Source organism: Alcaligenes sp. SDU_A2 (genome assembly GCF_038237375.1).
Lineage (GTDB): Bacteria > Pseudomonadota > Gammaproteobacteria > Burkholderiales > Burkholderiaceae_B > Alcaligenes.
Map to the genome: position 1 here is coordinate 56,694 of NZ_CP151273.1, position 57,170 is coordinate 113,863.

At 59.6% G+C, this 57,170-nt stretch carries 55 protein-coding genes and 1 CRISPR repeat array (1 of these 56 only partly in view); of the genes, 17 read left to right on the forward strand and 38 right to left on the reverse strand.

Annotated features, from left to right (window positions below; all coding sequences use genetic code 11):
* Positions 1-123: 123 nt before the first annotated feature.
* The gene (locus AADW57_RS00280; RefSeq protein WP_341668064.1) at positions 124-399 is read right to left on the reverse strand and encodes an acylphosphatase; all 276 of its coding nucleotides are present in this window, start codon (positions 397-399) and stop codon (positions 124-126) included.
* A gap of 133 nt (positions 400-532) precedes the next feature.
* Between AADW57_RS00280 and AADW57_RS00285 the strand changes: the two genes are divergently transcribed.
* Positions 533-3,139: an EAL domain-containing protein gene (locus tag AADW57_RS00285; RefSeq protein ID WP_341668065.1), complete on the forward strand. Its 2,607-nt coding sequence runs from the start codon at positions 533-535 to the stop codon at positions 3,137-3,139.
* 68 nt (positions 3,140-3,207) lie between these two features.
* Positions 3,208-3,907: a CRISPR direct-repeat array (repeat unit 29 nt; unit sequence CGGTTCATCCCCGCTTGCGCGGGGAACAC).
* Between the two features lie 149 nt (positions 3,908-4,056).
* On the opposite strand, the gene AADW57_RS00290 is transcribed toward AADW57_RS00285, so the two are convergent.
* From AADW57_RS00290 to rmuC, 10 genes are all read right to left on the reverse strand, one after another.
* Complete coding sequence (locus AADW57_RS00290; protein ID WP_341668066.1) at positions 4,057-4,239, reverse strand: helix-turn-helix domain-containing transcriptional regulator; 183 nt, start codon at positions 4,237-4,239, stop codon at positions 4,057-4,059.
* 43 nt (positions 4,240-4,282) lie between these two features.
* The gene (cas2e, locus tag AADW57_RS00295; RefSeq protein ID WP_341668067.1) at positions 4,283-4,582 is read right to left on the reverse strand and encodes a type I-E CRISPR-associated endoribonuclease Cas2e; all 300 of its coding nucleotides are present in this window, start codon (positions 4,580-4,582) and stop codon (positions 4,283-4,285) included.
* Between the two features lie 10 nt (positions 4,583-4,592).
* Positions 4,593-5,513 carry a type I-E CRISPR-associated endonuclease Cas1e gene (cas1e, locus tag AADW57_RS00300; protein ID WP_341668068.1) on the reverse strand — a complete coding sequence of 307 codons (921 nt, stop codon included), beginning with the start codon at positions 5,511-5,513 and terminating at the stop codon, positions 4,593-4,595.
* On the reverse strand, positions 5,513-6,160 hold the full coding sequence (gene cas6e, locus AADW57_RS00305) for a type I-E CRISPR-associated protein Cas6/Cse3/CasE (protein WP_341668069.1): 648 nt from the start codon (positions 6,158-6,160) through the stop codon (positions 5,513-5,515). The genes cas1e and cas6e overlap by 1 nt, the downstream gene beginning before the upstream one ends.
* Positions 6,161-6,898, reverse strand: coding sequence for a type I-E CRISPR-associated protein Cas5/CasD (gene cas5e / locus AADW57_RS00310; RefSeq protein ID WP_341668070.1), 738 nt, complete (start codon positions 6,896-6,898; stop codon positions 6,161-6,163).
* A gap of 10 nt (positions 6,899-6,908) precedes the next feature.
* The gene (gene cas7e / locus AADW57_RS00315) at positions 6,909-7,943 is read right to left on the reverse strand and encodes a type I-E CRISPR-associated protein Cas7/Cse4/CasC (protein ID WP_341668071.1); all 1,035 of its coding nucleotides are present in this window, start codon (positions 7,941-7,943) and stop codon (positions 6,909-6,911) included.
* A gap of 38 nt (positions 7,944-7,981) precedes the next feature.
* Entirely contained in the window at positions 7,982-8,554 is a 573-nt protein-coding gene (gene casB, locus AADW57_RS00320; RefSeq protein ID WP_341668072.1) for a type I-E CRISPR-associated protein Cse2/CasB, read from the reverse strand.
* Positions 8,547-10,151, reverse strand: a complete 1,605-nt coding sequence (gene casA / locus AADW57_RS00325) for a type I-E CRISPR-associated protein Cse1/CasA (RefSeq protein WP_341668073.1) — start codon at positions 10,149-10,151, stop codon at positions 8,547-8,549. The genes casB and casA overlap by 8 nt, the downstream gene beginning before the upstream one ends.
* Before the next feature lie 248 nt (positions 10,152-10,399).
* Positions 10,400-13,168 (reverse strand): CRISPR-associated helicase Cas3', encoded by a 2,769-nt coding sequence (gene cas3 / locus AADW57_RS00330; RefSeq protein WP_341668074.1) that lies wholly within the window; start codon positions 13,166-13,168, stop codon positions 10,400-10,402.
* A gap of 177 nt (positions 13,169-13,345) precedes the next feature.
* A complete protein-coding gene (gene rmuC / locus AADW57_RS00335; protein WP_341668075.1) occupies positions 13,346-14,716 on the reverse strand; it encodes a DNA recombination protein RmuC in 1,371 nt (456 codons plus the stop codon).
* A gap of 182 nt (positions 14,717-14,898) precedes the next feature.
* Here rmuC and AADW57_RS00340 point away from each other — a divergent pair, with 182 nt between their 5' ends.
* On the forward strand, positions 14,899-15,879 hold the full coding sequence (locus AADW57_RS00340; protein WP_341668076.1) for a Bug family tripartite tricarboxylate transporter substrate binding protein: 981 nt from the start codon (positions 14,899-14,901) through the stop codon (positions 15,877-15,879).
* A 288-nt stretch (positions 15,880-16,167) separates the two neighbouring features.
* Positions 16,168-17,178 (forward strand): acyltransferase, encoded by a 1,011-nt coding sequence (locus AADW57_RS00345; protein WP_341668077.1) that lies wholly within the window; start codon positions 16,168-16,170, stop codon positions 17,176-17,178.
* A 57-nt stretch (positions 17,179-17,235) separates the two neighbouring features.
* On the opposite strand, the gene AADW57_RS00350 is transcribed toward AADW57_RS00345, so the two are convergent.
* Positions 17,236-18,483, reverse strand: coding sequence for a D-amino acid dehydrogenase (locus AADW57_RS00350; protein WP_341668078.1), 1,248 nt, complete (start codon positions 18,481-18,483; stop codon positions 17,236-17,238).
* 120 nt (positions 18,484-18,603) lie between these two features.
* A complete protein-coding gene (locus AADW57_RS00355) occupies positions 18,604-19,503 on the reverse strand; it encodes a LysR family transcriptional regulator (protein WP_445819158.1) in 900 nt (299 codons plus the stop codon).
* A 164-nt stretch (positions 19,504-19,667) separates the two neighbouring features.
* Between AADW57_RS00355 and AADW57_RS00360 the strand changes: the two genes are divergently transcribed.
* Together AADW57_RS00360 and AADW57_RS00365 are read left to right on the forward strand one after the other, a co-directional pair.
* Positions 19,668-20,336, forward strand: a complete 669-nt coding sequence (locus tag AADW57_RS00360; protein WP_341668080.1) for a GntR family transcriptional regulator — start codon at positions 19,668-19,670, stop codon at positions 20,334-20,336.
* Between the two features lie 102 nt (positions 20,337-20,438).
* On the forward strand, positions 20,439-20,786 hold the full coding sequence (locus AADW57_RS00365) for an ankyrin repeat domain-containing protein (protein WP_341668081.1): 348 nt from the start codon (positions 20,439-20,441) through the stop codon (positions 20,784-20,786).
* Positions 20,787-20,881: 95 nt separating this feature from the next.
* On the opposite strand, the gene AADW57_RS00370 is transcribed toward AADW57_RS00365, so the two are convergent.
* The gene (locus AADW57_RS00370) at positions 20,882-21,838 is read right to left on the reverse strand and encodes a Bug family tripartite tricarboxylate transporter substrate binding protein (protein WP_341668082.1); all 957 of its coding nucleotides are present in this window, start codon (positions 21,836-21,838) and stop codon (positions 20,882-20,884) included.
* A gap of 307 nt (positions 21,839-22,145) precedes the next feature.
* Between AADW57_RS00370 and AADW57_RS00375 the strand changes: the two genes are divergently transcribed.
* The 3 genes from AADW57_RS00375 to AADW57_RS00385 are packed head-to-tail and all read left to right on the forward strand — an operon-like array spanning position 22,146 to position 25,244.
* Positions 22,146-23,762, forward strand: a complete 1,617-nt coding sequence (locus AADW57_RS00375) for an ATP-dependent acyl-CoA ligase (RefSeq protein ID WP_341668083.1) — start codon at positions 22,146-22,148, stop codon at positions 23,760-23,762.
* 13 nt (positions 23,763-23,775) lie between these two features.
* Positions 23,776-24,939: a thiolase family protein gene (locus tag AADW57_RS00380; RefSeq protein WP_341668084.1), complete on the forward strand. Its 1,164-nt coding sequence runs from the start codon at positions 23,776-23,778 to the stop codon at positions 24,937-24,939.
* Entirely contained in the window at positions 24,936-25,244 is a 309-nt protein-coding gene (locus AADW57_RS00385; RefSeq protein ID WP_341668085.1) for a zinc ribbon domain-containing protein, read from the forward strand. The genes AADW57_RS00380 and AADW57_RS00385 overlap by 4 nt, the downstream gene beginning before the upstream one ends.
* A gap of 78 nt (positions 25,245-25,322) precedes the next feature.
* On the opposite strand, the gene AADW57_RS00390 is transcribed toward AADW57_RS00385, so the two are convergent.
* The 3 genes from AADW57_RS00390 to dctP form a co-directional block, all read right to left on the reverse strand.
* A complete protein-coding gene (locus AADW57_RS00390; protein WP_341668086.1) occupies positions 25,323-26,645 on the reverse strand; it encodes a TRAP transporter large permease in 1,323 nt (440 codons plus the stop codon).
* A gap of 1 nt (position 26,646) precedes the next feature.
* A complete protein-coding gene (locus AADW57_RS00395; RefSeq protein WP_341668087.1) occupies positions 26,647-27,171 on the reverse strand; it encodes a TRAP transporter small permease in 525 nt (174 codons plus the stop codon).
* A 126-nt stretch (positions 27,172-27,297) separates the two neighbouring features.
* Positions 27,298-28,272, reverse strand: a complete 975-nt coding sequence (gene dctP, locus AADW57_RS00400; protein WP_341668088.1) for a TRAP transporter substrate-binding protein DctP — start codon at positions 28,270-28,272, stop codon at positions 27,298-27,300.
* A gap of 208 nt (positions 28,273-28,480) precedes the next feature.
* Between dctP and AADW57_RS00405 the strand changes: the two genes are divergently transcribed.
* Entirely contained in the window at positions 28,481-29,176 is a 696-nt protein-coding gene (locus AADW57_RS00405) for an HAD family hydrolase (protein WP_341668089.1), read from the forward strand.
* 16 nt (positions 29,177-29,192) lie between these two features.
* Here AADW57_RS00405 and AADW57_RS00410 read toward each other — a convergent pair whose 3' ends face one another.
* From AADW57_RS00410 to thpR, 11 genes are all read right to left on the reverse strand, one after another.
* Positions 29,193-29,534 (reverse strand): hypothetical protein, encoded by a 342-nt coding sequence (locus tag AADW57_RS00410; protein ID WP_341668090.1) that lies wholly within the window; start codon positions 29,532-29,534, stop codon positions 29,193-29,195.
* Positions 29,535-29,538: 4 nt separating this feature from the next.
* On the reverse strand, positions 29,539-30,174 hold the full coding sequence (locus AADW57_RS00415) for an ABC-type transport auxiliary lipoprotein family protein (RefSeq protein WP_341668091.1): 636 nt from the start codon (positions 30,172-30,174) through the stop codon (positions 29,539-29,541).
* Positions 30,171-31,088: an MlaD family protein gene (locus tag AADW57_RS00420; protein ID WP_341668092.1), complete on the reverse strand. Its 918-nt coding sequence runs from the start codon at positions 31,086-31,088 to the stop codon at positions 30,171-30,173. The genes AADW57_RS00415 and AADW57_RS00420 overlap by 4 nt, the downstream gene beginning before the upstream one ends.
* Complete coding sequence (locus AADW57_RS00425; RefSeq protein ID WP_341668093.1) at positions 31,088-31,885, reverse strand: ABC transporter ATP-binding protein; 798 nt, start codon at positions 31,883-31,885, stop codon at positions 31,088-31,090. The genes AADW57_RS00420 and AADW57_RS00425 overlap by 1 nt, the downstream gene beginning before the upstream one ends.
* On the reverse strand, positions 31,879-33,009 hold the full coding sequence (locus AADW57_RS00430) for an MlaE family ABC transporter permease (RefSeq protein ID WP_341668094.1): 1,131 nt from the start codon (positions 33,007-33,009) through the stop codon (positions 31,879-31,881). Before AADW57_RS00430 ends, AADW57_RS00425 begins: the two co-directional genes overlap by 7 nt.
* Positions 33,010-33,082: 73 nt before the next feature.
* Positions 33,083-34,378, reverse strand: coding sequence for a TRAP transporter large permease (locus tag AADW57_RS00435; protein WP_341668095.1), 1,296 nt, complete (start codon positions 34,376-34,378; stop codon positions 33,083-33,085).
* Positions 34,371-34,862: a TRAP transporter small permease gene (locus tag AADW57_RS00440; protein ID WP_341668096.1), complete on the reverse strand. Its 492-nt coding sequence runs from the start codon at positions 34,860-34,862 to the stop codon at positions 34,371-34,373. The genes AADW57_RS00435 and AADW57_RS00440 overlap by 8 nt, the downstream gene beginning before the upstream one ends.
* Positions 34,863-34,874: 12 nt before the next feature.
* Positions 34,875-35,843, reverse strand: a complete 969-nt coding sequence (locus tag AADW57_RS00445) for a TRAP transporter substrate-binding protein (RefSeq protein ID WP_341668097.1) — start codon at positions 35,841-35,843, stop codon at positions 34,875-34,877.
* Between the two features lie 25 nt (positions 35,844-35,868).
* Positions 35,869-36,555 (reverse strand): hypothetical protein, encoded by a 687-nt coding sequence (locus AADW57_RS00450; RefSeq protein ID WP_341668098.1) that lies wholly within the window; start codon positions 36,553-36,555, stop codon positions 35,869-35,871.
* 195 nt (positions 36,556-36,750) lie between these two features.
* On the reverse strand, positions 36,751-37,689 hold the full coding sequence (locus tag AADW57_RS00455) for a LysR substrate-binding domain-containing protein (protein ID WP_341668099.1): 939 nt from the start codon (positions 37,687-37,689) through the stop codon (positions 36,751-36,753).
* 66 nt (positions 37,690-37,755) lie between these two features.
* Positions 37,756-38,394 (reverse strand): RNA 2',3'-cyclic phosphodiesterase, encoded by a 639-nt coding sequence (gene thpR, locus AADW57_RS00460; protein ID WP_341668100.1) that lies wholly within the window; start codon positions 38,392-38,394, stop codon positions 37,756-37,758.
* A 178-nt stretch (positions 38,395-38,572) separates the two neighbouring features.
* On the opposite strand from thpR, the gene AADW57_RS00465 reads away from it, so the two are divergent.
* On the forward strand, positions 38,573-38,821 hold the full coding sequence (locus tag AADW57_RS00465; protein ID WP_341668101.1) for a GlsB/YeaQ/YmgE family stress response membrane protein: 249 nt from the start codon (positions 38,573-38,575) through the stop codon (positions 38,819-38,821).
* A gap of 621 nt (positions 38,822-39,442) precedes the next feature.
* Here AADW57_RS00465 and AADW57_RS00470 read toward each other — a convergent pair.
* From AADW57_RS00470 to AADW57_RS00490, 5 genes are all read right to left on the reverse strand, one after another.
* Positions 39,443-40,855, reverse strand: coding sequence for a DUF3482 domain-containing protein (locus tag AADW57_RS00470; protein WP_341668102.1), 1,413 nt, complete (start codon positions 40,853-40,855; stop codon positions 39,443-39,445).
* Positions 40,852-42,273 (reverse strand): DUF2868 domain-containing protein, encoded by a 1,422-nt coding sequence (locus AADW57_RS00475; RefSeq protein WP_341668103.1) that lies wholly within the window; start codon positions 42,271-42,273, stop codon positions 40,852-40,854. The genes AADW57_RS00470 and AADW57_RS00475 overlap by 4 nt, the downstream gene beginning before the upstream one ends.
* Positions 42,274-42,768 carry a TPM domain-containing protein gene (locus AADW57_RS00480; RefSeq protein ID WP_341668104.1) on the reverse strand — a complete coding sequence of 165 codons (495 nt, stop codon included), beginning with the start codon at positions 42,766-42,768 and terminating at the stop codon, positions 42,274-42,276. It lies immediately after the preceding gene.
* Between the two features lie 17 nt (positions 42,769-42,785).
* Positions 42,786-43,697 (reverse strand): TPM domain-containing protein, encoded by a 912-nt coding sequence (locus AADW57_RS00485; protein WP_445819189.1) that lies wholly within the window; start codon positions 43,695-43,697, stop codon positions 42,786-42,788.
* A 66-nt stretch (positions 43,698-43,763) separates the two neighbouring features.
* Positions 43,764-44,384 carry a LemA family protein gene (locus tag AADW57_RS00490; RefSeq protein ID WP_341668106.1) on the reverse strand — a complete coding sequence of 207 codons (621 nt, stop codon included), beginning with the start codon at positions 44,382-44,384 and terminating at the stop codon, positions 43,764-43,766.
* Between the two features lie 425 nt (positions 44,385-44,809).
* On the opposite strand from AADW57_RS00490, the gene AADW57_RS00495 reads away from it, so the two are divergent.
* The 4 genes from AADW57_RS00495 to AADW57_RS00510 all read left to right on the forward strand — a co-directional run bounded on the left by AADW57_RS00495 (position 44,810) and on the right by AADW57_RS00510 (position 49,395).
* Positions 44,810-46,252 (forward strand): DEAD/DEAH box helicase, encoded by a 1,443-nt coding sequence (locus tag AADW57_RS00495; RefSeq protein ID WP_341668107.1) that lies wholly within the window; start codon positions 44,810-44,812, stop codon positions 46,250-46,252.
* 66 nt (positions 46,253-46,318) lie between these two features.
* Positions 46,319-46,945 (forward strand): LysE family transporter, encoded by a 627-nt coding sequence (locus AADW57_RS00500; RefSeq protein ID WP_341668108.1) that lies wholly within the window; start codon positions 46,319-46,321, stop codon positions 46,943-46,945.
* A gap of 105 nt (positions 46,946-47,050) precedes the next feature.
* Positions 47,051-48,667 carry a peptide chain release factor 3 gene (locus AADW57_RS00505; RefSeq protein ID WP_341668109.1) on the forward strand — a complete coding sequence of 539 codons (1,617 nt, stop codon included), beginning with the start codon at positions 47,051-47,053 and terminating at the stop codon, positions 48,665-48,667.
* A 107-nt stretch (positions 48,668-48,774) separates the two neighbouring features.
* A complete protein-coding gene (locus tag AADW57_RS00510; RefSeq protein ID WP_341668110.1) occupies positions 48,775-49,395 on the forward strand; it encodes a hypothetical protein in 621 nt (206 codons plus the stop codon).
* Positions 49,396-49,468: 73 nt separating this feature from the next.
* On the opposite strand, the gene bfr is transcribed toward AADW57_RS00510, so the two are convergent.
* From bfr to rpoN, 3 genes are all read right to left on the reverse strand, one after another.
* A complete protein-coding gene (gene bfr / locus AADW57_RS00515; protein ID WP_341668111.1) occupies positions 49,469-49,948 on the reverse strand; it encodes a bacterioferritin in 480 nt (159 codons plus the stop codon).
* Positions 49,949-50,218: 270 nt separating this feature from the next.
* Positions 50,219-50,506: a (2Fe-2S)-binding protein gene (locus tag AADW57_RS00520; protein WP_445819159.1), complete on the reverse strand. Its 288-nt coding sequence runs from the start codon at positions 50,504-50,506 to the stop codon at positions 50,219-50,221.
* Positions 50,507-50,658: 152 nt separating this feature from the next.
* Positions 50,659-52,041 carry an RNA polymerase factor sigma-54 gene (rpoN, locus tag AADW57_RS00525; protein WP_341668113.1) on the reverse strand — a complete coding sequence of 461 codons (1,383 nt, stop codon included), beginning with the start codon at positions 52,039-52,041 and terminating at the stop codon, positions 50,659-50,661.
* A gap of 16 nt (positions 52,042-52,057) precedes the next feature.
* On the opposite strand from rpoN, the gene AADW57_RS00530 reads away from it, so the two are divergent.
* Positions 52,058-52,612: a hypothetical protein gene (locus AADW57_RS00530; protein WP_341668114.1), complete on the forward strand. Its 555-nt coding sequence runs from the start codon at positions 52,058-52,060 to the stop codon at positions 52,610-52,612.
* Positions 52,613-52,939: 327 nt separating this feature from the next.
* Positions 52,940-54,634, forward strand: a complete 1,695-nt coding sequence (leuA, locus tag AADW57_RS00535) for a 2-isopropylmalate synthase (RefSeq protein ID WP_341669630.1) — start codon at positions 52,940-52,942, stop codon at positions 54,632-54,634.
* 258 nt (positions 54,635-54,892) lie between these two features.
* Here leuA and AADW57_RS00540 read toward each other — a convergent pair whose 3' ends face one another.
* Positions 54,893-55,210: a hypothetical protein gene (locus AADW57_RS00540; protein ID WP_341668115.1), complete on the reverse strand. Its 318-nt coding sequence runs from the start codon at positions 55,208-55,210 to the stop codon at positions 54,893-54,895.
* Between the two features lie 85 nt (positions 55,211-55,295).
* Positions 55,296-55,643, reverse strand: coding sequence for a DUF1840 domain-containing protein (locus AADW57_RS00545; RefSeq protein ID WP_341668116.1), 348 nt, complete (start codon positions 55,641-55,643; stop codon positions 55,296-55,298).
* Between the two features lie 323 nt (positions 55,644-55,966).
* Between AADW57_RS00545 and argS the strand changes: the two genes are divergently transcribed.
* Positions 55,967-57,170 carry the 5' portion of an arginine--tRNA ligase gene (argS, locus tag AADW57_RS00550; RefSeq protein ID WP_341668117.1) on the forward strand. The gene runs 482 nt beyond the window's last position, so only the first 1,204 of its 1,686 coding nucleotides appear in the window; the start codon lies at positions 55,967-55,969; its stop codon lies off the right edge, out of view.

Below are 57,170 nucleotides of genomic sequence, written 5' to 3' on the forward strand. Positions count from 1 at the left end.
GGATAAAACGCATGTTAACCTGAACATCGCCTGAAAAAACAAATGTTTTATCAGGGTTTGCCCTCAGAAAAACACTGCCGAATCAATACTTAAAACATAAACTATTTGCCATCGAACAACGATTCAGCGGATGTCGAAACGGCCATACTGTTTTTCCGAATACGACCGGTGCAACTCCACCTGTTCGACCACAGCCAGGTCCGGCCCACGATGCAGCCAGCTGATCATACGGTCAAGCTGATCCGCATCGCCCTGAAGCACCAGCTCTACCGAGCCGTCCGCTGCATTGCTGACCCATCCATGCACACCATATAGATGGGCATGACGCACAGCCGCCGCCCGAAACCCCACGCCCTGCACTTTGCCCCTGACCCGGACATCCACTGTTTCCTGGCTCATGATGCGCCACTCCCGCAATTTTTCCCGAAGATGCACGCCATTGCTGCCTTGCTCCTTCATATTCAGTTAATCTACCGACAATATTGTTGCATGCCCGCCCCCTCCGCCGACTGCCCCCGACGCACCCTTCATCATGAATCTGTCCCGTTTTTTCTCCTTTTCGCTGCACAGGGCGGCCCGTGCGCTGCGCAGCGTAGCCATCGCGCTGCTGATCGCACTGAGCGCAGTGGGAACGGTACAGTCCCAATCCCCGCTGGTGCGTGTCGGTGTCTACGACAATCCGCCCAAACTGTTTCTGGACAACCAGAACCAGCCGGGCGGCATCATGGGCGAGTTGCTGATGGAAATCGCCCGTCGCCAAAGTTGGACGATCGAGGCGGTCGAGTGCGAATGGCAGCAATGCCTCAATGCCCTGCAAAGCGGCCTGGTCGATCTGGTGCCTGGCGTGGCGCACAACAGCATGCGCGAATCACTGTACAGTTTCCACAGCACCCCCGTGTTGGAGGACTGGTCACAACTGTTCACGGCCGACGACACCCTGATCCGCGCGCTGAACGATCTGAAAGGCAAACGCATCGCCGTCATGGCCGGCACCATACAGTTTTCCCAGTTAAGTACCATCCTGGAGTCCCTGGAACTGCATGCCACGGTCGTGACCGCCGACTCACAAGCCGGTGCACTGGCCTTGGTACGGGACAAACAGGCCGACGCTGCCGTCGTGGGTCATCTGTTCGGCATGCGCTATGCCAGCGACTATGGCCTAAAGAACGCACCGATCCGCTTTGAGCCTACCAGCGCCTTTTATATCACCGCCCAAGGCCAGCACCCGGAACTACTGGCGGCCATCGATGCGCAACTGGCCCAATGGCACGCCAATGCGGATTCCTTCTATATCGATACCCTAAGCCAGTGGGGCATACGCCTAATCGAAAAACCGCCCAAGCCCTGGATCATGCCATCCCTGATGATTCTGGCGGCTTTGTTGCTGATCGCCCTGTTGACTGTTTACCTGATGCGCAGCGGCCTGCGCCGGCAACGCAAAAAACTGGTCGAAACCGAGCACCGCATGCACACCGTCCTGGATGCCATCGATGCCTATGTCTACATCAAAGACAGCCGTTTTCGCTACCTGTATGCCAACCACAAACTGTGCAAGGATCTGAACTACACGGCCCAGAGCATCGTGGGCAAGACCGACGATGATCTGTATGCCAATAAACAGACCATCCACGAATTCCGTCGCAACGACGAACAGGTGCTGTACAGCGGGGAACGGCTGGCCGTGGAAGAGGTCGTGCGCGACCGCAAAGGCGAGGCACGCGCCACCCTGTTTTCCATCAAGGTGCCTGTTGTGGACCCCGAAACGCAACAAGCCGTGCTCTACGGTATCTCCACCAATATTTCCGCCCTGAAGGCGACACAATCGGAGAACTACCGTCTGGCTTTCTACGATCCGCTGACCGAACTGCCCAATCGCCGCCTGCTGCTGCAACGTCTGGAGCAGCACCTGCAAACCGTGGAACCCTGCCAAAGCCCTAGCGCCCTGTATTTCCTGGACCTGGATCGTTTCAAACACATTAACGATGCGCGCGGCCATGCCATCGGCGACACCATGCTGCGCCTGGTGGCGCGCCGCCTGTCGTTGCTGATCGATGCGCAGGACATTGTGGCCCGCTTGGGCGGTGACGAATTCGTTATTCTAAAAATTCTCCAGCCCGGTTCTTTGCAAGAATGCCGCCAGCAGGCGCTGGATTTTGCAGAGCAACTGCGCTCCCGTCTGGAAGAGCCTTACATTATCGAGGCCCAGCCCTATCTGAGCAGTGGCAGCATCGGCCTGACCCTGGTCACCGACAAGACGCTGAACGCCGAAGCGCTGATGCGCCAGGCCGATACCGCCATGTACCGCTCCAAAGAAAGCGGCCGCAATCAGATCACCCTGTACGAAGCAGGCATGCAAGAAGCCCTGGAAGAACACCTGAGCCTGCAGCACGACCTGACGTTTGCCATTGGCTCGGACCAGTTGCGTCTTTTTGTGCAGTCCCAGTACGACGAACAAGGACGGATCTGCGGCGCGGAAGTATTGCTGCGCTGGCACCACCCCACGCGCGGCGTCCTGACGCCCAATCGTTTCATTCCTTTGGCCGAAAGCACGGATCTGATCACACCGCTGGGCGACTGGATCGTGGCCTCGGTCTGCGATCTTCTGTTGCAGACCCCGCAGGCCACGTTCCCCATTTCCATTAATGTCAGCCCCATCCAGTTTCGCCGACCCGACTTTGCGGCCCGTATCCGCCAGATCCTGAAAAGCAGCGGCGCACCCGCCCATCGCCTGATTTTTGAAATCACCGAAGGCGTGCTCATGGAAGATTCTGCCTCGGCCAGCATCATCATGAGCGAGCTGACCGACCTGGGCATACGCTTTTCCATCGACGATTTCGGCACCGGCTATTCCAACCTGGCCGCTCTGCGCCGCCTGCCGCTGTACGAGCTGAAAATCGACCGCAGCCTGATCATGGGCGTACCAGGCACCCAGGAAGCCAATGCCATCGTGCGCACTGTCCTGGCCATGGCCCGCCAGCTACGCCTGCATGTTGTGGCCGAAGGCGTGGAAAGCGAACCGCAAAAAGCCTTTTTGCTGCGCCGTGGCTGCCACGCCCTGCAAGGCTACCTACTCAGCCCACCCCAAGCCATCGAGCAGTGGATCAAGACCGTGCATCAAGAACCCGCTTCCCGGTCATAAAAATCGATGCAAGAGCCCCGCTTGCGCGGGGAACACGCTGTGACCAGGCCGTTCGTGACCTCCCGGATCGGTTCATCCCCGCTTGCGCGGGGAACACGGTAGGTGGAAATAATGAACTGGAAAATCACACGGTTCATCCCCGCTTGCGCGGGGAACACTTCGGCGGGGCGGCTTTACTGCCTATTCATACCGGTTCATCCCCGCTTGCGCGGGGAACACTTACGGCGTATACGCGCGAAGTCGGTACTACGCGGTTCATCCCCGCTTGCGCGGGGAACACGCCCCGCCTTCCGCATACGCTACATGGACGCCCGGTTCATCCCCGCTTGCGCGGGGAACACGCGTTCAGATTATGAACAATATTCCTCCAAAACGGTTCATCCCCGCTTGCGCGGGGAACACTTTGTAATGGTCAGCATTAAATCCATATCCTGCGGTTCATCCCCGCTTGCGCGGGGAACACGCACCATAATCCGGCTGGCCAAGGGTTCATCGCGGTTCATCCCCGCTTGCGCGGGGAACACCATATAACCCGCCACCCCAGGCGGACACAGAACGGTTCATCCCCGCTTGCGCGGGGAACACGGCCAGCTCACGTTCACCCCACTGCGTAACCACGGTTCATCCCCGCTTGCGCGGGGAACACTAAGGAGGGAATTTGCGTCCAGTCTACGGAAACGGTTCATCCCCGCTTGCGCGGGGAACACTTCGGTGCGCATACCAATTTCTACGAATAAACCGGTTCATCCCCGCTTGCGCGGGGAACACTCTAAAACTAACTCATTGATTTTTATAATTTAATTATGCCCTTGAGTTTCTACCAAAAAAACAGCCCAAATTACCGGCCTTCAACTCATACTTCCCAAACCTGCATTTGGAACTGTACACATCCCTGTTACCGGCACATATTGCACACTTCAAACTGATTTTTCAAACTGTTGGTTTCTACCCTGGGCACGGGCAATATGTCCTAAAGCCTTGGCAATAAAAGCCCCATCATCCCCCGCATCTTCCATGCATGCTTCGAAATACAAAGTCATGTTTTGCTCTGTCTGAAGGTATTGGGTACTGTCCCACACACTCAAGCTGATGCTGTCCATCTTGGCTCCTTGCCATAACCACACCACGTCCTACCCCCTTTTATCAGACATCGTCCATTCCTTCAGGCTGAAACCGCACCAATCGTAAACCGTCAAAATCGATCGGCATACGGCGATTTGAACCATATGTAATAAAGTCAAAACCGGATTCCGTGCTAGCAGCCCACGCCATGACCACATTCCCATCTTCGGCCAGTTCAACAATCTGATACCAGATCATTTCGCGCACCCGCCGGCTGACATCGCCAACATAAACACCAGCGCGTACTTCCAGCAACCAGACTGCCAAACGTCCCCGCAATCGCGGCGGTACCGCTTCAGTGACCACAACCAGCATGCTCATCAACCCTCTCCTAACTACTACGATGCCCTTGGTCGCCAATAGAAGGTGGCTCTGGAATGGCAGGGGGTTGCGCATCCTCGGGCGGAGCCGGCGGCGCGATTTCACCGGCCGCCAATACATCCTCGATCAACGGGATAAGGCGGCCCAGCAAACGGCTACTTCGAAAGACTTCTCGACAGGCCTGGCGAACTTCCCGATCCGGGTGCCTGGGCTGCTCGGCTGCAATTTTGAATGCCACAGGCACGACTGTTTCAAACTTCACGATATCAGCAATATCGTAGACAAAAGACAAAGGTTTTCCGCTATGCAAAAATCCGATAGCCGGTGCATAGCCGGCTGCCAATACAGCCGCTTCGGTCACCCCATACAAGCATGAGGTAGCCGCGCTAACGCACTGATTGGCAATATCGCCCGCCGCCCAATCCTTAGGATCGTATCGCCGTCCTTGCCAACTAACGCCAAATTTCTTGGCCAACACTTGATAGGTTGCCCGCACCCGCGCACCCTCTACACCTCGTAATTGATCAATACTGCGCCGTTGTGGTGCCGGTTCACCAAAACGCAGCTCGAACATCTTGCGTACTACCTTCAGGCGCAAATCCGAATCCAATGCCAGTTGTGCCTGATACAACAATTTGTCGGAACGAGCGCCGCCAGGCTGTCCAGCCGAATACAACCTAACCCCGGCTTCACCTACCCAAATCAGCAACGTGCCAGTAGTCGCCGCCAATTTAATCGCTGCATGACTAATACGGGTACCTGGCTCCAGCATGATGCACACTACCGAGCCAACCGGTATATGCATACGCTCGCCATTGACTTCGTCAATGACCACGAATGCCCCGTCCCTAACATCAATACGCCCCATACCCACAAAGATCATGGAGTTGCGCTCTTTAATCGGGATAGGGCGTAAAGGAAGGTACGCCATTACACGGGCCGAAGAAGCATCAGGCCGCAGCCCAGGGCCTTGGCTCGCCCATACCCAAGACAATACTGCTGCCAAAAAAGATCAGGATTCTGGATCGTCAACACCCCTTGATAATCGACACTGGAAAAACGAATCGTGCCTTTCTTTTTCCGGCTTTGATGCTGCATATACCCATCCACCGCAGCAGGCATATCCAAAGAGAACCCCCATTCCCGGGCTCGCCTGTCCTGCCCCAGCCAGTCCTGGGCGGCCTGTTCCATCGCAGCTTGGCACTGCTCTGGATTCAAGCCTTGCTGCCTGGACCGCTGTTTGGCATGCATCAGGACATCGTGGCGCTTGTGATCAGAACACACCGTAGGATTGGCCCGCAGACTGAATGCCAACTTCTGACCAACTGCCAGACGTGGCCGAAACGCTTTGCTGCGCACCACAAACGCGGGATGAGCCGCAGGTGCCTGCTCGGACAAGACATAAAACTGCATACCACCGGGGCTCATTTCCTGACGGAAAATAAACGTGCGTGCAGCCTGGTCGGTAAACAACTGCCACAACACCTGATGCTCGGCGTAAGCACCATTTCGGCTCAAAGTCTGTGCGATCAACTGCCCTGCCCCACCCGGGGCCAAGCTGATCTTGGACAAATACATTTATGCCTCCTGCTCATCGAGCTGATAGCACACACGCTGGGAAAATTGCCAGCGTGCCCGATTCAACGGCTCATCCCAAGGTGTCGTACGAACGGCATGCGACACATCGCCGCCCAACCGATCCTGATCACCCTCCCAGCTATACCGGGCCCAGCTATCCTGTTGCAGCCACCAGCCATCCTCTTTAAGAGAACGCGTCAAGGGCGCAAAAGGCTGATTCAACGCGTCTTTCAAATTGACGGCACTGCATAAGGCAGGTGCCAGCGGCAAGGCGGGCGGGCACGATTTCCGACCCAGATACAACTGAAAGACAGGCTGCCGCAATGCCTGCTGCAATTGCTCCAAGGTATAAACAGCGCCTTGGCTCAACCAGACCGCCACGACCCACAAACCGTCACAGCGATAATCCCGCTTGGATAGGATGGTCTCTGGGCTTGGGTCCGACAGTTCCGACTGGCGAGTCAGGTGCACAACCTTGCTGCGCTGCGGCGGTACCTGGGCGGTGTGATAGTCACGCAGCAAGGTGCCCGGTGCGCATTGCTTAATGCCAAAACAAACACTGCTCTGTAACGCGCTCAAGGCCGTTTCATCGTCGCGCCGGATGCCCAGAGCCGCTCCCAGCAAGCCCAGCAAGGCTGAGCGCGACGGCATACTTGCCGTCGGACGCTCCTCGCCCACAGCCGTGGTTCCCCAACTGGCGAGCGGACCATATAGACGAAAAACCAGGTATTGCTGCATGGCCACCTCCTTACGCGCTTGCAAAGTCCAGCACTTCGTTCAGCGAACCTTGTCCCGCTGCGACGTTCAAGGTGCAACGCTGATCGGCGCACGCTCCATAGGCGTGATCAAAACGTTCGACCTGTTGTTCCAGGGCAGCGACCGCATCAAACAGATAGTCCTCACCATGCACAGGTTTAAGAAAAGCGACCGACAAGGATCGTGGCTGCTGAGCGCCTTTTTCAACCAGCACATAGCTGGCATAGGCGCGACTGGCAAAACTGTTTTGCTTGCCGGACGGAGCCACTTTTGTAGCCGCTTCAACCAAGGCCCGGATGGTCTGACGAGTCAGGTCTTGCTTGCCGCCCAGGCTTTCCAACAACTGGCTTTTATTGATGCAGATGTAGCTGTAAAACAAAGCCGCCGCAAAACCCGATTCGCCGATATGGGCCGAACCGGCATCGTCCTTGCCATCGTTCAAATCGTCCACAGCGGTGAAATAATCATCTTCGACCACCACGGAATGCACACTGATGGCATGCGCGACCTGGCAAGCCGCTTCGACGGAATATTCCGGGCTGGACGCCAGCATACGACCGAACAAAGCAATATCGACGGCGCTGTGATCATGTTTAAGCAAGGCCAGTTCTTCTTTGCTGGGTGCGCGCTTTTCTTCTGCCAGCCGTTTGACCAGATCGCGGGCCGCTTTCTGCTCTGCAGGGCTGATATGAGCCAACTGCTCAATTTCCAAAGAGTCTTTTTTTCCTTTGCCAAACACGGCTGCAATTGAAGCGGCCCATTCGCGCGCCTGCTTATCCGCTATGCCCGCATCAACTAACTGTTGATGAATTTCCAGGCCAAAACGCTTGGTACGCGTACCCAAATGGCCTGCCAATGCTTGCTGGAACAGCTCCGAGACACGCCAGTGACGTTTCAAGCTTTGCGAGCTAATACGCAAACGTTCCGTACCGCCCATCAAGGCTGTCTTGGGACGCCCGAGATCATCTCGGTTCAAATTGGCAGGAGGGTAAGAGGTCAACAGATGCAGCTGAATAAATTCACTCACGTCATTACCTTTTTCAAAAAAATCATCTTCCGATTTGCTTATTTCTTGGCGGCTGCAGCAGCCCGGAAATAATCCGTAGCCCACCGCACCACGACCCGCTGGTCTGTTCGGCCTGGACGCAGACGGCGCTTTTCATCAAACCATTTCACAATGTCTGCGGCGACCGCTTCCACAGGCAGGGTATGCCCAAGCTGCTGTGCCAGCCGACGCAGCTGACGCAATAAATCGTTAGGGCTGCGAACGTGCAGCAACTTATAAAAACGCTGTTCGCTAACCAGTGGTTTGCCCGAGGATTTATCCTTGTCGACCTTTCCGGCCGCCCCCCCGACCGAGGAGCCGCCATTAACGGCCACATAGGCCAAAACACCCGCAATGACAGCCAGGCACTCCACATCCAGATCCGCATCCGGTTCCTGAGCATCCGCCACACTGAACCACAAGGCCCTGAACCCTTCGGTCAGCACAATGTCGTCCACCGCGGCGCAACGCTTCAGTTCGGCCCGATATCGTGTCGGCGCTGGTCTGATGCCCTGCTTTTCCAGCTCATCTCGGCTTTGCACCATGCTGCACCACCAGCGCAGCGCCTTTTCCTGTACCGTTTTGCTATTCATGCGCCACGCTCTCCTGCTGTGCCGTTTGTTGAATCTGATACGCTGATTTAAAGGCTTTCACCTCCTTGCCAACCTGTAGCCAGCCCTGCAGATGACGCCGGGCCTGCATACGCTTGCTCATGGAGCGCACATCGCCCAGCTCTGTAAATGCGTACTGATCGAAAATTCTCAAAGCCGTCTCCCGCAAGATGCGCAACCACTGTTCTGCTGGCGCGCTGTTCAGCACCTGTCCGTCGCTATGAACGATGCTCCTGACCACATCAAAAAAATCGGATTCCGTGCTCTGCCAAAAGCTGACATCCACAAAGGACATATCGCCCTTAGCCTCGCCAGGACTTTCGAACCAGGCTGCCTTGATCTTGCTGCGGCAGTGCCATAGCGCCAGGTTGGCCAACTCCTGCAGTTCCTTGATGACGATAAGAATGGATGTTTGCTGCTCGGAGGACACCGCAAACACCGGCATGGAAGCCGCATGCCAGCCACGCGCCTTCATATTGTCCATGTCGTACCCCGACACCCATAGCTGAGGCACAATGCGCCCGCGTTGCTCCAGGCCCCTACGCGCAGAGTCGTACTGCACGACATTTCTGGGACAACGCTGCCCATGCTGATGGCTGCTGATGGTCAGCACATCCCAGATCTTGTAGTTCAGACCGCCGGGCTGCCCCTTTAAAGACAACTCAGGTGAATCCGGCTTTTTAGGGTCCCACCGATAAGGCGTCAAAGGATGATCCCAGTTACCGGCATAATTGATTCCGTAGTTTTGTGTTTTGTAACTACGTACGGACTGGTCGGTGTCGACACCACTGATGGCACATACGGCAGCACGATCCTCCACAATCAGACGAATGCGACGCGGCATGGACCAGTACATCTGCAAGGGATGTACATCGTGCGCATACACTTCAGTACCCGGCTGCTCACTTTGCCGAGTCGGGGCCAGCCACGGAAAAACCATCCCGCTGCGCAGATCCGGCTCGTCGTAGGGCCAAAGATCCTTGTGTATCACGTTGAACCACAACTTTTGCCAGAGTGATGCCTGCGGGTCCTCGGGCAAGACCAGCACCGTCAGCGGCCCGCCCCCGCGCAAACCGACACGATGACCCGCGCCGCCTGCCGGCGCATTCACCTGCAACGTCCACAGCGCCAAGGCAGCCATGCCTGGCGACATGACCGCACCGACACCCCGCTTGATGAAGTGGTCGGTATTTTTCTTGATGGTGTTTTCGCCGGGCGCATCGATTAAAAGACCTGAGACCGGCACAGGCTTATTTGCTTCCAACAAATCAAAATCCTGCATGAAACACGGCCCGGAACCACTTATTTGAAAAGCATGTCCGATTCGTGCCAAACGTTGGGCCAAAGCAGCCTCGGAAGGGACGTCATAAAACCAATCAATCCATTCTTCTTCGTCGTCCGGCTGCATGGCTGTCTGCAAAATGGCAATCAGCAGGACATAGGCGGCACTGGCGAAATCCTCGCGCGGCAAGGCCAGATCCACAATATCGTCACGAACCATCGCCGTCACCGGCAGGACTTGAGTAGAGCCGTCCCGGAGCCGGAACGGCAGCCAGGGGTCGGTCAGTAAATTTTGCATTTCAGGACTCCACGGAATGGATACGTGCTCATCATATTCGATTCAAAAAAAAATTAACAAGCTGAAAGCTAGTCCATTAAACCACAAAAAGAACATGACCATCTCAGACTATCGATGTCCGCACACCAATACCAACAAGCGGCCTTACTCGCCCCCATTGCCAAGCGTTACAAGCGAACCATTTTTGAGTCTGTACAATGCCGCTGTTCTCCCGCTTTTCTGGAGATCTACCGCTGAAGGCTAGCCCTTCACCTCCCGTTCCCCGCTTCGGCGGGGATTTTTTCGTACACACCCAATTCCGCGTCGTAAGCAATGGTGCCATCCTGATCGACGACCCAAGGATGCAGAAACTGCAACTTGCGATGTTGCTGCGTCAAGGCATCCCAATGCGACTGCTCGGCATCTGATAGTGGCGGCAGACGGCTGGCGTACCGTTTCTGGGGCAGCCGCACGGTACTTAGCTCCCAGGCAAAACGATCGTCCTGGACCCACGGCACCAAGCCGTACTCCGAATGGCGCAGCAACACGACATTGGCGACGTCCACATCGCTGTAGCGCGTGCTGATATCCAGCTCGTCCTCGTACCAGTTTTGACGCCCTTGCATGGAATAGCCTTGCTCCCACTTTAGGGCGTTAGAGCGGGCCGACGCGGCCATGCTGCGGTCTTTCCCTTCCACACGCTGCTCTTCCTGGCGCAAGGACTCGGGGATCGCGTCATCCGCCTGCTCCCCATAGACAGCTTCGATCAACTCCCGCGCCTGTTCAGGCAGGCTCCAGCCACCCAGCTCACGCAGCTTGCGCATACCTAGCCACAAGCGCCCCGGCGAACGGTACACGGCCTGCGTGCCGCCAAAGTCCGCTTTTTTCAACCAGTCATGAAGGGGTTCATCCTGCCAGGGCGGCGCATGCACCCACAAAATAGGGGTGCCCCGCGCATCCGCTTGCCCCGGAGCCTGTCGGTTGCCCTGTGTATCGCGCGCATGACGATGTAGACGCCCCGCCCGCTGGATTAAGTCGTCGATCAGGCAAAGATCGCTGATCATGACATCGGCATCCGCATCCAGACTTTCCTGAAAGACCTGGGTGGTAATCAGCACACGCCCGGCGCGTTGCGACGCCCCCGCACTCTTGCCGAAATGCTGCAGCACCTCGGTCTCGATTCGTTGCCGATCCGCCATGACAAAACGACTATGGAATAACTGACACCTGGCCGGATGCCGCACCTGGCCGCGCACAGCCCGATACGCCTCGATCGCTTCGGCTACGGTATTGCGCACCCACACCACGCAGCGCCCCTGCTCCACAGCATCCACCACTACATCAAGGCAAGTGTCCACACTCTGCAAGAATTGAACGTCGACCCGACGCTCAGACCCCGCCCGGGATGCCAAAGTGTGCTCCTGCACACGTTCGCCTCTGAACATATTGACGGAAGTCGCCAAAGGAAATGCCTGGTTGCGCAGTGAATAAGGCTCCGTCTGCATGGCGTTCAGCCAGATATTCACCAAGCGCTGGCGCTGTGCCAGCGGCAAGGTGGCCGTCAACAAAACCGCCGACCCGCCTTGATGCACATGCATGGTCAACAAGCTCTCCAGCAACTCGAACATATAGGCGTCGGCGGCATGGATTTCGTCAAACACCAGCACTTTGCGGCTCAAGCCTAGCAGGCGCAACGATTGATGTTTGCGCGGCAAAGCCGCTAACAAGGCCTGATCAATCGTGCCTACCCCTACCGGAGCCAATAAGGCTTTTTTGCGGGAATCGCCCAGCCACTGATTGCATCGTATGGTGGCCGTGTCATCTGCGCTGGCGTAAGCGCCATCTTCACGCTCCTGCTCATGCACAGCCTGCCGAAAAGCCGGATGCATGTCCCTGGCTCCGTGTGCCAACACGATACTGGGTACCGAACCATCAGGCTGACGCAACATCTGCAAGTAGTAGTCCGCCACGCGGTTAAACATGGCATTGGACGTGGCCATCGTCGGCAAGCCGAAATAAAACCCATCGGCGGCACCCGCCTGTAGCAAACGGTGCGTCAACGCCAGAGCGGCCTCGGTCTTGCCTGCACCCGTTACGTCCTCCAGGATAAATAGCTGCGGTCCGCCATCGACATCAACCGTCTGTGCCCAATCCTGCAACGGAGAGGGCGCAAAACGAAAATGATGCTCTATGGATCGAAAGGCGGACACGGCAGGCACAGCGTCCAATTCTGCCTGTTGCAGCGCCTTTTCCGCCTTGCCCAGGGCCTGCTCCCAGTATTGCGGCAAGGAAAGCGCACTGGATTGATACGGGAAAAATTCGCGATTAGACCCCAGCCAATCGGCCAGCACCACGATTCCGGCTAAGGGCCAGCTTAGTTGCCGGGCGCGATCCTTCAGGCTCTTGTCGGTTAATACAGACGCTGACAAGGTAGTCGGCAAGATATGGTCGATCTGCGCGATATCGTTCAGAAACGCTCGGGCAGCAGAAATGTCGTGCGCGTGCGTGTATTTTTTTTCCAGTATTTCAATGTTCATGGTGTCCACGGGACGGCCGTGATGACCCAAGGAACATTCCATTAAAATACTTAAGAAATTTGTCGCCTTATTTTTTTCACGCGGCGTTAACTCGTCCCAATCCCAACACCAACTCAGAAAATCCTCTTTCAGATAATTCCAGAAACATAAACCGAGTCTGTCATGATGCGCGGTTTGTGCATCGTATGGATATGGGGACTGGCCGGACCACAAGCGCGGATCCGCACGGCTATTAAGACCTTGAAATGCCGAGGCAAACTTGCCCAGATCATGCAGCATGACAAGGATGACAATCAGGCGAAGAAAATCCTCCTGATCCAGCCCCAGGAAATCGGCCATGTCCCGCGTCATGGTCCGCCGGTTCCGCAGGAAACAATAGGCAACGGCGGCGACATCCAAACAGTGATACGCAAGCGGATGAAACTCCACTTCCCTGGAATCGCCCGTTTTTCGGTCCAGCTTTCCCCAATAAAGGTGATAGAGTTTTTTTTCTTCCGACACGCCACGCCTTGAGAGAAAACTTTACAAGGCACATCATATCGAAAAAATAATTCCGAATTAACAATCTGGAATTATTCGGCCATATCCCGCTAAATCAAGCGTCCTATTCTGTCGCCTAATGCACCGCAACCTATTCAGGCGAATTAATCCCCACCCAGCATTAGGCTCGGACAACACCTATCCTGCACCTTGCTCTTTGCCCTGATCACTGGCCGGTTCGGCGGGCAAGACCCAATCCAGGCGTTCGTGCTCGATGTCTGCATGCCAAGCCTCGATGGAGGGCTGGCTGCGGTTGGCGCGCGCGGACAGTTCGGCAAAACGGCTGACCTTGCCGTATAGCCCTTGCTGGCCCGCCAACGCAGTGACCGTGCTGTTGTAGTGCTTGCCCGCCTGACCCAGGGTTTCGCCCAGCTTCTTCAGACGCTCGGCCAGCAAGGACACCTGGTTGTAGATCTCGCCGGCGCGCTGGCTCAGTTCGTGGGCCTGCTCGTTGCTGCGCACCATCATCCAGACATTGGCCACCGTGCGCAAAATGGGCAGCAAGGTCGTGTGCGACACCATCAATACATTCTTGGACAAGCCGTAGTCGAACAGCCCGTGTTGCTGCTGCAAGGCTTGCATGTAGGCCGCCTCCACCGGCACATACATAAATACGAAACCCGGACTGCCCAGGCCCGGCAAGGCGCTATAGTCTTTGCCGGACAGATCGTCGATATGTTTGCGCAAAGCCTGAACGTGGGCGTTCAGGCTTTGCTGGCGCTCGGTTTCGGATTCGGCCCGCACGGCCCGATCGTAATCCACCAACGACACCTTGCAATCGAGCACCAGATGTTTGTTCTGGGGCAGGTGAATCACAAAATCCGGATAGCGCAGGCGGCCCTGCTCGTCGCGCGCCTGCCACTGCGTGTCGAAATGCACGCCACGCACCAGGCCAGCCGCTTCCAGCGTTCTTTCCAACTGGGTTTCGCCCCAGTTACCCGTGGTTTTCTTGTCGCCCTTCAGGGCGACGGCCAAAGAGTGCGCCTCGGCGCTCATGCGCAGACCCATTTCCTGCATGCGCTGCAATTGTGCGTCCAATGCGGCCTGACCCTTAATGGACTCGTCATGCACCTGATTGACCCGCAACTGAAAACCCGCCAGTTGCTCCCGGAACGGGCGCAGCATTTCATCCAGAGTACGCTGGCTGTCCTGGCGCAAGGTCTGCCCTTTGGCTTCCAGCACTTGCTGCGCCAGCGACTCGAACTGCAAACGCATCTGCTCGCGACTGCTCTCCAGATCCGCCTGAATGGCCTGATTACGTGTTTGCTGCGCCTGCAGGTCTGCATCGCGCCGGATCAGTTCTTTTTCCAGATCCTGCCAGCGATCACGCGCGTGGTCGAGCTGTTCGCGGGCCAATGCCAGTTCCTGCTCCAGCCGTCCTCGCTCCTGGTCCAGGATGCTCAACGCCGGTGCCACCGAACGCCCCCTCATCCAGGCACCGATAACAACGCCCACCACCAAGGCCAGCACAATGCCGGCCAGCCATAATCCACTGGTTTCAATACCCATCCACCCTGCTCCCGCCATAGCGCCTGATTCCATCATACGCAACCCTGCCCGATTGCTCGGTTTATAAACATATTATTTAAACGTATAAGATCATATGGTTATATGACACTGCATCATGATAAATTAATTACGTAAAACGTCGCCGCGCCCTGCAGGCGGCACGCTTTTTCTGCGGACTTACCATGCCATTTTCCTTGCGCGCCCTGCTGGGCTCTTTGGCCCTGGGCCTCTCCATGAATGCTGTCGCCGCCACTGACTGGCCCCCGGCAGGCAAAGCCGTACAGATCGTTGTGCCCGCTCCCGCAGGCGGGGGCACGGGCGATTCGATTGCCCGCATGATCGCCGAAGGGCTGTCCAAGGAACTGGGCGGCAATTTCGTCATCGACAATCATGGTGGTGCCAACGGTAATATCGGTGCCGGCATTGCGGCAGCCGCCAAGCCCGACGGCAGCAAACTGCTGTTTTCCTGGGCCGGCACGCTGGCCGTCAGCCCCGCTCTGTATACCAAACTGCAATTCGATCCCCAAAAAAGTTTCGACATGATAGGTCTGGTGGCCGAAGTCCCCAATATCCTGGTGGTTAGCCCCACGCTGCCCGTGGACTCGGTCAAGTCCTTTGCCGAATACGTCAAAAAGCACCCCGGCCAAGTAAATTTTGGCTCTACCGGCAATGGCAGCTCCATGCACCTGGCCGGCGAACTGTTCATGGCCCAGACCGGCACCAATATGCTGCACATTCCGTACAGCGCGCCCGGCCAGGCCACCACCAACCTGATCACCGGCGAGATCCAGGCCATGTTCCAGCTGATTCCAGGCATCGTCGGCCAGGTCAAAGCCGGTCAAGTCAAAGCCTTGGCGGTCACCTCCGCCAAGCGCGCCGCCACCTTGCCAGACGTACCGACCACGGCAGAACAAGGCTACCCGGAACTGCTGTCGTCCACCTGGTTTGCCCTGTTGGCACCTAAAGGTACCGCACCCGAAATCATTGAACGTGCCAATCAGGCCCTGAACAAGGTGCTGGCCCAGCCGGAGATCAAGGAAAAACTGGCCAATCTGGGGGCCACCACGCTGGGCGGCACACCAGCCCAAGCCGATGCCCTGCTGAACAGCGAACTGAAAAAATGGTCGAAAATCGTTAAAGATGCCGGCATATCGGTGCAATAAACCGTGCCTGCATCCAGCAACCGGCCTTCGCGAAGGCCGGTTTTTTTATGCCTGGCAACACGTGCGCCGCCACAGATGCCACGGCCCATGCCGCCTGACGGCGCTACCCTGGCAAAAGGGCCAACGGCACGAGCCAAGCACCGAATACAACAAGCTATACGGCACTCTTGCCCTCGACGTCAGGACACATCCCGTTAAACCTGAATGCCAATTCGCACGATTGCGGGACAAACGTGTAACGCTAGGTCGTTACGATGATCTGATCCTGATACACGCAGGCACAGGCCCATGAACTGGATCAACAATACCCGTATCGTTGCTATTTTTGCCGTCGTCTGGCTGCACATCGCCGCCTATGCCGTACTGAATGCCGAACTGGGCAGCGCCGACTGGTGGAGCGGCAATGTATACGATGCCGCAACCCGCTGGTGCGTGCCGGTCTTTGTCATGGTCAGCGGCGCTCTGTTGCTGGAGCCGCGCCCCGCTGAAAGCATGAGCCGCTTTTACCGCAAACGCGCCGCCCGCATTTTGCTGCCGCTGCTGTTCTGGACAGCCTTCTATCTGCTGTGGACCGCCTACAAGCAGCACTGGTGGACTCCACAAGCCGAACCCTACCCATACCTGGAACGCCTGCTGCAAGGCAGACCGTATTTCCACCTGTGGTTTCTGTACATGATTGTGTTCCTGTACCTGTTCACGCCTTTTCTGCGGCGTCTGGTACAGGCTTGTCGACTGCGGCATCTGGCGGCCCTGACAGCAGCGGCCTTTGCGCTGGCCGCGCTCAGCACCCTGAGCAGCACCGAGCTGAAAACCAATTCCACGCCGTTTTTTACCTGGTTCCTGTCGTATCTACCCTACTTTTTGCTGGGCTATCTGGTGCGCAAGGCCCCGCTGACCGTACCGCGCCGGATCAGCTTGGCCGTTCTGGCCGCTTCGATTGCCGCCACCGCCTGGGGCTGCTATGCGCTGGCCACACGGCACGACCTGCAGACCGGCGCTTATTTCTACGACTACCTGAGCATTACCGTCATCCCCATGTCCGTAGCACTGATTCTGCTGCTGCGTGATTGGCACCAAGCCCTGATCAGCCCACTGGTCAGCCGTCATCTGTCCGAACTGACGCTGGGGGTCTATCTGATACACCCGTGGCTGATAGACCTGATGTACCGTCATCTGTTCACCGCCTTGGATTTCGATGCACTCTGGTCCATCCCTGCGCTGGCAAGCGGAATCTACCTCGCATCACTGGCCATCGCAGCGTTGTTCCGGGCTACGCCAGGACTGCGGGCCGCCGTCTAGCGGCGGCTGTCGTTGCCCCAGACGCAGCGGACCAAGACTCCGGTCAGACTAGACGGACTATGGCCGAAAAGGCGCGTCATCAATAGGCACGGGCTCACCCAGCATTCGGGCAGCCAGCACAGCGGCGCTGCCGCACGCCAAGGTAAAGCCCAAGGCACCATGCCCGGCATTGACCCACAAGCGCCCCGCCAATTGACTCGCGCCCACCACGGGCTTGCCCGAGGGCGTGGCCGGCCGCAGTCCGGCCCAGGTCTGGGCCTGCTCCAGCGGCAAGCCGGGAAACAGCTCGTTGACCTGCTGCTTGAATCCCGCCATCCGGGCAGGCGGTATATCCAGACCGCCAAACCCGATATCCACCATCGCTGCCATGCGCAGCACCTGACCCAATCGCGCATACACGATGCGCCGCTCGTAATCGGTCACGCTGATCGCCGGCACGGACTGCGACAAGCCGTCTAAAGGCAGGCTCAAGCTATAGCCTTTCAAAGGATAGATCAAAGGCTGTCCACCCAATTGGCGCAGCAAGCCAACCGAGCCCATGCCACCGGCCACCACGAACTGATCGGCTGCAATTTCCCCGTGTGACGTGCGCACAGCCCGTATATCGCGCCCTTCGCGCACAAAGCTGTGCACGGCATGATCCAGCAGCAACTGGTAGTCGGCATCTCCCTGCATGCACGTGTGCAAGGACTCGCAAAATAAGCGCGTGTCGCCGGCTTCTTCGCTGGGTGTGTAAATGGCTCCTTTCAGCCGCGTCCCCAAAGCCTGCAAGGACGGCTCCAATTCCAGCACCTGCCCGGCCTCCAGAACTTGCTGGGTGGAACCCAGGTCTGCCTGAAGCTGGGCCTGTTCGCGCGCATGCTCGAACGGGCCTGTGCTGCGAAACACAATCAATTTGCCATTGGACTGATGAGCAAACTCCAAGCCGAAACGGGCCTGCCAGTCGCGCAACACATCGCGGCTCAAGTACGACAAAGTCAACATCTGGGCCGTTGTCCGGCGCACCACATCGCTGCGGCACAACTGCAAAAACCGCATCAGCCAACGCCATTGCTGCGGGTCCAGCGCGGGCCGGAAACGCAGCGGAGAGTCCTTTTTCAACAGCCAACGGGGCAAATCCTTGAACACGCCGGGATCGGCCAGCGGTGCCACATAGCTATAACTAAGCTGCCCGCCATTGGCAAAGCTCGTGCCGCCGGCAATCTCCTTGCCCGCTTCCAGCACCGTCACCCGCACACCTTTTTGCCGCAGCATAAAAGCAGTGCTCATGCCGATGACACCGGCGCCAATAATACAAACGTGCATGCTGAATACCCCCGATAACAGGTTTGTATTCTGCGTGCCAGGCACGGGTCCGGCTAATGAAAAAAACAAGCAAACCATAACCTCTGGTTATGGACTAGCTAACACTGACGCTCGTCGCCGTCACGGCCCGGTCCAATCACCCGGAAAGCAGCACTGCTGCAAGGCCACGCGGATATGATCCAGAACGGCTTGCCGCGCGCCCGAACCTGCGTCGTCCTGCACAGTCAGAACACTGACGGGTACATCCAGCGTCTGCGGCAAGCGGTGCAGACACAAGCCGGGACGGAGCATGGCGCGTGCCGTCACCAGATCGACCAGGGCTTCGCCTGCCCCTTGCAGCACCAGTGCGCACGCGACATAGTGCGTCTGCACCCGCATGACGGGCGCAAAATCGAGAATATGCGCGTCCAGGAGACGTTCGACCATCGCCCCCACGGGGTCCTGCGCATCCAACGCTATAAACGTGCGCTGTGCCATGTCGTCCCACGACCGCAAGGGAGCCGTGCCTTGCGGTACTACATGCACCAGTTGCGTGGCCGCCAGCACCTGGCGTTGCAATCCAGGATGTTCACGCTGATCAAAGGTCAGCACCATATCCAGATCACGGGTTTCCAAGGCCTGCAACAGCTCGCCGCTATGGTGGGTGCGCAGCTCAAAGCTCATGGCCGGATGCGCTTGACGGCAACGGCTGAGCGCCATCGGCAGCAGCTCCAGCCCAAACGCCGGGCTGCTGCCGATGCGCCATAAACCCTGATGGTGAAAACGCAGATTGCGCGCCAGTCGCCCGACATCGCCCAGCTCCTGGTGCAGACGCGCCACATGCGGAGCCAGAATGCCGGCCTCGCGGGTCGGTACCAGGCGTCCACGCACCCGCTCGAACAGCCGGAACCCCAACTGCATTTCGGCGGTAGCCAGCAGCTTGCTGGCAGCCGGTTGAGAAATATGCAGCAAGCGCGCCGCTTCGGTCAGACTGCCGCCCCGACAGATGGCGTCGAAAATTTCCACATGCCGCCACCGCACCGGACGACCCTCCTGTTCTGATGATTCAAAGCAGCGTCAAACGTATTGCGCCGCGACGCCACCGCCCCAACTAGCATAAAACGAATCGTGCCACCGCGCTTCCTTGTTATCCTATAGCCCGTCGTCATCTTCTTTTTTTTCGCGCGTTTGCGCGGCGTGCATTCATGGCTGCTTCTCCCTACAAAAAACGCGAGCCCAATATTCGCGAACAGGTCTACGGCATGCTGCGCCAGGACATCGCCCTGGGCAAGATCGGCTTTGACGTCCGGCTGGTGGACAACGAAATCGCAGCCAGCCTGAATGTCTCACGCATGCCGGTACGCGAAGCCTTGTTGCAGCTCAAAAACGAAGGCATGTTGGACAGCACATCTCGCGGCTTCGTGCTCAAGGTCTACACGCCACAAGACATCGAAGACATTTTCTCGGTACGCCTGCTGCTGGAACCCTCGGCCGCCCGCTCTGCCTGCCAGAACCAAAGCGCCTTGGGGCTGCAGGCCATGGAACATGCCGTGACACGCATCGAAGCCACCCACCGCCAAGGCGATCCCCTGGACAATATCCAGGCCAATTGGTCCTTTCGCAGCGCCTGGATCAATATGGTGCCCAACAAGCAACTGGTCGATACCATGGAACGCCTGCACGACCGCGCCGATCAGGCGCGCATCGCCTGCTTGCAGGATGAGGACTTTCGCCTGGGCACCTTGCAACGTGCCCAAGGTATCTGCCAGGCTTTTCAACAACGCCAGCCCGACCAGGCCGCTGCCCTGATCCAGGACAATCTGCTGATCTGCAGCGCCGCTTATTGCATCAAGCAAGCGCAGTTGCTGGCCTGACGTTATGACCCGACCAAGGATCAAAAAATGCCTGCGCATGCGGCACAGGCATCACGGATTCTTATAATGCACGGCGCAATTGCATTTACTCTGGAGTCATCAATGAAGTTTTTCCCCGCCGCCCTGATCGCCTTGTGTCTGGCCGCTCCTGCCCGGGCCGACACCGCCACACTGGAAGATCTGATCTGGACAGGCAAAACCGACCAGGTGGTTCAGGCCATGCGCCAAGACCCTACTCTGGTCAACGCCAAGCAAGGCGGCTTCACTCCCCTGCATCTGGTCAGCATGAACGGCAATCAGGCGCTGGCCCAGTTCCTGCTGGAAAACGGTGCCGAAGTGAATGCATTGGACTTTGAAGGGTATTCGCCACTGGTGCGAGCCAAGGCCAACGGCAACGAAGCCATTGCCAAGCTGCTGATCGAGCATGGCGGCAAAGAACTGGAGCCCTGACCGCAACGCAGCGGGAGGCATGCCACTAGGGCCTGCCTCCCGCCGCAACACCCTGAAAAAAAGCCGGCAATGCTGGCTTTTTTTCGTTCGACGCATCAGTCCAGCGTGATATCCAAAGACTTGATCATGGGCTCTATCGCCTGAGCGTCGTTTTCGATCAGCTCGGCAAATTCCTTGGGACTGGACGGCTGGATTTCAATACCAAAATCCACAAACTTCTTGACCACGGCAGGCTCTTTCAGCACGGTAGTCAACTGTTCGGTCAAACGCGAGACTTCGTCGGCCGGGGTGCCGGCCTTGGCGGAAAAACCCCACCAGATGGTAAAGGCTACGTTGGGAATACCGCTTTCGGCAATCGTTGGGACATCGGGACGCAGTGGGCTGCGCTGCGTGGTGGCTGCCGCTATCGCGCGCAAACGACCATCTTCCAGAAAACCACGGCTACCGGTCAGCACATCAAAAATAAAATCGATCTGACCGCTGACGGCATCAATCAATGCAGGGCCGGCACCTTTGTAAGGCACGTGTACCAGGCGCGTGCCAGTTTCCTTGCGCAACATCTCGCCCAACAAGTGGGTGCCCGTGCCCATGCCGGGCGAACCATAGGTCAGCTCCTGCTGCTTGCCGGCTGCCACCAGATCCTGCACATTCTTATAGGGGCTGTCCTTGTTCACCAGCAAGAACACCGGGGCCTTGGCCGCCAGGGTCATCGGGATCAGATCGGTCGCCACGTTGTAATTCAGGCGTTTGTACAAATGGCGGTTCAGCGAATACGCACCGCTGTCGGCCAGAAACAGCACCGTACCCATCGCCGCCGGATTGGCATTCTTGACCACATTCATCGCCACCTGGGCACCCGCACCCGGACGGTTCTCCACGATGACCTTCTGGCCAAAGCGCGTGCCCATTTCCTGGGAAATGACACGCGCCAGTTGATCGGCGGCACCACCGGGTGGATACGGTACCACCAGAGTGACGTTCTTTTCCTGCGCATGGGCCTGAGCGCCCAGCATGACGGCGCAGCAGGTTGCAAATTTAAGCCATACCTTCATTGTTCATCCCCGGAACCCGTCTGGGTTCGTTCAATACCATGGACACATCCGCCCGCGCGGACCCATTCACAGAGCAGCCCTGCCCGCACGGCATGCCGTCCTGCCTCCTCCACCCCAAGGCCACTCTTCCCGAATAATGCAGCGGCAATGTCCCCTGCCTTAACGCATTTCCGCTTCGGGTTTATACGGCTGAGGAAATGAATTTAAAAATAATATATTGCAGTATACTGTTTGCACGGTATTAGTGATTCCACCCATATAAATCGGTTTGCCGCCATCTGTGCCGCGCGGCTACCGGGAGACAGACATGCACGCCCATTCCATTCCCGCTTCCCAACTACCGCTGTATGACCTGCCTGCCACCGAGCGCACATTGCCTGCCCTGCTGCAACTGCGCGCCCGGCGCATGGGCGATGCGCCACTGTTCTCGGATCGACACAGCAGCTACACCGGCCAGCAGACCCTGCAAGCGGCGGCGGCCAGCGCCAGCCGCCTGGCGACAGCCGGCATCGTTCGCGGCGACCGGGTAGCCCTACTGTGCACCAACCGGCGCGAATTCCTGGATATCGTGCTGGGCTGCGGCTGGCTGGGCGCGGTCGTCGTCCCCATCAATACCGCTTCGCGCGGCGCGCAGCTACAACATATTCTGAGCAATAGCGGGGCCACCTTGCTGGTCGTTGAAACTGACCTGACGCCCCTGCTGGAACACGTGGATCTGGCCACCACCCAACTGAAACAAGCCTGGCTGGTCCCCGGCGAACTTGCCGCCCAAGCGCTGGACATACCCACGTGCGAATTGCCGCCCCTGGGCGAGTACTGCGAACCAGCCGACATCGGACCGGGCGACACGCTGGCCATTCTGTATACCTCCGGCACCTCGGGCCCATCCAAAGGCGTGCAGTGTCCGCACGCCCAGTTCTACTGGTGGGGCATCTACACGGCCAGCAAGTTGGGGATGCGTCCCGACGATGTGCTCTATACCTGTCTGCCCATGTTCCACACCAATGCCCTGAACACCTTTTTCCAGGCCCTGGTCAGCGACGCCTGCATGATTGCGGACCGCAAGTTCTCGGCCAGCCGCTTCTTTGCCAATCTGCACGAGACCGGTGCCACCATCACCTACCTGCTCGGTGCCATGGTCCCTATCCTGCTGTCCAAACCGGTCACTGCGGCCGAAAAACTGCACAAAACACGTATTGCCCTTGGCCCCGGCGTGCCCGAGCAATTTCACGCCCAATTCCTGGAGCGTTGCGGCATGCTCCTGCTGGACGGTTTCGGATCGACCGAAACCAATTACGTCATGGGGCGCGGCATCGAAGAACAACGCAATGGCTATATGGGCCGCCTGTCCGACGGCTTCGAGGCCCGGGTCGTGGATGAACACGACAATGAGTTGCCCGACGGCCAGGTGGGCGAGCTGCTGCTGCGCGCCAACGAGCCCTATGCCTTCGCATTGGGCTACTACGGCATGCCCGAGAAAACCGTGGAAACCTGGAAGAATCTGTGGTTTCACACCGGCGACCGCGTGGTGCGCGATGCCCAAGGCTACTACCGCTTCGTGGATCGCCTGAAAGACATGATCCGCCGACGCGGCGAAAACATTTCTTCCTTTGAAGTCGAAGAAGCCCTGTCCAGCCACCCGGCCGTGCAGACCGTGGCCGTCTATGCGGCCCAGTCGGAACTGGCCGAGGACGAGGTGATGGCCATGATCGTGCTGCGCCCCGATGCGCAAGTCAGCTGCGAAGAGCTGCTGGGCCATTGCGAGCGCACCTTGCCCTACTTTGCCGTGCCCCGATTCGTCGAATTTGCAGACAGCCTGCCGACCACCGAAAACGGCAAAATCCAGAAATTCGCCTTGCGCGACCGCGGCGTGGGCCCGGCCACGTGGGATCGGGAAAAAGCCGGCTACCAAGTCCGCCGCTGACACGGGAGCCCCCATGAGCCCTGACTTTACCTGGAGCACGGTACGCCTGCTGGGCGCGACCGAAGTCACCTACACGCGCCGCGGCCAGCGCAGCACCTCCGAACTGCTGGCCCTGGCTTTTCGCCAGGCGGTGGACCAAGCCGGCTTGCACGCCAAGGATATCGACGGCCTGGGCGTGGCATCGTTCACCCACACCCCTGACCGCGCTATTGATCTGGCCTGGAAACTGGGACTACAACCACGCTGGATCATGGACGACAGCAATGGCGGGGCCAGCGGTCTGAATATCCTGCAACACGCCATCCGCGCCGTGCAGGCAGGCGATGCGCACGCCATCGCCATCGTGGCCGGCGACCACTTCGAGGCCGAGGACTTTCGCCGCCTGGTGGAAAACTACAACCAGACCACGCGCGACCACCTACGCCCACTGGGCGCGGGCAGCCCGAATCAGGTCTTTGCCATGCTGACCGCCGCCCAGACCCGCACGCTGGGTCTGGAGCGCGCCGACTATGGCGCATTGGTGATGCGCCAGCGTCAGTGGGCCGCCTTGAATCCGCAAGCCGTCTACCGGGCACCCATGAGCCTGGACGACTATCTGAACGCCCCGGATGTGGCCTGGCCATTGGGCAGATTGGACTGCGTGCCGGTGGTGGACGGAGCCAATGCCATCATCGTCACACGTCAGGACCATGCGGCAGCGCAAGGTAAGCCTGGCATTACCGTGCGCGCCCTGCGCAGCCTGCACAATATCGATGACCAGCAAGGCGATGGACTAAGCACCGGCCTGGCCCGTCTGGGCCCCCAGTTATGGCCGGAAAGCGGCCTGAGTCCCGCCGACATGGATGTCGTCAGCATCTACGACGACTATCCGGTCATGGTGTTGGCACAGTTGCAAGACCTGGGTTTTTTCCAACCACAGGATGCAAAACGCTTCATTCACGACCAGATCGCCACTGGCCGTCTGGCGCTCAACACCTCCGGCGGGCAATTATCAGCCGGTCAGGCCGGCGCGGCCTGCAGCCTGCACGGTCTGGTGGAAGTCGTGCGCCAACTCAGTGGTCAGGCGGGCGAGCGCCAAGTGGCGCAGGCACGCTATGGCCTGGTGACCGGTTATGGCATGGTCGAGTACCGTTACGGCATGTGTTCCACCGCCTTGATCCTGGAGGCCCTGTCATGAGTCCTGCTGTTTTCCGCTGCCTGAACTGCGATCATCGCGTCTTTCCCGCCCGCCACCTGTGCCCGCGCTGCCACGGTGCCGAATTCCAGACCGAGCCGTGCCATTTAGGCACGGTGCAAGAACTAACCCACAGTCTGCAAGGCAACGCCGACGGTCAGCCCGATGTGCTGCAACTGGCTACCATTGCCAGCGCCGCCGGTCCCGTGCTGATCGCCCGATTGCATGGCGACGACGTTCAGCGTGGCGATAGCGTACGGCTGGTGATGCGCGATGGCGGGATTCATGCGGAGCCAGCAAAAGCATAAATCCACCTATTCCCGAATAGATGGAACATTGCTTGGCGCAAAACCCCGGACGCCCGAGAATCGAGCGTCCGGGTAGGATCACCCGATCAGGCCGGGCAGACCGATGGCGATCCAGGGGATGAACAACACCAACGCCAGCACGGCAACCTCGATAGCCAGGAAGGGTACTGCGGCGCGGTAAATGTGCGGCAAGCGAATCGAAGGCGGAGCCACGCTTTGCATCACGATCAGCAGCAAGCCGAACGGTGGGGTCAGCAGGCCGATTTCCAGGGCGATCAGAATCATCACGCCGAGCCATACCGTATCCACGCCGGCCGCCAGGGCCAGAGGCATGAAGAACGGCAGCGCAATCATCATCATGGAGATCTGATCCAGCACCATGCCCATGATCAGCAGCACCAGCAACATGCAGATGACCAGCACAAAGGGCGACAGGTTGTAGTCTTTGATCATGCCCAGAAAGCCGGCGCTGGCACCCGAGAAACTGAGCAATTGCGCAAAGGTCGTGGACGCAGCCAGGATGAACAAGATGACCACGGATACCTTGGCTGTTTCGATCAGACTTTTCCACAAAGCCTGCAAGGTCAGCGCCCGGTAGGCGATGGTCGCCAGCACCGAAGCCAGCACGCCGATGGCGGCCGATTCCGAGGGCGAGGCCCAACCGACCAACATAGAGCCGACCACGGCAATGAAGATGCCCAGCAAAGGAACCACATTGAACACAAAGGGCTTCCACAGCGCCCACCCCTTCAGGCGGGTTGCCGGATCGTCGTCGCTCATCGGTGCATCCTGCGGACGCAAGCGGCTGCGCACCACCACGTAGGCCAGAAAGCCGATGGCCATCACCAGACCGGGCAAAATGCCGCCGATCAACAAGCGCTCAATCGAAATGCCGGCCAGACTGCCCAGCATGACCGCCAGGGCAGAAGGCGGAATCAACATGGCAATGCCGCCCACTGCCATGATGGGGCCCATTGCCATTGTGGGGTGGTAGCCGCGACGCAGCATCTCGGGCAACATGACCCCGCCCATCATGGCGGTATTGGCAATGGACGAACCCGACAGCGTGGCAAAGGTCGTGCCGCCCAGAATGCTGACGATAGACAACTTGCCGGGCACGCGCGAGATCATGCGTTCGATGGAGTCAATCGCCTTGAACGCCAGCCCGGTATGGAACAGTACCTCGCCCATCAATACGAACAAAGGAATGGGCGTCAGCGAAAAGCTGCCGATCGATGCAGTCGTATTGCGCGCCCACTGCGCCAACCCGGCCCCTTCGCCCAGAAACAGCCAAGCCCCCAGCAGATTGACCGACAGAAAGGCAAACACCACCGGCGTGCCGATGGCCATCAACAGAAAAAGCGATCCCAGCATCAGGATCAACGCCGTTTGCCATTCCATATCACGCTCCTTGCTGGATAGCAGGCGAGACCAGACGACGCAGGAACTCCAGCGCCAGCATGGCCGAGCCAAACAGCAATGGCAGATTCAGCCACCACTCCGGAAACACCAGGGCCTTGAACACCATAGAGCCTTGCTCGTGCGCATCCAGGGCCACGGCCACGCACTGCCAGGCCAACACGCCGCTGACGGTCAGGCCCAACAGATTGGACAGCAGGTCCAGCGCACGCTGCGCACTGCGCGGCAAGGTATTGAACAAGACATCAATGCGGATATGGCCGCCCAGATACAAGACCCAGGGGGCCGCCACAAAGGTGGCGATAATCAGCATGTATTCTGTGATTTCCACGCTGGTGGAAAGAATGTCGTAGCCCAGATTGCGCAGTACCACATCGGCGCATACCAACAGGCTCATCAGCCCGAAGGTCAGTGCGGCCACGGCACCGCAGGCATGCATCAGCAGCGCGTAGGGACGACCCCACGCAGGATTGGAAGGAAGGCCTTCCGACGAACTTGCAGCAGACATCGCGTCTTCTCCGCAGATCAATTTGAAAACAGGGCCGGGAAAGCACCCGGCAGAAAATGCGCCATCAAAAAGTGGACATTGCACTCCAGGCGCAATGTCCACGTTCAAGCCAGGCCCAGGGCCCGGTCAGGGTTGGTAGCCGCCGAACAGTTCGCGCAGCTGCGCGGCGTACTTAGGACTGGATTTGTCGATACCCGCCCAGCCCGCTTCGTAGGCCTTGGTGCGCAGCGCGCGCGCGGCCTCGGGGTCCAGAACCAGGGGCTGCACGCCGGCTTTTTCAGTGGCGGCTTTTTCCTGGACGGCCAACTCGTGCTCGGTCACGTTCTGGGACTCCATCCATTCGATCTGCTTGCGCATGAAGGCTTTCTGCTCTTCGTCCAGCTTCTCCCAGCTTTTCTGGTTCATAAAAAAGCCCACTTCGACGTTGTAAAAGCCCGGCTCGACGCGATACTTGGTCTTTTCATGCCAGCCCATTTCCATCACACCCACCGAAGGCCAGCCATAGCCGTCCACCACGCCGCGCTCCAGGGCGGTATAGACTTCGCCCGGCGGGATCTGCAAGGGGGTGGCACCGATTTCGCGAAAGAAGGCCAGATAGACCGGCACGCCGCGCAGTTTGAAACCGGACAGATCGGCCGATGTCACCGGCTTGTTGGTGTAGATGTGGTACTGCAGGCCATCGGTGGTGCGGGCCAGCCAGGTGATATTGGCTTTTTCCCTATGGATCTTGTCCATCAGCTCGTAGCCGCCGTTCTTGCGCAGCTCGCTCATGGGCTTTTCCGTCAGCGTCATGGCCAGGGCCTCGGGCACCAGATTGGCGTGGAACACGGCCGTCGTATTGGCAAAATCGACTACGCCGGCACGCAGGGCATTGCCCACCTCGAACGGGGGGATGGCTTCCGGTCCGCCGATCACGTTGATCTGCACCAGGCCCTTGCCCTCGGCATTGACCTTGTCCACAAACTGCTTGAAGCGTTTGGTGAAGAAGGTGTCCATGGTAAAGACCGACACCGCCTTGAGCGTGACCTCGGCCGCCTGGGCACCGGCCATTCCCATTGCCAGCAGCAGGGCTGCCGCCACTCGAGTCGTTTTCGTAATCATGACGGATATCCCCGACAAAATGTTTTTTATGAGTATTTATTTTAGAAATGAATATATGAATACTCAATTATTTACGTGTTGGGGTTTTCACTTAGCTTGACGGCGCGGCCCGCATCCAACCGTGGTGCCGCCCTGCAACACCGGTGCCGCACACGCTGCGGTATCATCTAAGGCCTACTCTGGTTTTTTGCGAGCAAAGGTTGTACCCATGACGTTCTCCGCTGTGCTTTTCGATTGCGACGGCGTGCTGGTGGACAGCGAACCCATCACGGTGCGCGTACTGCGCGACATGCTGGAGGAAGAAGGCTGGGTCATGAGCTACGACCAGTGCTACGACTGGTTCATCGGCAAGTCCCTGCCCGACGAGCTGCACGTGGTGCGCCAAATGACCGGCAAGGATCTGGACATGGAATGGGTCATGGCCTTTCGGATGCGCCGCAACCATGCCCTGTCCGGCGAAGTCATGCCCATTCCCGGCATCAAGGCAGCCATCGAAATCATTCTGACCCATAAACCCGGCATGATCGCCTGCGCCTCGGGCGCGGATCGCTCCAAGCTCATGCTGCAATTGGGACAGACACAATTGCTGGACTATTTCGGGGACCATGTTTACAGCGGCGCGGAAACACCGCGCAATAAACCGTATCCCGACGTCTATTTGGCCGCCGCGCAGGGTCTTGGCGTGGACGCACGCGCTTGCGTGGTGGTGGAAGACAGCGTGACCGGGGCAACGGCAGGTTTGGCCGCTGGTGCCCTTGTGCTGGGCTACTGCCCGGTAGCCGGACGCGAGCACGAACTGCTACAGGCGGGCGTGCGCCAGACCTTTCGGCGCATGGACGAACTGCCCGCCCTGATCGCCCGCCTTGAAAAGGAACATGCCGCTCACTACCACGGCGGCCTCTGAGCCCAGGGCCTGACAGTCAGTCTTCCAGATGAAAGGCGTGCAGCACCCGATGCAGGACTGGCACAATGACCAGCCCAAAGGTGGCCACCAGCACCAGACTGACATAGGCACCATAGAAGGCAAAGAACAGCTTGCCGCCCACGGTCTCGGGCAGCACCAAAGGCCCCAGTCCGCCGGCGATCATGGCGGCATTTAAGGCGGCATCGTGCCAATGCACATTGTCTTCGAGCCAGATATGGCCCAATGCCCCGATCAGCAAAGACACGCCTACAAAGACCACGCCCAGAACAGCATGCGCGAGGACACGCAGAATAAAACGCCGCCTGCTGATCAGGGGCTGCTTGCGCGACTCGTACATGGCATCAAGGCGTTCTGGCCGATACCGGCACCGAACCGAGCCATTGGCTGATTTGCAGCGCCAGCGCATCGGCCGCGCTGCCAAAAGCCTGCACCACCTGCGGCACCGCCGTGCCCTGCACCGGTTCTTCCTGCGTAAAACGGCGCGTCTGCACCAGCGCGCCATTGCGCTGATCGCGCAACGCAGCATCGAACTGAATGCGCACGCGCGGCGCTCCCTGTACGTACACCACCTGGAAGGCATTCAAGTTGCCGCTCAGTTCCCAATCCGCCACCAACGCATCGCTATCGAGGGTGACGGCGCGAAACTGGCCCGTATCACGCAAGGCGCTGGCCAGACGATTGCGCAACAAGGCGGGCGCATCATCGCTCCAACGCACGCCCTGGTAGGCGCTCAGTTGATTGCCATCGGGCAAGACAATGATGCGCGAACTGGCCAAGGCACGCTCGGCATAAGGCCTGTCCACCTGCACGATCAAAGCCTGTCGGGCCGGATCGGACGCCTGGGCGGCCAAAGTGGCGGCCGGCAACTGATAATACGTCAGAGACTCCGGCGCAGGCAGCACAGAGCAGGCGGTCAGCACAACCGTGCTCATTGCAGCGGCACCCATCGCCAGACGGCGTACAAAAGCAGACATCATGGCGTGAACTCCTGAAGTTGTTCGCGGCCCAGCAGATAGCCGGCCGGGTTGTCATTGAGCCGGGTCGTGACCGCCCGCAGACCGGCCAGCGCCTGACGCAACTCACGCAAGGTCGGCTCGATTTCGGTCAGGCCCTGGGCACCACGGCCTATCGCCGCCGCATTGTCCCGCAGCAGCTTGTCCAGGTTTTGCGTCGCTTTGCTGAAGTCCTGCATTGAGCTCTGGATGGCATTCATGGCCTGCGCACCCTGTTTGTCGATCAGGCCCTGCGTAGACTGGAGCAGCGCAGTGGCCTGCTGACTGGCCGCGGACAATTCGCGGATCAGTCCGGGCACATCTTCGCTGGCCGTGGACAACTGCCCCATCAACTTCTCCAGCTGTCCCAGGCTGGCGGAAATGGATTTGGAATTTTCGGCGGACAGAAAATGATTGGCATTCTCCAGCAGGTCGGATATGCGGCTCATCAACTCCTCGCCGCCCGCCATTAACTGGGCCAGCGGCGAAGGCGAGGCCACAATGACCGGCAGACCGTCATCCGAGGCCTGCAGCAGGGGACTGCTGGGCGTGCCGCCGCCTAGCTCGATAACGGACTGCCCAGTAATACCGGCCAGAGCCAGCCGCGCATGCGTATCCTGATGAATCGGAATCGCCGCCTGAATGGTGATCAAGGCGCGCACACGCTGCAAATCCTTGGGGTCCAGCCGCAAAGAGCGCACTTCCCCCACGCGCAGGCCGTTGTACTGCACGGCACTGCCGCGCGACAGGCCGCGCACGCCTTCCAGAAAAACGACCTCGTAGTCGCGGGTTTCGGCGTCCCGGCCTGCCTTGGACAGCCAAAGCGAAAACAACACAGCCGCCGTGGCGACCAGCAAGGTAAAGACCCCGATCAATACATGATGGGCGCGAGGTTCCATTAAGCGTGCTCCTGACGTCGGTCTTGGGCCTGCTGAGCAGCCCTTCCCCGCGGACCCTGGAAATATTCCCGAATCCAGACGTTATCGAATTGTTCGACACGGCTGAGCGTGTCATTGACCAGCACACGCTTTTCCGCCAATACCGCGACCCTGTCGCAGATGGTGTAGAGCGTATCCAGGTCGTGTGTCACCAAAAAAACCGTCAGACCCAGCGCATCACGCAAGGTCAGGATCAGTTGATCGAATTCCCCGGCACCGATAGGGTCCAGACCGGCCGTCGGCTCGTCCAGAAACAATATTTCCGGGTCCAGGGCCAGAGCGCGGGCCAGCGCGGCGCGCTTGATCATGCCCCCCGACAATTCGGACGGGAACTTGCTGCCCGCATTGGCAGGCAGGCCGGCCAGCGCCATTTTCATGGCGGCAATATGCTCCGCTTTGGGGCGCGATAAGCCGATATGCTCGATCAAGGGCATGGCAATGTTTTCGACGACAGTCAGCGATGAAAACAAGGCCCCCTGCTGAAACAGCACGCCCAGACGACGCTCCAGACGCGAGCGCTCATCGGCGCTCAGCGCGCCGATCTCCTGGTCGAAAATACGGACGGTTCCACCCGAAGGGGGCCGCAGGCCCAGTATGGAGCGCAGCAATACGGACTTGCCGGTGCCCGATCCGCCCACCACGCCCACGATTTCGCCCGGATACACATCCATGTCCAGGTGTTCATGCACTACGTGGTCGCCAAAGCGATTACTCAGATCACGTACCTGGATAATGGGCTTGCGCTGTGCCTCTACCATCCCATCTCCATAAAAAACAACGCCGCCAGGGCATCGATCAGGATCACGATAAAAATAGAGTGCACAACTGCCGAGGTCGTGTGTTCGCCCACGGACTGGGCGCTGCCGCTGACCTTGAACCCTTCCTGACAGCCTATGACGGCAATCAGGAACGCAAAGACCGGTGCCTTGGCCATGCCCAGGATGAAATGCCGCAGATCGATGTCCTGACTGAAAATATTCAAGAACATGGTGGGCGAGATGTCCAGCGTCAGCGCGCACACCAGAGCGCCGCCAAAAATACCGGCGACCATGCCGATAAAGGTCAGGATAGGCATGGCCAGCAACATGGCCAGTACGCGCGGGATCACCAGAATCAACATGGGATTGAGGCCCTGGGCCCGCAAAGCATCAATTTCTTCGTTGGCTTTCATGGAGCCGATCTGCGCCGTAAAGGCACTGGCCGTGCGACCGGCCATCAAGATGGCCGTCAGCAAGACGGCGAACTCGCGCAGAAAGGAAAAACCGACCAGATTGACGGTATAGATGGTGGCCCCGAAGTCAGCCAATACGGTCGCCCCCAGAAACGCAATGACGGCCCCGACCAGAAAGGTCAGCAAGGCCACGATGGGCACGGCATTAAACGCGGTTTCCTCCAGCTGCGCCACAATGGAGGTGACGCGCCACTGGCTGGGGCGTAGCAGGTTAAGAAACAAGGTTTCCAGCGTCAGACCGATAAAGCCCAGCAGGTCGCGGGCCTGGCGGAAAAACCGCTCGGTGGACATACCCACCCGTTCCAACAAGTCGGTGACCAGCCAATGGCGCGGCGCAGCAGGTGCCGACTGGGTGCGGCCCATGGCGCGCGCCACAGTCTGCAGCAACTGCCGACGTTCGTCGGACAAACCGTGCGCTCCATCCAACGCTGCCTGCACACGCTGGGTGCCCAGCCATTCACACAACAACTGAGCGCCAACGGTGTCGAGCGCGCGCAGTTCGCTGAAATCAAGCTCATGTGCGCTGTCTGGCTCCGCCGCCTGCGCCAGACTGGCCTGCAATGCATCGTAATGGCGCAAGGTCCAATCGCCCAGCAGGTGCAATTGGCCGGAGCTGTCGGAACGAAGGTACGCAGGCGAGGAATTCGTCATGAGGCGTAGTCTAACGGAATTGATTCCGCCTGACATCGAATGTCATCAACGCGCTACGCCGGCGTCGCTACCTTTACATGGCGTTGGGCAGCAGCATCACGATTTGCGGAAAAACCGTCACCAGCACCGTCGCCAGCACCAGCACCAGGAAAAAGGGAAAGGCCATGCGCATCAGCTCGAACAGATTGCGCCCTGTAATGCCCTGGATAACGAACAGATTAAAGCCGATAGGCGGGGTGATCTGCGCCATTTCCACGGTCAGAATCAGGTAGATGCCGAACCAGATCGGGTCAATGCCGGCCGCCAGCACGGCGGGCAACAGCACCGACGTCGTCAGCACCACGATGGAGATGCCGTCCAGAAAGGCACCCAGAATAATGAAAAAAACCGTCAGCACGGCAATCAGCGCATACTGGCTCAGGCCCAACGAACCTATCCAGGCGGCCAGATTCGCGGGCAAGCCGGTAAAGCTCATGGCGCTGGTCAGGTAAGCCGCCCCGATCAGAATAAAAGAAATCATGCAGGAGGTGCGCGCCGCGCCCAGCAAGCTGGCCGTGAAGGTGGCCCAGCTCAAGGAGCGGCCAAAAGCGGCGATGATCAGCGACCCGATCACCCCCAGCACCGCCGCTTCGGTAGCCGTAGCGATGCCGCCATAAATCGACCCTATCACCGCCAGAATCAGCAGCACCACCGGGGCCAGCAGGCGCAGACGGCGGATTTTCTCGCCCAGGCTGATCTGCTCGGTAGCAGGGGGCACGCGATCAGGGTGACGAATGGACCACAGCGCGATATAGCCCGAAAACAGGCACATCAGCAGCACGCCGGGCAACACGCCGGCCACGAACAGCCGGATGATGGAGACCTGTGCCGCGACGGCATAGACAATCATGACGATGGACGGAGGAATCAGCAAACCCAGCGTTCCTGCACCGGCCAAAGACCCTATGCTGATGCTGTCGTCGTAGCCGCGCGCCTTGAGCTCGGGCAGGGAAATGCGCCCTATGGTGGCGGCCGTGGCAGCCGACGAGCCGCTGACCGCCGCAAAAATACCGCAACCCAAGGTATTTACATGTACCAGACGGCCCGGCAAACGCTGCACCCAGGGGCCCAGGCCACTGAACATGTCTTCGGCCAGACGAGTGCGATACAGGATTTCGCCCATCCAGATAAACAGCGGCAAAGCCGTCAACGCCCAACTGGCCGACGAATCCCAGGCCTTGGTGGCAAAAATAATGCCTGCCGGCGCATCGGCGAACAGCACAATGGACAGCACACCACACGCCACCAGCACCAGTGCGACCCACACGCCCAGCGACAGCAGCGCAATCAGGGCCACGAACAGCACAATTGCTTGTGAAAGATCAGCCATGCTCTGTGGCCTCCAGTTCCTGCCCCTGCAGACAGCGCAGCAAACGCCGCAGCAACATCAAGGCCAACAAGCCCAACCCGATAGGCATGCCCGCCTGCGGAATCCACAGCGGCACGGCCAACATGCCTTGCGAGACCTCGTTATACATATAGGACTCGTAGACAAACAGCCCTGTTTCCCAGGCGCACCAGGCCGCCAACACAAGGCCCAACACGGTCGCCAACACTTCGTAAGGTCGGTGCAGGCGCGCCGGCATCACCTGCAGCAGCAGCGACACACGAATGTGGTCGCCGTGCAGCATGGCATACGGCAACGCCAAAAAAACAGACGCCGACATGCACCAGGCGGCAAAATCATCCGAAGCCGGAATCTGCATGGAAAACAGCCGCGCCACGATCTGAGCCGTGACCACCACGCCGATCAAGCACAGAAAGAGCGCGGCAAGTGCGCCGCACAGCCTGGCCAAACGCTCCAACCAGATCATGGCGGCGCTCCGTCAGGGCTGACGGTAGGTGTCGAGCAGCTTCTGGCCGTCCGCGCCGGACTTGGCCAACCACTCCTGCGTCATGGTGTCGCCGATTTTATGCAGCTCGCCGGCCAGCTTCTCGGGCAGTTTGCCGACCACCATGCCCTTGTCGGCCATGGTCTGGGTCAACTTGGAAGTCTGTTCGCGGGACATGGCCCAGCCACGCTCTTCGGCACGCTGTCCAGCCTCCAGAACCGCTTTCTGCACAACCTCGGGCAGACGCTGAAAGGCGCGCTTGTTGATGATGACAAAGCTTTGCGGAATAAAAACCTGTGCATCGTAGTAATACTTCACATAGTCCCAGGCCTGCGAATCCACGCCGGTCGCCGGAGAGGTCAACATGGCATCAATCACGCCCGTAGAAAAAGCCTGCGGCACTTCCGGAGTCTGTACCGTGGTCGGCACCGCGCCCATCAAGGTCGCCAGACGACTGGTGGCCGGGCTGTAAGCCCGGAAGCGCACACCCTGCAGGTCGGAGAGCTGCTCGACAGGCTGCTTGGTATAGATGCCCTGCGGTGGCCAGGGCGAGCCATACACCAGCACGATGCCCTGTTTGTCCAGGCGTTCGGCCAGCATAGGCCGGGTCGCCTTCCAGAGTTTTTCGGATTGATCAAAGGACGAGGCCAGGAACGGCACGCTATCCACTTCAAACAGCGGATCTTCGTTGCCGATGGCCGCCACCAGCATCTCGCCGGCCTGCACCACGCCTTGTTGAACACCGCGCTTGACCTCGGGCCGCTTGAGCAGCACCGAATTGGACTGCACATTGATGTTCAATTCGCCATTGGTGGCTTTTTTAATGTCGGCCGCAAACTCGCGCGCGTTCTGGGTCAGGAAGTTGCCATCGGGCTGCTCGGTGGACATATTCCAATTAGTGGCTGCCTGGGCGGTACCGGCCAACGCCAGTGCGCAGGCGGCAAAAAGCATTTTTTTGATCATCTGTAAGCCTCTCTCGTGAATTGACTCAATGGCCGCCTTGGGTGCGGCCCGCATTCAGATCCGTTGAACGCAGATCCCACAACAAGGAAAACTCGTTGACATCAGCCGCTTCCAGACCACAGTCCTGTTGCAGCCGCGTCGTCAAGGCGTGCGCGCCCTGGGCCGTGGTCAGGTCGGCCAGCAAATACGCATCAAGCGTGCGATGGTTCATATCTTCGGACGGCAAGGGCGTAGACAGTTCCGGGTCCGGCGTCAGCACGCGCAACGTCAACAAGCCATCGATCTGCTCAAGCCAGCGCTGTGCATGGGCAAGAAGCGGCTGGCCCGCCTGCCCTGCGGGTAGACGGGCCAGCAGCAAAACACCACCCGTACCCTGGCCGCCCAGCACCGACACTGCCATGACGCGCCGCTGGGTATTGCGCATGCGCCCGAAGTTGGCAATGGACCAGTCGGTCTGGTGCTCGAACGCCTTTCGGTAAGCCGCGCTGGTAAATACATCCAGCGACTGGGTGCGGTACACAGCCAGATATTTGCGACCCTGCCCCCGCTGCACATAGCGGCGCGACCAGTCAAAACCGGCAATCGCTGCCCGTTCGGCCATATGTTCGCGGTCATACCATTGGTTGAAATCCGCCTCGAACTCCGGCGCAATATCCGTCCAGATGAACAATTCACCCGGCGCGCTACGATCAGTACGCAAAACAGCAGACACAAGCCTCTCCCGACAATCAGCGTTGATACTCTCTTAGTCCGATTCTGTAACGCCTGACGATCTGGTTCCAACGGTTTTTTTTGGCATGCTTCGATAGGAAAAACCGATCACAAACACAGATCCGCATGGTGTATGGACTGCCGCGCCATCGTGCCGTCGCACGCTGCCGGCGTTTAAGGGGAAAACCCTCAAGCCTCAGATTGCAAAGGTTCGGGTATCGGGCGGCGGTCTGGCCTGGGTGGGATGGTCGGCCGCAAATTGGCCCATCCTGTCCAAAGCAACGCCGATCACGGCCTCTGACGTTCGCATCAAGGGATCGGGGCGCCAACTGGCCACCAGACGCAGATCCGGCAGGCAATGTTCGCACTGCACTTCCTGATAATGCCCGCCGGCCAGTTGCGCACCGACCGCCGCCACAGGCAAGGTACCCACACAGGGCTGGGCATCGAGCAGCTGTGTGCTGGCCGCAATCGATGACACATAATGGATGTGGGCCTGATCCACATGCTGCTGCTCCAGTAACTGAACCAGAGCCAGATGCGGCTGAGAGCCGCGCGGAAACGTCACCACCGGCCAGCGCCGGATCAGCTCCTGCAGGCTGCAGCTAGGCGGAATGACGCCCCCAGCCATGCTGACCCAGCCCATGCGCATAGCGCCCATAGGCAAGTTGCGTATGCCGTCCCCCATGATGGGATCGGTCTGCAAAGCCACATCGATAATGCCGCGCTTGAGCAGATCGTGCAGACGCAGCGTGGACTCGGCCGTCAGCTCGATCTCCAGCTCGGGATACAGGACATGCAGCTCCTGCATCAAGGCCTTGAACCACGTATGCACAATGGACTCCACCACGCCCAGGCGCACACGTCCGCGCAAGCTGCGCGGACCGGCCAAGGCTTGCCGCAGCTCCTGCTCCACGCTCAGCATCTGCTGGGCGTACTGCAGCAGCGTTCGGCCAGCCGGGGTCAGGCGTACTTCGCGATTGCCGCGCTCGAACAGGGCTTGCTGCAGCTCGTTCTCCAGGGCAGCAATGCGCCCGGATACGGCAGCCTGCGTCAGATGCTGTTTATTCGCCGCCGCCCTGAAACTGCCCAGACGGGCAATCCAGGTAAATGTCTCCAAAAACCGGATATTCATGTCCAGCCTTGTCTGCGACCGGTATGCCGGCCTGTTCTCAGGATCTCCGGCCCTGGCCGGAGCCGTTTAAGACTCTGGCACGACACCTGTCGGAGCGGGCAAACACCGCCCGTGTTCCTTTGCCCCGCCCAGGCATGCCGCCACATGGTATTGGCTACGCCCCGGTCCAGGCACGGACACCACCAGGCCCACTCCCGCCGCCCCAAAAGGCTGACGCGGCAAGGCGTGTTCTTGTGTATCGGCCTGCGTCAGCCGTGCATGCCGAAGCAAGGACACATGCGGGCGAAAACGCCGTTCGCTGCGCATCCAGCCCAGTTCCAGCAGGCGGTCCCAAATATCCTCGTGCCAGTGCTGCAAGGCATCCAGCGCCTGCTGCTGCGTCTGATCCGGCCCCGCCCACACCACCTGCGGTTTCACAAACACGCCCTGAATGTTCAGATCGAACGCAATCTCAGGCTCCACCCAGTCCGGCATCTGCGCGGCCAGATTCCGCAAAGCCGACACGGGGCTGCTGTCCAGAAAAGCCAGCGTCAAGTGGAAATGCTCGGGCAGCATTTGCCGACCACCATATGTCTGGTTCGCCAACCGTGCTTGCTCCTGCAGGTACGCGCGTGTGCCCTCATCGGGCCACAGGCCGATGAACGCCCTTAGCGGGGAGGCGGGATCGCAATCGCGCAGATCCAGGACAGGCAGAGGAATAGACATGAAAACACTATACGTCAGCACGGGCTGTCGCGTCCCTGCGTGCTTTCCTTAACAAAATCTCACTTTTCAACCGTATTCCAGCCTGCTCGAACACTAGACGCGGTAATACTTCATACCTAACATACATGCACCGGCCTGCCACCCCAAGGCCGGCAAACACACAGACAGGAGCAGCGCGATGGGCATCATCTCCATGATCATTGTTGGCTTTATTGTGGGCTTGCTGGCACGGGCCATCATGCCCGGCGACCAGAAAATGGGTTGGATACTGACCACCCTTCTGGGCATTGTCGGGGCCTTGGTAGCTGGCTACCTGGGCCAGGCCATGGGCTGGTATCAGCCGGGCGAAGCAGCTGGCTGGATAGGTTCGATCGTAGGCTCGATCATTGTGCTGTTTGTTTACGGTCTGATCGCCAAGCGCTCCTGACCGCACGATCGAGCAGCCGGAACCGCCTGCCTTGTCAGGCGGTTTTTCTATGGTTCTTCGAAAAATTCCGAGATCCAATTTACCCAGTCGATGAGAAACTGGTTTTTTGAAGACGCCATTCAAGACGCAGTACGCTTGGACGGGGCTGATGACTTGCCCCTTCCGATCTTGCTGCGCCTTGAACGGCTCAAAACACCGACGACATAGCCCCGGCTATACGCCTTCATGCCAAACAAGAAGTTCTGCGGATGACTGATACCTTGTACAACGTACGCCTTGCCGTTTGGGCCAAGCACTGCGGTGCTGTTCTCGCCAGACCAGCCATAGCGGGCCGGCGGGCGAGTCAGGCCCTTCGCCGCAGGCGGGATGCTGGGGCGGGAGACAAGGGGCGTGCTGTTCGAGCAGGACGCTTGTGATTCGTCCAATGGGCGAATCACCCTGCGAGTTCACGCCCCGCCCGCCCCGGTATCCTGACCAGGGAACCCGCGCACAGCGCGGGCGAAGGACCCCGCCAAGCCGGCCCGCTATGGCTGGTCTGGCGAGAACCCGAGTTTCTGTCCACTTGGCCCAAACAGCCCACCCACTACAAAGGAATTCCCGGTATTTAGCGAAGAAGCTTTTTTATTGCCCGCCCCCCACAAGGCGCTCGGCCAGTTGGCGCACGCACGCTTCACGCCGGGCATCGGGGGAATAATCATCCCGCAAGGCGGACCACTGCGGATGGATGCGCGCCAGACGCAACGACTCGGGCAAGGCTTGGGTACGCCATACGTTCAGCTCCCGCTGCAAGGGCTGGTCCAGAGTGTCGGCATCGATCTCGCCCATGCGCAAGGGCGTCTGAGCGGCATGGCCGCGCCGCTCCAAGGCGGCAATCAAGCTTAGTTGGCGCACCGCCAACAGGCGCAGCACGGCATCATCCACGCTCAGTTCGGTTTCGCCGCGCAGCTTGCCCATCAACCGTTGCCCCCATTTGTCTGCCCCTTGCCACAAGCCGCCGGCCAGCGCGCCCAACATCGTGCCCGCGCCCAGGCTCAAGCCTCCGGTGACCACATCCAGGGTCGCTCCGGCCATGGCACCGGCGGCCACGCCCTTGCTCAATTGCACACCAAATTCTTTCAAGGCCTGAGGATCGAACAAGTCCATGCCCCAGCGTTCGCCATCGAAATGCAGCAGGTCACCCACCAGGTCCTGACGGGTAAAACTGTAGCGACGCAGCAAAGCCTGCACGCTCTTGGCCTCGCGCTCGGCCACCCGGCCCCGCAAATCCTGTCCAGCCTGCTCCAAAGAGGGCGCATCCGGCGCACTGCTAATTCGCCACGCCGCCACATCCACCAACAATTCGGCCAGCAAGCGCATGGCGTCGCGCCGGCGCAGGACCGCTTGCCGCGCAAGATCGGCCTTGAGCCTGTGCAAGACATCGGCATGCGTCTCCAGCAGCACGGCCAGTTTGTCGTACAGCAGGGCCTCGCCATCCAAGGCAGGAGCCACCGTGTCAAATTCGGCCAGGGCATGCAGGCCCAGACGGGCCAAGGCGCTGCGCCATTCCTGTATCCGCGCCTGCGGACTGCGCACAAAATTGAGCACCGGCAGTAAAGGCCGGCCGCTGTAAGCCAACAGCGTCAATTCGTCTTTGTGCTTGCTCAGCACCGGGTCGCGGGCATCGATCACATACAAACCGGCGTCACAAGCCTGTAGTTTGCGCAGCACCCGCGCCTCTTGCTCAAAGCGTCCCTGTGCCGCCGGCGACTCCAGAAAGCGCCGAATGCGCTCAGGCCCGTCGATGCGTTCGCCCGGCTGACTGAGCTGATCCATGAAGTCCAGCAACGCCATGCTGTCCTCCAGACCGGGGGTATCGAACAATTCCACCAGCGCCTCTTCGTCCACGCTCAGGCGCGCACCCTCGACATGGCGGGTCGTGCCGGGCCGGTTGCGCACCTGGCCAAAGCCTGTATCGCGCGTCAGCGTGCGCAACAAAGAAGTCTTGCCCGTATTGGTGTGCCCGACAACTGCCAGACTTAACGCCGCGTGGCTCATGGTGTGCTCTCCGTCAGGGCCGGGGGCCAACAATCGTGAACCTGATCCGGCGCAAAACCAGCCGCGCTCAGACGTTCGTGCCAACTGCGGCGACGCTCCGGGTCTGCCTGCGCGGCAGCGGCATCCAACAGGATGACATCGGCGCGCCGCGCCATTTGCGCCCATTCGACCAGCGTGGCAACCATGCCGCGATCCGGCGTCTGCCCGGCATCGCACACCATCAATAATTGGCTAGGCGCTGCTTGTTGCAAACGCCCCAATACAGCCAGACGTTCGGCGCGTGAATCCACGCGGCCCAGATCCTGCATGTCGGCTTGCATGAAGGATGGCGGCCAGGCGCGTTCAGGTGCCAGTTCCAAACCCACAACGCATACGGCATCCACAAGCAGCACGGACTCCGGCCCTTCCTGTATATGTGCCACGGTATCGGGCGCAGCCAAGCGATCCACGCCCGTCGGTTCGCTGGCCGGCATCAAACGCGGCCGCAGCTCCGCCAGCCCCGGCAGGCTGTCGTCCAATTGCAAGCCCGCGCTATGCCGTGCCCAGCGCCATATGCTCCAGGCCAAGGCCAGCACGCGCGGCACCAATCCGTAGACCACCAAGGCACCCAGCAGCCAACCGGACCATTGCGCCTGGGCCTGGGCATCGAGCACATGCAAGCCATCGCTGATACGTATGGTCTGCGCATCAGGCATGGAAAAACCCAAATAGGATGGTAATGCGCCGATACGCTCGGTCAGCCAGACAAAGGCATCGGGCGAGAGCAGCGTGGTTTCCCAGTTGAATTGATAGCGACGCGACGCCAGCAAAGCCAACAAGGTACACAAAGCGGCCAGCAAGGCCAGAATCCATAAGCCGTGACTGATCATGCCCAGCAACCACGGCTGACTGCGTCGGCGCGCCAGCACAGCGACAAAGGCCTGGGGTACCAGGCTGCCTTCACCCTTGACCATGCGACGGCTCAGCCACAGCCAGGCATCGCCCGCCCAACTGCCGCCGCCCACCCCCTTGCCGGCCCAGGCCAGGCTGAACAGCCAAAAAAACAATGTCAGCACATGCAGACCCAGCAAGGCTCCCAACGCCAGCAAGACATTGACCGGCCGCGTGCCATCGCCCAGAGCGCCGGCTGCCGCACCCGCGCCTGCCAGCAGGGCGAAGATTGCCATCAGAACCAACAGCCAGCGCGCGCCCTGCCACCACTGCATCCAGGCTTGCTGCAACCCATCTCGCCTGGCCAGAGCCGCCGCCCGCAGCCATATACGCTGCGCGAACGGGCCACCTGCCGCCCGCGCACGACGCGATTCGGCCAAATCCTCGATCGGCCCCCACATCGTTTCACGCAGACGTATGGCCTCGATCAAGGTCTGCTGCTGCCAGCGACCGGTTTCTTCATTGGCATGCATGACGCGCACTGTCATTTACAAAAGCACGGGCGCGTCGGGCAAGGCATTGTCGCCCGCAGCGCCATCGGCGGCAGGCGCGCCTTGCTGCAACACCTGCTCGATAGCACTGACCGCCGTCAACAGGCCTGAAAGATACTCGCGGGCCGCCAAATCCTGTTCCAGCTGCCGACAGATTGCCTCCCATTGAACCGGCTGAGCCTGAATGCCACGGTCGGCAATAATATGAATGCGCCGCTGATCCAGCGCCAAATACAGCAGCACGCCGCTATTAAGAGGCGTATCCCAGACGCGTAAACGGCCAAACACCTCCAGCGCTCGCTGGGCGCTGTCGGCTTCATGCGCGGGTAGCACCGCTTCGATGGCCACCACCAGTTCGCCACTGTGATGCTGTTCACTTTTACGGATCTGCTCGGCCAAATGGGCCAGCACTTCGGCATTGAAATGGCGGCGACGCAGCCACTGACCTTCCAATGAAGCCCAGCCCGTCAGGTTCTTCCAGGTATTGCTCATACGTTCTCCCTTAGGTGCTACCAACTGCCGGAGGCACCGCCACCGCCGCTACTGCCACCGCCGCCGCCACCGCCACCGAAGCCGCCGAACCCGCCGCTGCTACTGCCGCCGCCAAAGCCACCTCCCGAACCATAGCCACCCAGCCCGCCGATGACCCCGCCGCGGCGCGACGCCCGGCCCGAGCTGGACTTGCCGCCCGCACCGAACAAACGCCCTATCAGGCTAAGCACGGCACCGACAACTGCCGCGATCAGAGCCAGCCAGATGCTGCCCGACACGACCAGCGTAAAGACCCCGGCCGCCAAAGCGGCGAACACAGGCGAAGCAAAAAACACAATGGCACCCACGGCCAGCAAGGGTTCCCAAAACACGCCTTCTTCGCCGGAGGAGGTCACGGGTGCCGTTTTGGGTGGCGGCGGCAGATCCTCGCCATTGACCAGCCCGGCCAGGCTGTCAGTCGCTGCCTGGATGCCGCCATAAAAATCGCCTTCGCGAAAACGCGGCATCATTTGTTCGCGAATGATGCGCCCGGACTGCAAATCGGTCACCGCGCCTTCCAGGCCATAGCCGGTCTGAATACGCATGCGCCGGTCATCCTTGGCCACCAGCAGCAAAATGCCGTCGTCCACGTTCTGACGGCCTATCTTCCAGGTATCGAATACGCGCAGGGCGTACTGTTCTATGGTGTCCTCGCCCGTGGTCGGCACCATCAACACAACCACTTGCGCGCCCTTGTCCTGCTCCAAGGCCTTTAACTGCGAATCCAGGCGGGCCTTCTGGTCGGCCGACAAGGTGCCGGTGGTGTCCGTGACCCAACCATCGATGGCCGGCACAGGCTCGGGCTTGGCCAGGGCGGCGCTCCAAGGCAAAAGCAAGGTCAGCAGCAAAGCAGCCAGCGCAAGCCACCAGCCTGCACCCGGCACACGCATGCATACTTCTGGAGCAATCCGGCCTGCACATTGACGCGGTGTCATGGCGATACCTCCGTAAAGCGATTAGCGGGCGGCCGGCGCAGGCGTGACTGGCAGGTCGAACTTCACTTCGGGGTCGCGCGTGATCTCGCTCTGGCGATCCACGCCGTAATTTTCTTTGACCTGGTAACCAAACACCTTGGCGGTGATCACCGTGGGGAACTGGCGGATGAACAGGTTGTACTCCTGAATGGCCTGCACATAACGTCCCCGTTCGGTGGCAATGCGGTTCTCGGTCCCTTCCAGCTGTGTCATCAAGTCGCGGAACAAGCCATCGCTCTTGAGCTGCGGATAATTCTCGGACACGGCGATCAGACGCGACAGGGCCGAGGACAGTTGATTTTGCGCTTCCTGGAAACGCGCCATGGCCTGTGGATTATCCACATCATCCACCTTCATCTGTATGGTGCCGACCTTGGCGCGCGCTTCGGTGACCTGCGTCAGCACGGCGCGTTCGTTGACCATATAGGCATTAACGGCGCTGACCAGCTTGGGCACCAGTTCGGCGCGCCGTTCGTATTGGTTCAGGGTTTGCGACCAGGCGGCCTTGACCTGTTCGTCCAGACGCTGGATTTCGTTGTAGCCACAGCCCGACAAGAGCGCGGCCACACCGGTAATAAATATCCATCGAATCCAAGATGTCATGATTTTCTTCCTGCACAAGTAAGCGGGCAAACAACAAAGCGCACCGTCCAAACCGACCACACAAACGCAGGGCGACACCGGACGGGCCGACCCGCCAAGCGTAAACCGCCCCCTGCCCCAGGACAAGTACGCGAATGCAAGCTCTTTACAATTCATGTCATGTGTCTGTAAACCAGACTCCAGGCGCATCGGATCAGAACTGTGGTTTTTTCGAGCGCACCAAACACGCAAGTTCTGGTGGTCAATGAGGATTTTTACTGATTTCACGTTATAATGGTTGATTGCGCAGCGCACCAATCACTGCGCCTCTTGCAGCAGGCGGCGTTCTTGCCCCTGCCGTGGCATCGTCGCCATAAACCTAAAATACGTTAGCCTGGATTGGTAGGGCCCCGAAGAGGGCTTTTGGGCTGGTCACTGGAAAATTCTTGGACTCTCAAATCACTTTTGCCTCCCTCGGGCTGGCAGAACCCCTGTTGCGTGCTGTAACCGACGCAGGCTACGAACACCCCACCCCCATTCAGGCACAGGCCATCCCCAAGGTCATCGGCGGCGGAGACCTGTTGGCCGCCGCGCAGACCGGCACCGGTAAAACCGCAGGCTTTACCCTGCCCATCCTGCATCGCTTGCTGAACAACCCTCTGCAAAATCGCAAGCCTGGTCGCCCACGCGCCCTGATCCTGGCTCCCACCCGCGAACTGGCTGCCCAGGTCGAGGAATCCGTACGCCTGTACAGTCAACATGCGCGCCTGCGTTCGCTGGTCATTTTCGGCGGCGTGAACATCAACCCGCAGTTCAGCGCCCTGCGCAAGCCTGTGGACATTCTGGTGGCCACGCCCGGTCGTCTGCTCGATCATGTGCGTCAGCGCACCGTAGACCTGACCGGCGTGGAAATCCTGGTGTTGGACGAAGCCGACCGCATGCTGGACATGGGCTTTATCCGCGACATCCGCAAGATTCTCAGCCTGATGCCCGTGGAACGCCAGACCCTGCTGTTCTCGGCCACCTTCTCGGACGAAATCCGCGAACTGGCTCGTGGTTCGCTGCGCAACCCCGAAGAAGTGGCCGTTGCCGCCCGCAACACCACCAACGAACTGATCACCCAGCAAGTCATCCTGGCCGACCAGTCCCACAAGCGCGACCTGCTCAGCCACATCATCCGTGAAAGCGGCTGGAATCAAGTGCTGGTGTTCTGCCGCACCAAGCACGGTGCCAATCGCCTGGCCGAAAAACTGTCCAAGGACGGCATGGCCGCCGAAGCGCTGCACGGCAACAAGAGCCAGGCAGCCCGCACCCGTGCGCTGGCCGGCTTCAAGAACGGCAAAGTCGTGGTGCTGGTTGCCACCGATATCGCCGCCCGTGGCCTGGACATCGACCAGTTGCCTTATGTGGTCAACTTCGAGCTGCCCAACGTACCCGAAGATTACGTACACCGCATCGGCCGTACCGGCCGCGCCGGCAGCGAAGGCGTGGCCCTGTCGCTGGTGGACCGCACCGAAATGCGTCTGCTCAAGCAGATCGAACGCATGACGCGCAATCCTATCGAGCGTATCGTGGTCGAAGGCTGGACGCCCCCTTCGCGCCAAGCGATTGCCGAAGAACAAGCCGACGAGGCAAGCTACGCCGAACGCCGCTTCAACAATGCACCGGCTCCGCGCGCACATGCCCCACGCCGCTCGTCGGGTCAGGCCCGTCCCGGCGAGAGCCGCGGCAATGCCGACACCCGCCCACGTCGCCCCGCCAACGACAGCCGTCCTCGCCGCAACGGCGCGCCTGCCCAGGGCCGTCCTGCCCAAGGTCGCCAGGAAGGCCGCGGTCAAGGCCAAGGCCGTGGCAACGGTGGTCGCGGCGCACAGCACGCCAAGGCCTGATTCCCGTACAAGGCGCATTGCCTGCCAGAGGCGGGCCATGCGCCCGTCTCTGGATAGAACGACATCATGGCACTGAGCACCTGGCTCGCCTTTTTCGCCGCCTCCTGGGTCATCTCTTTTTCGCCCGGGCCCGGCGCAATCTCATCCATGTCCTCCGGACTCAAATACGGTTTCCGACGTGGTTACTGGATGGCCATAGGCTTGAATCTGGGCATCATGATCCAGGTGCTCATCATCAGCCTGGGGCTGGGCCAGGTTCTGGCCCGTTCCGAACTGGCGTTCGACATCATCAAATGGCTGGGCGCTGCCTACCTGATCTACCTGGGCTGGAAACAACTGCGCACCGATGCCATGCCGGTCCACGTTACCGGCCAGGAGCCCAGCGACTTTCGCATCCGCGACCTGCTGCTGCGCGGCTGTCTGATCAATATCACCAACCCAAAAGGCACAGTCTTTCTGCTGGCCATCATGCCGCAATTTCTGGACCTGAGCCGACCCTTGCCCTTGCAGTACCTGCTGATTGCCCTGACTCTGTGCTTTACAGACCTAGTCGCCATGGGCTGCTACACCTCGCTGGCCGCTCGCATGCTGCGTGTGCTGCGCCAGGCACGCCACATCCGGCTGATGAACCGCATCTTCGGCTCGCTGTTCATCCTGGCCGGCACCGTACTGGCAGGTGTCTCGCGCCAGTAGACCCCGCCCGGCCACATGCTGCGGCTTGCCCCGCAGCCGCCCTTTACGGATAATTCGCTCACTGTTTTCCACGCGCCGACAGCGGCGCTGCCACAAGGATTTTCAATGTCGTCCGGTGACATACGCTCTGAAGTCAAGAAACGCCGCACTTTCGCCATCATCTCCCACCCCGACGCGGGCAAGACCACGCTGACGGAAAAACTGCTCTTGTTCGCGGGCGCGATCCAGATCGCCGGCAGCGTCAAGGCCCGCAAAGCCAGCCGTCACGCCTCGTCGGACTGGATGGAGATCGAAAAGCAGCGCGGCATCTCGGTGGCCTCGTCCGTGATGCAGATGGAATACCGCGACTGTGTCATCAACCTGCTCGACACCCCCGGCCACCAGGACTTCTCCGAAGACACCTACCGGGTGCTGACCGCCGTGGACGCCGCCCTAATGGTCATCGACGCGGCCAACGGCGTAGAGCCGCAAACCATACGCCTGCTGCAAGTCTGCCGCGCGCGCAACACGCCCATCATCACCTTCGTCAACAAGCTGGACCGCGAAGTACAGGAACCGCTGAATCTGCTTTCGGAAATCGAATCGCACCTGGGCATGGAAGCGGTGCCTTTCTCCTGGCCTATCGGCATGGCGCGTCGCTTTGGCGGCGTATTCAACCTGCGCCAGAACCATATGCGCGTCTTCAAGCCAGGCCAGGAACGCCACGGCGATGACGACGAACTGATTCCAGGCCTGGACAACCCGGTCATTGCCCAGCGCTTTGGCGAAGCCTTTGAAAAGGCTCACGAAGAAATTGAACTGATTTCCGAAGCCGCGCCCGCTTTCGACCACCAGGCGTTCCTGGAAGGTCGCCAGACGCCCGTATTCTTCGGTTCGGCCATCAACAACTTCGGCGTACAGGAGGTGCTGGACGCCCTGGTGGAATTGGCCCCGGCCCCTGGTCCCCGCACGGCGCTGCAACGCGAAGTGCAACCCGACGAGCCCAAGTTCAGCGGCGTGGTCTTCAAAGTGCAAGCCAATATGGACCCGGCGCACCGCGACCGCGTAGCATTTGTACGGGTCAGCTCCGGCCACTTCAAGCGTGGAATGAAGCTCAAAGTGTCCCGAACCGGCAAGGAAATTCGCCCCAACAACGTGGTGTCCTTTCTTTCCCAACGACGCGAACTGCTGGACGATGCCTTTGCCGGCGACATCATCGGCGTACCCAACCACGGCGTGCTGCAACTGGGCGACGTGCTGACCGAAGGCGAAAACCTGCAATTTACCGGCCTGCCGTTCTTTGCGCCCGAATTGTTCCAATCCATTGAGGTCAAAGATCCCTTGCGCACCAAGCAGTTGCGCACCGGCCTGACCCAACTGGGCGAAGAAGGCGCGATCCAGGTTTTCCGTCCGCACATGGCCGGTGGCATGATGCTGCTGGGTGCCGTGGGACAGCTGCAGTTTGAAGTCGTGGCCCACCGGCTCAAGACAGAATACGGCGTGGACGCGCGTTTATCGTCCAGCCGCTTTAACATGGCGCGTTGGGTCACGGCCAAAGACCCCAAGGACATGAAGAAATTCATCGAAACCAACGCTGGCAACATTGCCTACGACGTGGTCGACGCCACCGCCTTTCTGGCCACATCGCCGGCACAGCTGCGCGTAGCCCAGGAGCTGAACCCCGGCATCGAATTCCACGCCCTGCGCGAGCATGGCGGACACGTTTTCGGGGACGCAGTCTAATTCTGTCACAAGAGCAGAGCCGACATTTCGCTACAATGTCGGCTCCATTTAACTACTTTCACGCATCCGGCTGCGGATTGCCCACTGACTAGACCGAGACATTGCCTATGCCCTGGCGTTTTATCATTGCTGTCTTGCTGCTGGCTGCAGGAGCCTCGGTGTGGGGCGGCCTGGAATTGGGAAACTGGCTGATCGCGCACGGTCCCGAGAAGTCCATGGTCGTAGTGCAGGCCGATCCCAACGACTTGCCCACCCTGGACGCCGACGGCAAGCCCTTTACCGCGCAGCCGCCTCAGCCCCTGCCCGATGGCCGCCTGGGGGTGCCACCGGCACCAACTCCGGTTGCCTGGGAAATCAATACCGAATCCCTGGAAGGCGAACAACCGCCCATTGCCTTGGCCACCACCTCCATTTCACTGGAAGAAGCCATACAAATCGCCATGGCCGAGCAGAACCGCGAACTGCAAGGCATTGCCACTGTCGGAAATCTGAACGGACAGCAGCCCATACAGCCCGTGGATATCGCCCCACCTCCTCCGGCACCGCCACAAGATGTGCAAGTAGCCAGCAGCGGTGCCTGGCAAGCTCAGTTACAACAGGAACTGAACGCGTGCGGAGCCAAGGGCTTTTTCGAGCGCCCCAGTTGTTCCTGGGAGGCGCGTAATAAGTATTGTGGCCCCAATAACGCCTGGGGTCGGGTACCCGGCTGCCCTAGCAAAGCGTTTTAAGCACGCCGCTGCCCCATCAAAAAAGCCACTCCTACGGAGTGGCTTTTATATTTCGAGCAACGACGATGACGCTTTATTCGCCGTGTTCGCCCATCTGGGATTGCAGGTAATTTTGCAACCCGATCTTCTCGATCAAGTCGATCTGCGTATCCAGCCAGTCGATGTGCTCTTCGGTATCGTCCAAGATCTTCAGGAACAGGTCACGAGACACGTAATCGCGCACGGACTCGCAATATTCGATCGCCTCGACCACGGTCTGGTGAGCGGCCTTTTCCAGCTTCAGATCACAGCCCAGCAGTTCCGGCACGTTTTCGCCGATCATGATCTTGTGCATGTCCTGCAGATTGGGCAGGCCATCGAGCATGAAAATGCGCTCGATCAGCATATCGGCGTGCTTCATCTCGCCGATGGATTCGTCGTATTCGTGCTTGCCCAGCTTGTTGAAACCCCAATGGTTCAACATGCGGGCATGCAGAAAATACTGGTTGATGGCCGTCAGCTCGTTCTTGAGTTGCTTGTTCAGATGTTGAACCACCACTTTATCGCCAAACATGTTCTTCTCCTGTGAATCTGGCTGGGCTTGCCACAGCAAAAGCCGGATGCCCTCGCAAGGGACCGGCTTGGTTTCGGCGCGCACACGAAACCTAGCCCAAGGCTTTGGGGGATAGAAAACCAAAGACTACCATGCACAGAAGGGAGAAAACACAAAACACGCCCGTCCGGCTACCCGATCCGTTGCAGATTTGGGTTAATAGCAGGACTAACGAAACTCATTCCCACTCTGGGAGCGGGAGAGTCGATTCAAGTAGCGGTACCTGCCGCCTCAAGCGCGGCAGACAAGACGCTCGAAGGAAGGCTCGGCAATCAGGTTGTCGTTGGCGGCGTCTTCGACACGGGTTGCCCCAGCGGCCGAAATCATGACCTGATTGGCGTAACGCCCACCAGGCAGGTAATCCTGAGCCGTTTCCGCGCAACACCCACAGCAGGACGCCACCCCCAGCTGACCTTGCAGGTCCGCCAGGCTGGCAGCGCCGCCTTGCACAGCTTCCTGTACTTGACGCTCGGTGATGGCATTACATATGCAAATATACATGAGAACAATTATCATCAAGAATACTGCAAAGATCAAGAGCCATTCTCATTTAATTTACCGGCCTGCTCACGCCGCCCTATGAAGCCCAAGACCACACTGTGGGGCAGGCACAAAAAGCGCGTCGATTCTGCAACATACCGAATGATCGCGCGGGGGCAGGAGGCCGTGCCTTACGCGCCCGCCGCGGCACGCATCCTGCGGCGGGATGCCGTTTCCAGGCCTTCGGCTTCGCGATACTTGGCCACGGTGCGTCGTGCCACGCTCAAACCCTGCGCCTGCAATTGGTCGGTAATCTGCTGATCGGACAGCGGCCGGGCCGGCGATTCGCTCCGTATCATCTGGGCAATCAAGGCCCGCACAGCCGAGGCCGACGCATCACTGCGACCATCGGCACTGCTCAACCCCACGCTGAAAAACTGCTTCAGCTCCATGACGCCCTGTGGGGTCTGCAGGTACTTCTGACGGGTGGCACGCGAAATCGTGGACTCGTGCAGGTCCAGCTCGGCCGCCAGATCGGCCAATTGCATGGGCCGCAAAGCGGCTGCGCCGCGCGTAAAAAAATCCTGTTGAATCTCGACGATGGCTTGCGCCACGCGCAGGATCGTCACAAAGCGGCTATTGACGCTGCGCAGCAGACCCTGCGCCTTTTGGCGTTCGGCCAGCAAGGCCGGATGCGTATCCAACTCATACCCGGACAAAGAGGCCAATCGCAAACGCGGCATCGCCAATGGATTGAGCACGGCCTGCCAGCGCCCGGCGCTCCGGCGCAACAAAACATCGGGCACCACATAGGCCGATACGCTCTGCGTCCAGGCGCGCCCCGGCTTGGGGTCCAATTTCAGAATCAAATAATGGGCTCGTTCAACCAGATCCGCCGCAAAACGACCCGCCACACGCTGGCGCAGTTGACTGGGCGAGGCCAAGCTATGCACATGTTCGGAGACAAGATGGCGGGCACAGCGCAACAGATCGGCGTCCAGGCCAGCCGCCATCTGCATCAATTGCAGCTCCAGGCATTCGGCCAGATCACGCGCGCCCACGCCGGGCGGCTCCAGGGACTGCACTCTGGCCAACGCGCAGCGCAGCTCTTGCAGGGTCACCTCCAGCTCGACCGGCAGATAGGACAAAATATCGTCCAATGAACAAGGCAGATAGCCGTTGTCATCGAGCTCGTCGATCAACAGTTGAGCCAAAGCCAAATCACGTGACGCCAGGCGCAACAAACCGAGCTGCCCGCGCAAGTAAGCTCCCAGGTCCTGGGACACCGAGGCCTCCGGCAACCAATCCTCGTCATCATCGCTGCGACGAGAGTTGGAAAAATCCAACGTCGCCCACGACGGCTCCGCGCCCTCCGACACCGTGTCGGAAGACTCTGCAGCGACATCCGCCTGCTCGTCCATGCGCTCCAGCAAAGGGTTTTCCAGCAAGGCCTGGGTCAGTTCCTGCTCCAGTTCCGCTCCCGACAGCTGCAGCACTTTAATAGACTGTTGCAATTGCGGCGTCAAAGCCAGCGTTTGCTGCTGGCGCAAATCTAGTGACTGACGCGTAAGCATAGGTACAATCGTTTCCATGAAAACCGACAACGCCCAGATCCCTACCCCGGGTGACAGCCAGACGCTGCGCCACACTCTGTTCAAGCTTGGCGCCACGGCTACCATTTTCTGTACCGTGATCATCGTCGCCGTCGCCATCGTCTGGTGGGACCTGCTCAATCGTCTGATCAGCTTCGGGCGCGGCCTGGACTATTCAGGCCTGCAAGCCCTGAGCATCCAGAACCTGGCCCTGATCAAGCAATACAATCCCTTTTTCTGGTGGACGGTGGTTGGCATCATCTCCCTTATTATTGCCTATCTTTTGCACGGTTTCGTACAAGCGATCATGCGCCGCAACCGACAGCGCGTGGTCGACGAATCCACTATCGCGCATCTGGCGCGCAATCTAAGCCGCCCGGCTCGCGAAGTCATTCTGTGGGCCTGGCCGGATCAACGCAACCCGCTGACTGTCGGCGATCTGCAACGCGCGCATGCCGAAATGCGCTCGGGCCGGTATTCCAAAATGCAACTGGCCCGGCAACAGAATATCTTGCTTCAGACCGATTACGAGCGCAGCGAACCCCAAGTCTGACGCTTGCTTTACCGGCAGTTTTATGTTTGACTAACGGACATGGACCACGCACGCACTTTCTCTACTGCTTACCAAGGCTTCAGCCACGCTGCTGAACCTGCCTTGTCGCATGCCGTGCGTTCTGGCCGTGCTCCGGCCACCCTGTCCCGTCTGTCTGCTTTGCTACTACTAGCGTCCGGTTGCCGGGCCTAGTGTCCCGTGGCAGTTCGGCAGCCAATATTCAGCCACATCTACGTCATTTGCGCCGCCACCGGCCTACGTAAACGCTGAATCGCTGGTGACGGCAAGAAGTAAAAAACTTTTTGTCCGACAGGTATCCTCATGGCAATGCTGAAAACCCCCTCTCAAAAATACCGCCCGTTCGTCGCGTTCGAGCGCGATTTCTCGGAACGCACCTGGCCGTCCAAGCGCATCACCCACGCGCCGATCTGGATGAGCACCGATCTGCGCGACGGCAACCAGTCCCTGATCGAACCGATGAGCGTGGCCCGCAAGGTGCGTTTCTTCGAGCAACTGGTCAAGATCGGCTTCAAGGAAATCGAGGTCGGTTTTCCATCGGCATCGCAGACCGACTTCGATTTCGTTCGTAAGCTGATCGAGGAAAAGCGCATCCCTGACGATGTCACCATCATCGTATTGACCCAGTCCCGCGAAGACCTCATCAAACGCACGGTAGAAGCCGCAGCCGGTGCCAAGCAGGCCATCATCCACTTGTACAACGCCTGCGCCCCGGCCTTTCGCAAGATTGTCTTTAATCTGAGCAAGGACGAGATCAAGAACATTGCCCTGACCGGCACCCGCTTGGTCAAACAGGAAGTGGCCAAGTACCCACAAACGTCCTGGCGCTACGAGTACTCGCCCGAAGTGTTCAGCACCACCGAACCGGAATTCGCGCTGGACGTATGCAATGCCGTGGTGCAGGCCTGGGAGCCCACCGCCGACAAGCCCGTCATCCTGAATCTGCCCGCGACCATCGAGGCCACCACACCCAATATGTACGCAGACCAGATCGAGTGGATGCACACACATCTGCAACAGCGCGACCGCATCGTGCTGAGCGTACACCCGCACAACGACCGCGGCACCGCCGTGGCCGCCGCCGAACTGGCCGTCATGGCCGGCGCAGACCGTATCGAAGGCTGTTTGTTCGGCAGCGGCGAGCGTACCGGCAACGTCTGCCTGGTCACATTGGCCTTGAATCTGTATACGCAAGGCGTAGACCCCGAGCTGGACTTCTCCGATATCGACGAAGTGCGCCGCACGGCCGAATACTGCAACCAATTGCCCGTGCACCCGCGTCACCCCTATGCGGGCGACCTGGTCTTTACGGCATTCTCCGGCTCGCACCAGGACGCCATCAAGAAGGGCTTTGCCCAGCAAAAAGCCGACGAGCTCTGGGAAGTCCCCTACCTGCCTATCGATCCGGCCGACCTGGGCCGCAGCTACGATGCCGTGATCCGCGTCAACAGCCAGTCCGGCAAGGGCGGCGTGTCCTACCTGCTGGAACAGGAACATGGCTTGGTCTTGCCGCGCCGCATGCAGATCGAATTTAGCCGCGCCATCCAGCGCGTAACCGACACGACCGGCAAAGAAGTCACCCCAGCCGATGTGTACGGCATCTTCGAGTCCGAATACCTGAACTGCAAAAAGCACTGGAAGTTACTCAAGCACCGCATTGTCAGCCAACCCCATGCCGAAAGCGGGCAACAATTCGCCATTGAAGTGGACATCGAGCAAGACGGTGTCGTGCGCAGCCTGACCGGCTCGGGCGAAGGTGCTATTTCGGCCTTTGTGAACGCGCTGGATCTGTCCATCAAGATCATGGACTACAACGAGCACGCCATCGGCTCCGGTGCCGAAACCCGTGCGGCATCCTTTGTGGAAATGCGTATCGGCGACAACCCATCGGGTTTTGGCGTAGGCATACACCCGGACATCGTGACCGCGTCTTTCCTGGCCATTCTGAGCGCCGTCAATCGTCAGATCATTGCCCAGACCGAACAGGAAGCCGCCACGGCATAAACCTCGTTTACGGCTGCGCCACAGTGATCCCGACGCGCAGCCGGCCCGGCCCACCAATGCCGCGCCCAAGACCTACATCGGCTGTCTGCGTACCCGCTGACAGCACCAGACCCGCCCAAAAGGCGGGTTTCTCAATGGACAAGCCAGAAAGGCCCCCATCCGTGTTGGAGCGAACCGGGCAACATCAGAATGCCTGAAGCTGACAGACATAAAAAAGCCGGCCCCTTGGGGCCGGCAAAAAACACCCGCATACTCCCGCTAAAACGTGACCGCCAGACCCGGCAGGTCAACCGTGACACGAGACGATTGCAAAGCCTGCAGACAGTGACGGGCAAACTCCTGAGCGCGTTCGTCGTCCTGCGACAGCAAACCATAGCCCAACGCATCGGCCACACCCATGATCTTATCCAGTACCAGCACTTTGCCGCTGGGACGCAAAGGTTCGCAGCCCAACCGCTCCCAGGTATGATCCAGCCAGTTTCGTGATGCTGCGCCGGCCTGCTCGTCCAGTTGCACAGACGTGACCAGCTCCAATTGCTGGCGGGAATTGAAAATCACAAGCACGATCGCGCGCATACGGGGCCTTTGCAAAAAATGGGTCGTAATGGCAGCTTAAGCAAAGACGGCCCGCCCAATTGTCGGCGAGCCGACAATCTGCCGACTACCACGAGCGATCGGCCGGCTCCCACAACACCGGATCACCGCTTTTATTTGCCTCACGCATCATGTCCAACAACGGAAAAGCACGCTGCTTGAAGCTGACCGCCTGCGAAATGGGGTGATCAGGTTCGCGATCCTCGTCCTCGTGCGGCGATTGTTCGTTTTCTCTGTCCTGGCCCACGGCGTGCTCAATCCCCTTGATCGCGGAGGGCAGTTGCTCCGCCGTAAAGACGCCACGCTCGGGCAGGCCATCGGGGTAAGAGCGCCCCGCCGCCCGGAGAATAGGCATGGCATGTTCGACAAACATCAGGACATTGGCCGCGGCCTTGCTTTTGAATACGACTAGCATACGGTTTCTCCTTATGGATCTTTGTGCCTTCCACGCTGTTTTCGGAAAGCACACATCAGCAAGATAGCAGGGATTGCCTTCTTGTGGAGAGTCCCCGATGACTGGCGCAGTCGCCAGACCCACGGCACCGGGTAGGTGGACATGACCGGGGATACGGGCAATGGCTGAAAGAGCGCCTGAGCTGGGGAGGCTTGCCTATTGAAAGGAATTTGCCGACAAATCACGCTATCATGTAGGCCTGTCCGGCGGGGCATTGTCGCGCCCGCCATCTGGGCCGTGCCATGTACGCCCCACTTGTTTTCATACCGATCCAGACACTTTCTATGCTTCCTGAGCAACAGTCCCAGTTAATCGCCCGCCTGCAGGCGGCTGTCAGCGCCATCTTGCCGCAGGCCCAGCCCACCATCGCGCTCGAGCGCCCCAAAGTGGCCGCCCACGGCGATGTGGCCTGCAACATCGCCATGCAACTGGCCAAGCCCGCCGGTCGCAATCCACGCGAACTGGCTCAGGAAATCGTCGGCACCCTGTTGGCCGACCCGGCCGCCACCGCGATCATCTCCAGCGCCGACATCGCCGGGCCAGGCTTTATCAATTTCCGCTTGACCACCGCCACCCAGCAGGCTGTGCTCCATAGCATCGCCCAACAGGGCGAACGCTACGGCCACGTGGCTGCGCGCCAAGAAAAGCTGATGGTGGAATTCGTGTCCGCCAATCCCACCGGGCCGCTGCACGTAGGCCATGCCCGTCAAGCGGCGCTGGGTGACTCGCTATGCCGCGTATTCAGCTCTCAGGGCTACGATGTAACCCGCGAGTTCTACTACAACGATGCCGGCAATCAGATCGACAACCTGACCATCAGCGTGCAGGCACGCGCACGCGGCATCGCCCCCGACTCCGAACAGTTTCCCGCCGACGGCTATAAAGGCGACTACATTCTGGACATCGCCCACGACTACATGGCCGGTGCCACCGTACAGGCGGCCGATGGCCAGTCCGTCACCGCCAGTGGCGACCTGGACAATGCCGACGATATCCGGCGCTTTGCCGTGGCCTACCTGCGCCGCGAACAAGACCTGGACCTGCAGGCTTTCGGCCTGAAGTTCGACAACTTCTTCCTGGAAAGCTCGCTCTACACCTCGGGTCGCGTCGACAAGACCGTGCAGGCGCTGGTCGATGCCGGCCACACCTACGAACAAGACGGCGCGCTGTGGCTGCGCACCACGGAACTGGACACCGGAGACGACAAAGACCGCGTCATGCGCAAGTCCGAAGGCGGCTACACCTACTTCGTACCCGATGTGGCCTACCATGTGTCCAAATGGGAACGGGGATTTCACCACGCCATCAACATCCAGGGCACAGACCACCACGGCACCATCGCACGCGTGCGCGCCGGTTTGCAGGGCCTGGGCCTGGGCATTCCCAAAGACTTCCCGGCCTATATTCTTCACAAAATGGTCAAAGTCGTGCGCAACGGCCAGGAGGTCAAAATCTCCAAGCGGGCCGGCAGCTATGTCACACTGCGCG

Coding starts and splice junctions, on each gene's coding strand:
- AADW57_RS00280 (WP_341668064.1), bottom strand. CDS start 399: ATGAGCCAGGAAACAGTGGATGTCCGGGTCAGGGGCAAAGTGCAGGGC.
- AADW57_RS00285 (WP_341668065.1), top strand. CDS start 533: ATGAATCTGTCCCGTTTTTTCTCCTTTTCGCTGCACAGGGCGGCCCGT.
- AADW57_RS00290 (WP_341668066.1), bottom strand. CDS start 4,239: ATGGACAGCATCAGCTTGAGTGTGTGGGACAGTACCCAATACCTTCAG.
- cas2e (WP_341668067.1), bottom strand. CDS start 4,582: ATGAGCATGCTGGTTGTGGTCACTGAAGCGGTACCGCCGCGATTGCGG.
- cas1e (WP_341668068.1), bottom strand. CDS start 5,513: ATGGCGTACCTTCCTTTACGCCCTATCCCGATTAAAGAGCGCAACTCC.
- cas6e (WP_341668069.1), bottom strand. CDS start 6,160: ATGTATTTGTCCAAGATCAGCTTGGCCCCGGGTGGGGCAGGGCAGTTG.
- cas5e (WP_341668070.1), bottom strand. CDS start 6,898: ATGCAGCAATACCTGGTTTTTCGTCTATATGGTCCGCTCGCCAGTTGG.
- casB (WP_341668072.1), bottom strand. CDS start 8,554: ATGAATAGCAAAACGGTACAGGAAAAGGCGCTGCGCTGGTGGTGCAGC.
- casA (WP_341668073.1), bottom strand. CDS start 10,151: ATGCAAAATTTACTGACCGACCCCTGGCTGCCGTTCCGGCTCCGGGAC.
- rmuC (WP_341668075.1), bottom strand. CDS start 14,716: ATGGGTATTGAAACCAGTGGATTATGGCTGGCCGGCATTGTGCTGGCC.
- AADW57_RS00340 (WP_341668076.1), top strand. CDS start 14,899: ATGCCATTTTCCTTGCGCGCCCTGCTGGGCTCTTTGGCCCTGGGCCTC.
- AADW57_RS00345 (WP_341668077.1), top strand. CDS start 16,168: ATGAACTGGATCAACAATACCCGTATCGTTGCTATTTTTGCCGTCGTC.
- AADW57_RS00350 (WP_341668078.1), bottom strand. CDS start 18,483: ATGCACGTTTGTATTATTGGCGCCGGTGTCATCGGCATGAGCACTGCT.
- AADW57_RS00360 (WP_341668080.1), top strand. CDS start 19,668: ATGGCTGCTTCTCCCTACAAAAAACGCGAGCCCAATATTCGCGAACAG.
- AADW57_RS00365 (WP_341668081.1), top strand. CDS start 20,439: ATGAAGTTTTTCCCCGCCGCCCTGATCGCCTTGTGTCTGGCCGCTCCT.
- AADW57_RS00370 (WP_341668082.1), bottom strand. CDS start 21,838: ATGAAGGTATGGCTTAAATTTGCAACCTGCTGCGCCGTCATGCTGGGC.
- AADW57_RS00375 (WP_341668083.1), top strand. CDS start 22,146: ATGCACGCCCATTCCATTCCCGCTTCCCAACTACCGCTGTATGACCTG.
- AADW57_RS00380 (WP_341668084.1), top strand. CDS start 23,776: ATGAGCCCTGACTTTACCTGGAGCACGGTACGCCTGCTGGGCGCGACC.
- AADW57_RS00385 (WP_341668085.1), top strand. CDS start 24,936: ATGAGTCCTGCTGTTTTCCGCTGCCTGAACTGCGATCATCGCGTCTTT.
- AADW57_RS00390 (WP_341668086.1), bottom strand. CDS start 26,645: ATGGAATGGCAAACGGCGTTGATCCTGATGCTGGGATCGCTTTTTCTG.
- AADW57_RS00395 (WP_341668087.1), bottom strand. CDS start 27,171: ATGTCTGCTGCAAGTTCGTCGGAAGGCCTTCCTTCCAATCCTGCGTGG.
- dctP (WP_341668088.1), bottom strand. CDS start 28,272: ATGATTACGAAAACGACTCGAGTGGCGGCAGCCCTGCTGCTGGCAATG.
- AADW57_RS00405 (WP_341668089.1), top strand. CDS start 28,481: ATGACGTTCTCCGCTGTGCTTTTCGATTGCGACGGCGTGCTGGTGGAC.
- AADW57_RS00410 (WP_341668090.1), bottom strand. CDS start 29,534: ATGTACGAGTCGCGCAAGCAGCCCCTGATCAGCAGGCGGCGTTTTATT.
- AADW57_RS00415 (WP_341668091.1), bottom strand. CDS start 30,174: ATGATGTCTGCTTTTGTACGCCGTCTGGCGATGGGTGCCGCTGCAATG.
- AADW57_RS00420 (WP_341668092.1), bottom strand. CDS start 31,088: ATGGAACCTCGCGCCCATCATGTATTGATCGGGGTCTTTACCTTGCTG.
- AADW57_RS00425 (WP_341668093.1), bottom strand. CDS start 31,885: ATGGTAGAGGCACAGCGCAAGCCCATTATCCAGGTACGTGATCTGAGT.
- AADW57_RS00430 (WP_341668094.1), bottom strand. CDS start 33,009: ATGACGAATTCCTCGCCTGCGTACCTTCGTTCCGACAGCTCCGGCCAA.
- AADW57_RS00435 (WP_341668095.1), bottom strand. CDS start 34,378: ATGGCTGATCTTTCACAAGCAATTGTGCTGTTCGTGGCCCTGATTGCG.
- AADW57_RS00440 (WP_341668096.1), bottom strand. CDS start 34,862: ATGATCTGGTTGGAGCGTTTGGCCAGGCTGTGCGGCGCACTTGCCGCG.
- AADW57_RS00445 (WP_341668097.1), bottom strand. CDS start 35,843: ATGATCAAAAAAATGCTTTTTGCCGCCTGCGCACTGGCGTTGGCCGGT.
- AADW57_RS00455 (WP_341668099.1), bottom strand. CDS start 37,689: ATGAATATCCGGTTTTTGGAGACATTTACCTGGATTGCCCGTCTGGGC.
- thpR (WP_341668100.1), bottom strand. CDS start 38,394: ATGTCTATTCCTCTGCCTGTCCTGGATCTGCGCGATTGCGATCCCGCC.
- AADW57_RS00465 (WP_341668101.1), top strand. CDS start 38,573: ATGGGCATCATCTCCATGATCATTGTTGGCTTTATTGTGGGCTTGCTG.
- AADW57_RS00470 (WP_341668102.1), bottom strand. CDS start 40,855: ATGAGCCACGCGGCGTTAAGTCTGGCAGTTGTCGGGCACACCAATACG.
- AADW57_RS00475 (WP_341668103.1), bottom strand. CDS start 42,273: ATGACAGTGCGCGTCATGCATGCCAATGAAGAAACCGGTCGCTGGCAG.
- AADW57_RS00480 (WP_341668104.1), bottom strand. CDS start 42,768: ATGAGCAATACCTGGAAGAACCTGACGGGCTGGGCTTCATTGGAAGGT.
- AADW57_RS00485 (WP_445819189.1), bottom strand. CDS start 43,697: ATGCGTGTGCCGGGTGCAGGCTGGTGGCTTGCGCTGGCTGCTTTGCTG.
- AADW57_RS00490 (WP_341668106.1), bottom strand. CDS start 44,384: ATGACATCTTGGATTCGATGGATATTTATTACCGGTGTGGCCGCGCTC.
- AADW57_RS00500 (WP_341668108.1), top strand. CDS start 46,319: ATGGCACTGAGCACCTGGCTCGCCTTTTTCGCCGCCTCCTGGGTCATC.
- AADW57_RS00505 (WP_341668109.1), top strand. CDS start 47,051: ATGTCGTCCGGTGACATACGCTCTGAAGTCAAGAAACGCCGCACTTTC.
- AADW57_RS00510 (WP_341668110.1), top strand. CDS start 48,775: ATGCCCTGGCGTTTTATCATTGCTGTCTTGCTGCTGGCTGCAGGAGCC.
- bfr (WP_341668111.1), bottom strand. CDS start 49,948: ATGTTTGGCGATAAAGTGGTGGTTCAACATCTGAACAAGCAACTCAAG.
- rpoN (WP_341668113.1), bottom strand. CDS start 52,041: ATGCTTACGCGTCAGTCACTAGATTTGCGCCAGCAGCAAACGCTGGCT.
- AADW57_RS00530 (WP_341668114.1), top strand. CDS start 52,058: ATGAAAACCGACAACGCCCAGATCCCTACCCCGGGTGACAGCCAGACG.
- leuA (WP_341669630.1), top strand. CDS start 52,940: ATGCTGAAAACCCCCTCTCAAAAATACCGCCCGTTCGTCGCGTTCGAG.
- AADW57_RS00540 (WP_341668115.1), bottom strand. CDS start 55,210: ATGCGCGCGATCGTGCTTGTGATTTTCAATTCCCGCCAGCAATTGGAG.
- AADW57_RS00545 (WP_341668116.1), bottom strand. CDS start 55,643: ATGCTAGTCGTATTCAAAAGCAAGGCCGCGGCCAATGTCCTGATGTTT.